We start from the raw sequence: 56,460 nt of genomic DNA on the forward strand, positions 1-56,460 counted from the left end.
TTTGGTTGAGACGATACGGGGTCGCCATGGGTGGCCCCGTATTTCGTTTGTCGCATCCGTTTGATATGTTAACGCAAATCATGGGGTATAGCATATGAAACTGATCGTAGGGCTTGGCAATCCGGGTGCGAAATACGCCCGAAACCGCCATAATATCGGCTTTATGGCGCTGGACCGCATCGCCGAAGATCACGGCTTCTCTCCGTGGAAAACCAAGCATCAAGGGCTGGTCAGCGAAGGCAGGTTCGGATCCGAGCGGGCCGTTTTGCTAAAACCCGAGACATTCATGAACCTGTCCGGCCAATCCGTTCAGGCCGCGATGCGGTTTTACAAGATCAATCCCGCAGATGTCATTGTGCTGCACGACGAGATCGACCTCGCCCCCGCCAAGGTCAAATGCAAAACCGGTGGCGGTCATGCCGGTCACAACGGTCTGCGGTCAATCCATGCGCATATCGGCCCGGACTATGACCGTGTGCGTCTTGGCGTCGGTCACCCCGGTCACAAGGACGCCGTGCCGGGCTATGTCCTGCGCGATTTCGCCAAGGCCGATGAAAACTGGCTGGATGATGTGTTGCGCGGCATCAGTGATGGTGCCCCCGAACTGGCCCGTGGGAATACATCGAAATTCATGAACGCCGTGGCGATGCGTGTATCCCCGCCAAGGTCCGGCACGGGCACCAAAAAGCCTGCTAAACCAGCCACCTCTGAAAAGCCACCAGAGCAGCCAAAACCCCAATCACCCACCCCCGCATCAGAGCCGGACACCCGTTCATCGCTGCAAAAACTAATGGAGCGCTTTAAATGACATTGAAACAAGCTTTCGAGGATCAGGCAGGCCACTGTGTCGGAATGGGTTCTCCGTTTATGGGGCAACTGATGAACGTGCTCGCGCGGGATTGGCCAACCGACAGCACGCTTGGCCAGAAATTTGCCAGCGTAACGGGCGATGTCGGGCCAATGGGGGCCTCCCTGCCGTTGCGCATTGCAGGTGGGTTACATGCGCTGGTGCTGAACCGGAAATCGCCCGAACTGGCAAAAGTGTACCCACCAAACAGCGCGTCGGATGCCGAGCTGTCTGCCGCCGTGCTCGACGCACTTACCGCGCATGAAACGTTTCTAATGGCATGGACCGACCATGCGCCCCAAACGAACGAAGTACGCAGGTCAGCGGCCCTGATCGCAGGCGCGCGCGTGGCCGTGAAGCATTTCAATCTACCGATCCACCTGTCCGAACTGGGTGCCAGCGGCGGCCTCAATCTGATGTGGGACCACTTTGCGCTTGAGATCGACGGCCACCATTTAGGCCCCAACATGTCAACAATCCTGCTGTCACCCGACTGGACCGGGCCCCTGCCCCCGTCCGTACAGCCGCAGATTGAAAAGCGGCGCGGCGTGGATTTGAACCCGTTGGACCCCACGCGCCCGGATCATCTTATGCGGCTGATGGCGTATCTTTGGGCTGACCAGCCCCATAGGTTAAGCCTGACCCGCTCTGCCGCGTCCGTACTGGATGCAAAGGTGCAGCAAGGGGACGCAATCGATTGGCTGGAAAAACAGCTGCCAAAGCAGCCCCAAGGCTGTCTGCACCTGATCCAGCACACCGTCGCATGGCAGTATTTTCCACAAGACGCACAGGCCCGTGGCAAAGCATTGATCGAGGCCGCAGGCAAACGCGCCACCCCCAATCGCCCCCTCGCGTGGCTGTCGATGGAAAACGACGGCGCGAACACCAAAGGGGCCGCGCTGACATTGCGCCTGTGGCCCGGCGATATCACGCTGAACCTTGGGCGCGCCGATTTCCATGGCCGCTGGATCGACTGGCAGTACACAGGCTGACCTCAAGTTGCACTGGCAAGCGCGTGGCCGCTGTGGTTGGATACCTAAAAGATAGGGGGATTCATCATGCGGACATTCGGAAAATGGCTTGGGCGAATTTTACTGGCACTGGTACTGGCAGCCGTCGTCGTTGGCTTTTGGAAGCGGGATGAGATCACGCGCCTGCTGGCCGTGAATTCGTTGTTCTCCGAAGACAAGATCGTCTCTAACTTTAGCCATATGGATCGGGCCTTTCTGTCCACCCCTATTTCGCGGGGCACCGGACCGACGACCGAATTGGCATATGGTGCCGAGTTCACCTTGCCGCCGCAGGTTGATGACTGGATTGCCGCACGCGATGTAACTTCGCTGGTTGTGCTGAAAGACGGCAAAGTCGTTTACGAAAACTATTTCAAAGGCACCGCGCCCGATGATCGCCGGATCAGTTGGTCTGTCGCCAAAAGCTATCTGTCCGCCCTGATCGGCATCTTGCTTGACGAAGGCCAGATTGCATCGCTGGATGATCAGGTCACCCAATATGCGCCGGTCTTGCTGGGCACTGCTTATGACGGGGCCACGATCCGCAACGTGTTGAACATGGCCAGTGGCGTCACCTTTGACGAAGATTATCTGGACAAGAATTCGGACATCAACCGCATGGGCCGCGTTATCGCCCTTGGTGGCGAACTGGACACCTTTGCAGCATCGCTCAAGGACAGCTTTGCCGCGCCGGGGGTCCAGTGGCAATATGTGTCCATCGATACGCATGTGATCAGCATGGTCATCCGCGGCGCGACAAACCGCACCATCCCCGATCTGCTAAGCGAGAAAATCATCGCCCCCATGGGGCTTGAACGGGAACCCTATTATCTGACCGACGGATCAGGCGTTGCCTTTGTGCTGGGCGGTCTGAACCTGACCACCCGCGATTATGCACGCATGGGACAGATGTTTTTGCAAAACGGAATGTATAACGGCCAGCAGATCGTGCCTGCTGAATGGGTTACCGCATCAACTGCGCCCACCGCCCCAACTGAACCGGGTGCCATCGGCTATGGCTATCAATGGTGGGTTCCCAAAGGGGCCGCAGAGGGTGAATTCATGGCGCGCGGCGTGTATGGGCAATACATCTATATCAATCAGGCGGATGGCGTTGTGATCGCCACAAACGCCGCCGACCGGAAATTCCGAAACCCCGGTGTTGCAGACCAAAATGTTGATACATTTCGATTGATCAGCGCGACATTGGGGGGGCAGTGATGAAACCTGATACCAGCGTTAACGTCTTGGGTGGTGCGCTTTCGATCTGTGGCACCGATCCCCTGACAGGCTATTTCCGCGACGGGATGTGCAACACCTGTGACGCGGATCAGGGCAGTCATACAGTGTGCGCTGTGATGACCGCCGAATTCCTCGCCTTTTCCAAATATGTCGGCAACGACCTCAGCACGTCACGGCCCGAATTCGGCTTTGTCGGTTTGAAAGCGGGCGATCCGTGGTGCCTGTGCGCGGCGCGTTTTCTGCAAGCCGCCGAAGAGGGCTGCGGGCCGCAGGTGCATCTGGAAGCGACGCATAAACGCGCGTTGGAGATTGTGCCGCTAGAGATACTCCAGCGTCACGCGATCATAACCAATTAGGCGGCTGCTAGGACGCAAATAAACCGCATCCTAGCAATCACCGTTTAGGCAAATTCGCCCATTTCAAAGTTCAGCGCCTTGGCGACGGTAAAGATGTCTTTGTCTCCGCGCCCACACATATTCATGCAGATGATGTGATCTTTCGGCAGCTCAGGCGCGATTTTCATCACATGCGCCAATGCGTGCGAGGGTTCCAACGCGGGGATGATTCCCTCAAGCTTGCAGCTCAACTGGAACGCTTCCAACGCCTCGACGTCGGTGATCGACACGTATTTCGCGCGGCCGATGTCATGCAACCATGAATGCTCTGGCCCGATGCCTGGATAATCAAGACCGGCCGAAATCGAGAACCCTTCAAGGATCTGCCCGTCGTCATCTTGCAACAGATAGGTGCGGTTGCCATGCAATACGCCCGGACGTCCGCCGGTCAGGGATGCGCAATGCTCCATCTTTTCATTCACGCCTTTACCGCCGGCTTCGACGCCGATGATGTTGACCTGCTTGTCGTCAAGGAACGGATAGAACAGACCCATGGCATTTGACCCACCACCAATCGCCGCAATCAGCGTATCGGGCAGACGGTCTTCGGCCTCCATCATCTGTTCGCGCACTTCCTTGCCGATGATGCTTTGGAAGTCGCGCACCATGGCGGGGTATGGGTGCGGGCCAGCGACCGTGCCGATGCAATAGAACGTATCGCGGACGTTGGTCACCCAGTCGCGCAAGGCATCGTTCATCGCGTCTTTCAACGTGCCGCGGCCCGAGGTCACGGGAATCACTTCGGCCCCAAGTAACCGCATGCGGAACACGTTGGGTGCTTGGCGTTCAACGTCGTGCGCCCCCATATAGACCACGCATTGCAGGCCGAACTTGGCGCAAACCGTTGCCGTCGCCACGCCGTGCTGGCCCGCGCCGGTTTCCGCGATAATGCGCTTTTTACCCATGCGACGGGCAAGGATGATCTGGCCCAAAACGTTGTTGATTTTATGCGCACCGGTATGGTTCAGCTCGTCGCGCTTCATATAGACTTTGGCACCGCCCAGGTGGTCGGTCAGCCGCTCTGCGAAATACAAGGGGCTGGGGCGACCAACATAGTGCTTCCACAGGAAATCCATTTCGGCCCAGAAACTCTCGTCGGTCTTGGCCTTTTCATATTGTTCTTCCAGCTCAAGAATAAGCGGCATCAGGGTTTCAGAAACGAAACGTCCGCCGAAATCGCCAAACCGCCCGTTTTCGTCAGGTCCGGTCATAAAAGAGTTGAAAAGTTCATTGGCCATGAGGTGCTCCTTGCGCTTGGCATAGCCATAACGCCCCAGCTAGGGCAGGTAAAGACGGGGTGATGAGGACGTCCAAGGCTGTGCGCTACAACAGCTAAAGCCGCGCGCGGAAAATTCAAATTTTCCGGTCCGGAATTTTTGGAAATTCCGGCACCTCCCGCTAATCGAATATCTTGAAAAGCTCGCGTTTTAGCTTGTCTTCGACACGGTCTTTCACTGCGTCCTCGACCGATTGCCCCTCCTCGCGGGTAACGCCCAGCTCTTCTTGCAGTTTTTCCTCCAGCTTTTGCTGTGCTTTTGCTTTCTCGGCTGCAAAGTTTAGATCAATCGCCGCTTGAAGATCGGGTTTGATTTGCGGGGATGCCCACGGCCCGAAAATGCGCACGGGAATGGCCAGCCCTCGGTCTTTGTTCACGCGCAACGCCTTTGGGGTGACGGTGTAATCGATGGTCTGCGCACCGATCCCCACCTTGCCTACCCCGGTTGCGGTAAAGTTCGGCAACAGCATCACCAGATCGTCGTTGTTCAGCACGCCCTTATCCATCATGAATGTGGCAGCCAGAGAATCAAAGACCGTTGTCCCGCCTTTGACGTCAAAATTGCCCATCAATGCGTCCAGATCGATCCCGTCGATGCTCCCGCGCCCGACGTTAACCGCGCCGTCCCCCTTGAGTGTGTGCATGATGGCATCAATCGATTGCCCCGCGCCCAAAAAAGAAAGATCTGCGTCGCCCGTCCCTTTGAACCGCGACAAGCCTGCGGTTTGCGTCAGCAATGGTTGCATTTGGATGCCGCGTGCCGCCAGTGTGGCACCGACAGACAATCCGCTACGGTTGTTCACCACAAACTCACCGCTGATGATACCGCCATAGGCATTGATCTCGCGCAGTTCAGCCACCATTCGCGCGTTGTCATTGCGCAGCAGGACCCGTGTCGGCCCCAATGTCAGACGACCCAGCTCAACGCCTTCGGCCCGCAGCGCGATTTCGCCGTTAAACCCAGCCAAGCCTGATGCGTCGATCCGCGCGGTCGACCAGCCGGCCTGCACGGGCGTCGTTGTTCCGTCAGCGCCGCTCCCGCTTCCCGCCAGTCCGGCCAAGTTCAGTATCCCTGTGGTCACTTGGGCATTTATATTCGGTGTACCGTTCAACGTGATGTCTGCGGCACCTTGCAACGTGTTGCCACCCAGATCGGCGGTCACCTCGCGCAGGGCAAGACGGCGATCCGGGGTCAACGTCAGTTGCAACCTCACGTCCGCGCTACGCCCCAACCCCTGCGGAAGTGCCACGGCACCAGCCCCGAGCGACGCCAAAAACCGCGCCGTATCCGGCGATTTCAACACCATATCGCCAGTAATCGCCCCGTTCAGCCCTGCCCGACCGGTGAGGGTAAAACCGCCCCCTTTGGTATCCAAACGCGCCGTCACCGGACGCACGTCGCCGTTCAGGAATTGATCAAAACGAGCGATATTGGCCTGCACCGCCACACGTTCGCCCGCAGGGCGCAGCACCGCATTGATCACTGCATCACCGGCATGCTCTGGCCAATCCAAAGATAGATCGACCCCTTCGTATCTGACCAGATCGGCACCTTCCGCATCATAGATCAACGTGGCGTCGGTGATATTCAGGCGCTGGATCGTCAAGGGGCGCGAGGTGCTTGCCGGGGCGGCTGGCGTTGCTTCGATCTGGGCCGCACCGCCGCCATCGGTGAATTGCCAACTGGCGCGCCCGTCTTTGCGGTGCTCAAGCCGGATGGTCGGGCTTTGCGCTTCGATGTTGGTGATCTTGATCTCGCCGCGGATCAGCGACCAGGCATCAACGCCAATCGCGGCATTGGCGGCCGACAGCATCGCACCGTCCTTGGCCCAGGATGCATTACCAACCTCAAGCCCGTCCGCGCTGACCCCAAGGACAGGCCAAAAGGTGATCCCGACATCGCCGGTGATTTTCACATCCCGCCCCGTTAGATTGCGAAGCTGATCTGCCGCGATCCGCGCGATCCTGTCGGCGGGCAGCAAAAACAGGGACCCCACCGCCACCACCACAATCAGCAAAACCACGCCGAGCAGCCTGATAATCCATTTCATAACCCGTCTCCTTGCCCAAAGCTGGGCCTTTCACAGACCCTTTGCATGCCTTATAGCGCATTTCATGAGCACAAACCCACCAAATCTTCGTCCTGATCTTGCCCCTAAGGCAAAAATTAGTACCCCGTCCCGCCCCGGCCAGCCAACCATCGGTATGGTGTCGCTTGGCTGTCCCAAAGCGCTGGTCGATTCCGAGCGTATTCTGACCCGTCTGCGGGCCGAAGGCTATGGCGTTTCGCCCGACTATTCCGGCGCAGATGCGGTGATCGTGAACACCTGCGGGTTTCTGGATTCCGCCAAAGCCGAAAGCCTTGATGCCATTGGTGAGGCGCTCAAGGAAAATGGCCGCGTAATTGTGACCGGGTGTTTGGGTGCCGAACCCGATTACATCCGCGAACACCATCCGCGCATTCTGGCCGTCACCGGACCGCACCAATACGAACAGGTGCTGGACGCCGTGCATGCCGCCGTCCCGCCCTCGCCCGATCCGTTCATTGATCTGCTGCCCGCCCAAGCCGTCAGCCTGACGCCGCGCCATTACAGCTATCTGAAAATCTCCGAAGGCTGTAACCACAAGTGCAAGTTCTGCATCATCCCCGACATGCGTGGCCGCCTGCAATCGCGCCCTGCCCATGCGATCATGCGCGAGGCGGAAAAGCTGGTGCAAAGCGGCGTGAAAGAGCTGTTGGTGATCTCGCAGGATACCTCGGCCTACGGCGTTGATATCAAACACGCCGAAGATCGCGGCCACCGCGCCCACATCACCGATCTGGCGCGTGATCTGGGGTCGCTTGGCGCGTGGGTGCGTCTGCACTACGTCTATCCCTATCCGCATGTGCGCAATCTGATCCCGCTGATGGCCGAAGGCCTGGTGCTGCCCTACATGGATATCCCGTTTCAACATGCCCACCCCGATGTGCTGAAACGTATGGCCCGCCCGGCAGCTGCCGCGAAAACGCTGGATGAAATCGCCGCCTGGCGCGACACCTGCCCCGACATCACCCTGCGGTCGACATTTATCGTGGGCTACCCGGGCGAAACCGAGTCTGAATTCCAAACCCTGCTGGATTGGCTGGACGAGGCGCAATTGGACCGTGTCGGTTGCTTTCAATACGAAAACGTCGATGGCGCGCGGTCAAACGCGCTGCCGGATCATGTGCCGGATGAGGTCAAACAAGACCGCTGGAACCGGTTCATGGAGAAAGCTCAGGCGATTTCTGAGGCCAAGCTGCAGGCCAAAGTCGGCCGCCGCATGGATGTGATCGTAGACGAGATCGACGGCGACGCCGCCACCTGCCGGACCAAGGCCGACGCACCCGAGATCGACGGGAACCTGTTCATCGACGAGGGCTTCGAGGGGTTGTCGGTCGGCGACATCGTCACCGTCGAGGTTGAGGAAGCGGGCGAGTATGATCTATGGGGTCGGGTTGTTTGAGTTGTTTTGCACAGAAACCTTGCAAGTTGTAGTTTAGTGGCTCTACCTTGAATTGATCAAGGGAGAGCGAATTGGAAGATTGGGAATACGCTAAAAACTACGTTCCAGATCGGCTTTATATAAATCCCGCCGCCGGTAAAGGTGCATATGCGTCGATTGCCCGCGAGGGAGAGCTTGTGCTGGATGAATTCGACATTGGAACACGCTTCAAGGTCGCAATTTCTGCATTCTACTCCACAACTAGGAATGACTATACTGGTTTAAAAATCCATAAGCTCCAATTTCGAAAGAGAGATGGCTGGTTTCTCGTAGAAACAATTTCGATCAATTACTTTGAACGAGCTGACATGCTGAGGTTAATGTCAGTCTTAGCGTCATTGGACATAAGTGATCCCAGCAAGGCTCGGATCGACCTCAGCCAAATATCGACGATAACGGGGCTTGAAGACCTCCTTTCAACAAAAAAAGGAACAGATCTTCTCAGAGAGCTCTCTAACTCGCCGGAGCTTCATTCCGATATTTTTGCATTAAACGAAAAGAAGGGAGCACTGGCCAAATTTCAAGAAATGCTTGCAGACCAAGTAAACGAAACTGAGTGGCAGCAATTTTTTGAATCCAATACATGGATTTTCGGATTTGGGCTCAACTATGTTTTTCTGGACGCTGCGGGTAAGAAATTTGAGCAAGTTACGTCTGGGGCTGACTTCAACAGCTTCGGAAAGCGGGCAGACGGGCTTGCTATGGTAAGGGCCTATGTCCGCCAATTTGTGTTAATCGAAATAAAGGCTTCCAAGACCGCCCTGCTGCAATCCAGCCAATATCGATCCGGTGTTTGGGGCGTTTCGTCTGAGGTTTCAAACGCAGTGTCACAAACGCAAAAAACTTCTCATGAGTTTGCAAGAAAATATCTTAGAGCCCAGCTTAAAGACAGCACTGGGAATGATCTTCCAGACATTGCTTACGCTGTTGAACCACGTTCGTACATGATAGTGGGAAATACAGAAGAGTTAACAGGTAACGACGACAAAATTGTTAGCTTCGAGCTATACCGTAAGAATATCCAGTCTCCCGAAATTCTAACCTTTGATGAACTCTATTTTCGAGCGAAAAACCTTTTAGCTGGTCTAACAAGTTAGACCATTGGTGCCATCGCCAGTCGGAACCTCTGCTTCAGATGTTCCCCCTCCCCATCGGCCAAAAATGACTCATGTAGTTGAAGCCGTCAAAAACACCCCCACATATATCCCACACAGCAAGGCAGCCATACACCCACCTTGCAAATGTTCCGTTAATGTTCTATATATGTTCCATAACAGAATGCAGGGGGCTTCCCGAATGTCCTACCAACCTCAATTTCCCGGATTTTTTACCTCTGACCAAGGGGCGGTACCGGCGCATCATCATGATGACAGCCACACTTTGGCCGCTACGCCAAAGCAGATGCAGTATGCGACTGCATTGGCTGCAAAAACCGGGACGCCGTTGCCCAAAGGGATCGGCGCAGATCGGGTGGCTTTGTCGGCTTGGATCGACGGCCATAAACCGAAACCCGTTGAGGGGCGGTTTGCCAATTACCCGTCGTCCAAACAGGTGGCCTTTGCCGAACGAATTGCACGGGTGAAACGCCGCGAAGTGCCCCGCGAATGTTTCCACGACAAAACCATGATGTCGCGCTGGATCGACGGAAACAAACCGCGCTGACGCCTTTGATGCAAAGGCAGGCATTTTCCCTGTCCTGTACACCTTCAAATTCAAATATCTTGCATTTGACCTTTACCCGCCACCCTTCACCAAGATGATACATTGTTGCGCTACGGATTGGTCATGGCGTATCCGCATAGCATAGCTGAAACCGTTGCAGATGGCACCGTTCATGCCGTCGGATTAGGCTTTGCTATCCCGGCAAGCTTTATGCTGGTGATGTCGTCGACCGGGCAAGACGTACCCCCGACACCGATCATCATTTACGCGGTCTGTTTTTTGTTTTCGCTGGCAGCGTCCGCGATCTATCACCTGATGCCGTTTGACCACAGCCGTGCCTTTCTGGGGCGCTTGGACCACGCTGCGATCTATTTCAAAATCGCGGGCACCTATACCCCCGTCGTGGCCACAATCGGCACCGGGTTTGCGTATGCGATCCTTGGCATTGTGTGGGCACTGGCCATCATCGGGGCCATCGCCAAACTGTCGTTCTGGAGCACGCAATCAAGGGCGTCGCTGGCCTTGTATTTGGGCATGGGGTGGCTGTCGGTTCTGTTGATCTGGCCCATGTGGCACGCATTGCCCAGCGCCGCATTGACCCTGATTGTGGTGGGGGGCTTTATCTATTCCGTCGGCACGCTTGTTTATGCCCATCCCGGCATGCGGTTTCAAAACGCGATCTGGCATGTCTTTGTGCTGGCCGCGTCGATGTGCCTGTTCACCGCGATTTGGATTAGCGCGTGATGCCGTCATCCAGATAGGCGCGCACACAAGATTGCACGTGGCGAAAACGATCACCGCCCAGATGTTTGCCCCCGTACCACCGCGTCACGATAATCAGGTGGTCCAACAGCCCCTCGCGTTCCAGCATCCTGACAATGACCATGCCCGCGCCGGATTCGCCGTCATCGCCCTTTAGCGGGCCACCATCAGACAACAAAACAGCCCATGTATTATGGGTGGCCTTGGCGTAGGATTTGTTCCGTTTAAGGTCTTTTAACGCGGCATCAACATCGGCGCGGTCTTTGACCGCCACCCCCGAGACCGCGTATTTCGACCCGCGGTCTGTCAGGATTTGGCCCAGTTGATGCAAAACCGCTAAAGCCCCGCAGCGGTGCGCCGAACCGTATCAAGACGCGCGGCATTGGGCGGGTGGGTGCCCAAAAATTTGTCGCCCGGATCGGGAATGCGGGTAAAGAACGCAGCGCCCCGCAGCGGATCATACCCTGCACGTGCAGTGATCAGCGTGCCAAGGGCGTCGGCCTCAAGCTCGAAATCTTTGGAATAGGTTCGTGCGCCGACCTGCGCGCCCAACTGCTGGGCGGTTTCGACGGCAGATGCATCGCCGCCGCTGAGCGTGGCCAATCCGGCAAAGATAACCGCCCCGGCCGCCGCATTTTGTTGTTGGCGCGCAATGTGGCCTGCGATGTGATGGGCGGCTTCGTGCCCCAGAACAAAGGCCAGTTCGTCTTCGTTACGGGCATCCGCAAGAAGCGCCAATGTAAATGCGATCACAGGCCGGCCTGCGCGGTCTTCGGTTTGGTACGCGTTGGCGGGCTCGTCTGGGCGGTCGTCCACGACAATATTGAAGTCACAATTGATGCCCGATGTGCGCGCGCGGCATTCGCGCTCTGCCACGGGTTCGACCGTTTGAATGACGTGCAAAAAACTACGCGCCGACTGAGACGTAGACAGGTTGGTTTGTTGTGACTGCGCGCCCGGCTGTTGCGTTACGGGACCTGCAATCATCACCGGTTCACACGCCGCGACCAAAGCCATAACGCCAAGCATGCCAAAAAACCTAATCATATACCGGCAATTCCTTGTGACCCTGCACGAAACTCTCTTGGCCGCCTGTTTAAATCGTCGCGGCCCTATTGAACATACAACGCGGGCACGCTCTTGCAATGATCCGCCGAAAGAATATTGTGCGCCCATGTTTACCATTGAACACGAATTTGATGCGAGTGTGATCACCTTGGTCGACGAGGGCAAATCCCCCTTGCGCGAAGATGTCACGGTGCAAGCCTTTGCAAGTGTTATTACATTCGAACAATGGGATGCACGCACCAACACCGTCAGCAAGATCAGCCTGTCGCCAGAACAATTGCGTGACCTGACGATTGCGTTGAATTTGCCCGAAGGCATCTATCGCACTGCCCCCAAACCCTGACCAAGGAATATCACATGGCCACCGGCACAAAGATAAAAACTTATTATGACGGTGCCTGGCACGACGGCGATGTTTCGGTAATCAAGGCCGCGGATCACGGTGCTTGGCTGGGCACAACCGTTTTCGATGGGGCGCGCATGGTCGATGGCCTAACCCCCGATCTTGAGGCCCATTGCGCCCGGATCAACCGGTCTGCCAAGGCGTTAATGATCACGCCAACGGTTGAGACCGCCGATATGGTGGAAATGGTACGTGAAGGGCTGAAAAGCTATGACAAAACCGATGCGATCTATATTCGGCCCATGTATTGGGCGCTTGCGGGGGATGAACTGGGCATTGTCCCGCTGAAAGACGCGACCGGTTTTGCGATCTCGCTCGAGCAAATTCCAATGGCCCCGCCAGAGGCCGCAACCACGTTGACGCGCACCCGTTTCCGCCGTCCCGTGCTTGAGGACAATGTGGTGAACGCCAAGGCGGGCTGCTTGTACCCCAACAACGCCCGCATGATGGTCGAGGCCCGCAGCAAGGGTTTTGGCAATGCGCTGGTGGCGGATGCATTGGGCAATGTTGCCGAATCCGCGTCGGCCAACGCGTTCATGGTTAAGGACGGAGAAGTCTTTACCCCCATTCCCAACGGTACTTTCCTAGCCGGGATCACGCGCGCGCGGCACATTGCCAACATGCGTGCGGACGGGATCAAAGTACACGAAACGATCCTGAGCTTTGATGACTTTCATGCCGCCGACGAGGTATTCCTGTCCGGCAACATGATGAAGGTCACCCCGGTGAAAGCCTTTGATGACACGCAATTTCAGATCGGCCCGATTACCCGCCATGTGCGCGATATGTACTGGGATTGGGCCGCAACAACGCGCGGCTGATCCCGCCCCGTGAAAATCGCGATTGCCAGCGGCATGTGCAAGCGGCATGATTGCCCCCGCCCCCAATGCCCGATCGGAGAAGACGATGCGTAAATTTATGGTGGTTCTGGATGACAGCCGCGAATGCCTGAATGCCATGCGGTTTGCTGCAATGCGCGCATCGAACTCTGGCGGCGGTGTTGTTGTTCTGTCGGTCATTCCGCCGGATGAATTCAACCACTGGATCGGTGTGGCCGAGGTCATGCGCGACGAAGCCCGCGAACGGATCGAAGTGCATTTCGAAGTCTTTGCCAAATGGATGCGCGATCGCTTGAATGTCGACCCCGAACTGGTGATCCGCGAAGGCGTTATCGTAGACGAGATTATCGCACAGCTTGCCGAAGACCCGGATGTGGGTGTTTTGGTTTTGGGGGCTGGCACGGACAAGAAATCAGGCCCGGGGCCGTTGGTCACGCAATTGTCGCGCAATGCGGGCAGCCTCCCCATCCCGATTACAATCGTGCCCGGCGATCTGAGCAAAGAGCGTCTGGAAGCGATTACCTAGACCGCGGCAGTTCTAATCGCCGCGCCGCCGCTTTTTAGAATCGTTCCAAACCTTGACTTGGGGCGCTTCAGCCCGCATATCAAAGACAACAAGTTGTCAGGAGCATGTCATGTTTATTCAGACCGAATCCACGCCGAACCCCGCCACGTTGAAATTCTTGCCCGGTCAGACCGTGCTGGAGATGGGCACGGCTGATTTCCCCGCGCCCGAAGCCGCCAGCGCATCGCCGCTAGCGACGCGGTTGTTCGCAGTTGAAGGCGTGACAGGCGTGTTTTTCGGCACCGATTTCGTGACGGTAACAAAGCTCGATTCAGTTGAATGGGATCACCTGAAGCCCGCGCTTTTGGGTGCCATCATGGAACATTTCCAATCGGGTCAGCCGGTGATGGAAACTGGCCACGAACATGCCTCGGGTCACGCTGAACATACCGGCGAAGACGGCGCGATTGTGGGCCAGATCAAAGAGCTGCTTGATAGCCGCGTGCGCCCTGCCGTTGCCCAAGATGGCGGCGACATCACCTTTCACGGGTTCGAGCGCGGTGTGGTTTACCTGCACATGCAAGGTGCCTGCGCGGGATGCCCGTCTTCGACTTTGACGTTGAAAATGGGGATCGAAAACCTGTTGCGTCACTATATCCCCGAAGTAACCGAGGTACGCCCGGTTGCCTAAAAAGCCGCTTATACTGGCGTTTGACACATCGGCCGCACATTGTGCGGCCGCTTTGCTGTCTGGCGATCATATCGTGGCAAGCATCCTTGAGCCGATGGCAAAGGGACAAGGGGAACGCCTGCTGGGCCTGTGCGGTGACGTGCTGGAACAGGCAGGGGTTACCTATCAGGATCTCACCGCAATTGGCGTTGGCATCGGGCCTGGCAATTTCACCGGCATCCGCATCTCAGTTTCCGCTGCGCGCGGGCTGGCCTTGGGGCTGGGCATCCCCGCAATCGGGGTGTCCCAGCTCGAGGCCCTGGCCCACGGCACCGACGGCGTGGTCATCGCCAGCGTGGATGCCCGCCAAGACAAAATGTACGTTCAGGTCACCGGCACGCTGGATGATCATCCGCCATCCCTATGCAGCCTTGACGATTTGCCGACGATCCCGTCGCGGGCCGATCCGACCTGCATCGGTTTTCAGGCTGATATGATCGCCGCCCTGTGCAACGGCACGGTTCGCGACCCTCAGATGCCGCTGGCCGACGCCATTGCGCATATTGCTGCCAGCCGCGCATCCCGTGACAATCCGCGCCCTGCCCCGCTGTATTTGCGCCCCGCCGACGCAGCGCCCGCACGCGATGCACCGCCCGCCATTTTACCGTGACCCCAGATCAGATGGCAGAAATCCACGCGGCCGCCTTTCTGTGTGATCGCAACTGGAATGCCGCCGAGATTACCGATCTTCTGACCTCGCCTTTTGTGACAGCGCTTCACGAGGCGGGCGGCTTTGCCCTGACGCGGCTGGTTGCGGGCGAAACCGAACTGCTAACAATCGCCGTCGACCCTGCACACCAAAATCAGGGCATCGGGCGGCGTTTAATGCACAAATGGCTGACCTGTGGCGCGGACACTGCTTTTCTTGAAGTTGCTGCAGATAATACACCCGCCATCGCCCTCTACGAGAGCCTCGGCTTTCACCAGACCAGCAGAAGACCGCGCTATTATGCGCGCAAAGATGGGGCATTCATTGATGCTTTGATCCTCTCAAAGGACTTAACGCATGGTAAATCAGTAGATTCCGGGCCCTAAACCAGAGAATCCGGTTGACCCCAGCCACCCGCTACGCAGTATCGTGTATCTGATCGCCGGGCGCACGCCCGCGACCGGGCGAGGCCCTGCGCCAAACCCCAACACAACAAAAACTGGGAGACCATCCATGACCCTAATGACCAAACTGCTTGGTGCCGCTGCCGTCACCGCCCTTGGCGCTGGTGCCGCACTGGCCGAGCCTGCATTGATTTTTGACCTTGGTGGCAAGTTCGACAAATCCTTTAACGAAGCGGCATTCGCTGGCGCACAACGTTGGGCCGAGGAAACAGGCGAAACATTCCGCGAAATCGAATTGCAGTCCGAAGCACAGCGCGAACAAGCGTTGCGTCGTTTCGCCGAAGCGGGCTCCAACCCGATCGTCATGACCGGCTTTGCTTTTGGTGACGCGCTTGGCCAAGTTGCTGGCGATTACCCTGAAACCGACTTTGTCATCATCGACATGGTCGTTGATGCGCCTAACGTCCGGTCGGTTGTGTTCAACGAACATGAGGGTTCGTATCTGGTTGGCATGATGGCCGCGATGGCATCTGAATCCAACACTGTCGGCTTTATCGGCGGCATGGATATCCCGTTGATCCGCAAATTCGCTTGTGGCTATGCCCAAGGCGTATTGGCAGCCAAGCCTGACGCGACGGTTATTTCCAACATGACCGGCACGACACCTGCCGCTTGGAATGACCCGGTAAAAGGCTCCGAACTGACCAAAGCACAGATCAGCCAAGGCGCTGACGTGGTTTATGCTGCTGCTGGCGGCACCGGCGTTGGCGTGCTGCAAACAGCCGCAGACGAAGGCATCTTGTCCATCGGTGTGGACAGCAACCAGAACTACATGCACCCGGGCAAAGTTCTGACTTCCATGCTGAAGCGCGTTGATAACGCTGTGTACCAAGCCATGACAGACGGCCCCGGTATGGAAAAAGGCTTTAACGTGATGGGCATCGCCAATGGCGGCGTTGGCTATGCGATGGACGAATACAACAAAGATATCGTTTCTGCCGACATGCAAGCCGTGGTCGATGAAGCATCTGCACAGATTGCAGACGGCACATTGATGGTCCACGACTATATGTCCGACGACAGCTGCCCCGTTCTGGACTTCTGAACGTGAACGACAAAACGGATATGGAGCGGCAGGCAACTGCCGCTCCAGCCATTGAACTCAAAGGTATTTCCAAAGCCTTTGGTCCAGTGCAGGCCAACAAAGACATTTCCATTCGCGTTATGCCCGGTACGATCCATGGGATCATCGGCGAAAACGGCGCGGGCAAGTCCACGTTGATGAGCATCCTTTACGGCTTTTACAAAGCCGATAAGGGCGAGATTTTCATCAGTGGACAAAAGACAGACATCCCTGACAGCCAGGCCGCGATCGCCGCAGGCATCGGGATGGTATTCCAGCATTTCAAGCTGGTCGAGAATTTCACGGTGCTTGAGAATATCATTCTGGGTGCCGAAGACGGGCGGTTGCTGAAACCGTCCTTGGCCAAGGCGCGCAAAAGCCTTTTGAAACTGGCCGATGATTACGGTCTCAAGGTCGATCCTGACGCGCTGATCCAAGACATCGGTGTTGGCATGCAGCAACGGGTCGAGATCCTGAAGGCACTGTACCGGCAGGCCGATATTTTGATCTTGGATGAACCCACTGGCGTGCTGACCCCCGCCGAGGCGGATCAGCTTTTCCGCATTCTGGGCCGACTGCGATCCGAGGGGAAAACGATCATCCTGATTACGCATAAACTGCGCGAAATCATGGAAATCACAGATACCGTATCGGTGATGCGTCGCGGCCAGATGACCGCAACGGTGAAGACCGCCGAAACATCCCCGGCCGAGCTGGCCGAACTGATGGTCGGCCGCAAAGTATTGCTCCGCGTTGATAAAGTGCCCGCACAACCCGGTGATGTCGTTCTGGATATCCACGGCCTGCGCGTTGTTGATGAAAAAGGCGTGGAACGTCTGCGCGGGATCGATCTGCAAGTGCGCGCCGGTGAAATTCTGGGCGTGGCGGGTGTGGCTGGTAACGGCCAGTCCGAACTGCTTGAGGTCTTGGGCGGTTATCAAACCGCGACCGGAACCGTGCACGTTAAAGGGCAGGCGCTGGACCTGACCGGTAAACAGTCCGACGGCCAGTCACGGCGCAATCACGGCATTGCCCACGTGCCCGAGGATCGCCAGCGCGAAGGTCTGATCATGGACTATCACGCGTGGGAAAATACCGCCTTTGGGTACCACAAGGATCCGTCCTATCGCAGCGGTATCTTGATGAATAACGCCGCGATTAAGGCCGATACCGTCGAAAAGATGGAACGCTTTGATGTGCGCCCGCCAAACCCGAAACTGGCGGCCAAGAACTTCTCGGGCGGGAACCAGCAAAAGATCGTTCTGGCCCGCGAGATCGAACGCAACCCCGATCTTTTGCTGATCGGCCAGCCGACGCGCGGTGTTGATATCGGTGCCATCGAATTCATCCACCAACAGATCGTCGCCCTACGTGATCAGGGCAAGGCGATCCTGCTGGTGTCGGTCGAGCTTGAGGAGATCCTCGCGCTCAGTGACCGTGTCGCCGTGATGTTTGACGGGCAAGTCATGGGTGTGCGCAATGCTGCGGATACCGATGAGAAAGAGCTAGGCCTGATGATGGCTGGCATTACCGACGCTGATGCAAAGATAGGGGTCTAGAATGGACGTCATGCCAAAATGGGCCGAAGTCGTTCTTGTGCCGCTTATCTCTTTGATATTGGCCGCGATCCTATCGGCGCTGGTGATTTTGGGGATCGGTGAAGACCCGGTTGCAGCGGTCAAACTGATGGTGAGCGGCGCGTTGGGCAGCACCTATGGCTGGGGCTATACGCTGTATTATGCCACGAATTTCATGTTCACGGGCCTATGCGTCGCCATCGCGTTTCATGCGCGTCTGTTCAACATCGGTGGCGAAGGTCAGGCGATGTTGGGCGGTTTGGGCGTGGCGCTGGCCTGCTTGTACATCCCTTGGCCGCACTGGTCGCTGGCCCTGATCGGGGCCACAACCATGGCCGCGCTTTTTGGTGCAGCTTGGGCCGCGATCCCAGCATTTTTGCAAGCCAAACGCGGCAGTCACATCGTTATCACCACGATCATGTTCAACTTTATCGCGGCGGCGGTGCTGAACTATATTCTGGTGAATATGCTACGCCCCAAAGGCAGCATGGACCCGGCCACCGCACGGTTCCCCGATGCAACCAAGTTGCCCACATTGCATGATTTGCTGGCCCCTATCGGGATCAACTTTTCCAAAGCAGCCCCTGCCAATATTTCCCTTCTGGTCGCAATCGCCGCTTGTTTCTTTCTTTGGGTGCTGATCTGGCGCACCCGGTTGGGCTATGAAATTCGGGCCTACGGCCATTCGGAATCGGCCGCGAAATACGCGGGGATTTCACCGGTCAAGATCACGATGATCACGATGATCATCTCGGGCGGTCTGGCCGGGATGATGGCCATTAACAACGTCATGGGCGAATCTGAAAGACTGGTTCTGAACGCGACCGAAGGTGCCGGTTTCATCGGTATTGCCGTGGCTCTCATGGGCCGCAGCCATCCGTTGGGCGTTTTTCTGGCCGCGATCCTGTTCGGCTTTCTATACCAAGGCGGCGCGGAGCTGGCGCTTTGGACATCGATCCCGCGCGAATTGATCGTGGTTATTCAAGCGTTGGTGATCCTGTTCACCGGCGCGCTTGATAACATGGTGCGGATGCCGCTGGAAAAGATATTCCTGAGCATCCGGAATGCCCGCGCGCCCAAGCCAGAACGTAAACCGGTGGAGCCAGCAGAATAATGGATTACATGACACTTATCCAACTGCTGGACAGTACTGTTCGCCTTGCGACGCCCCTGCTGTTGGCCTGCCTTGCCGGGTTGTTCTCTGAACGTGCTGGCATCTTTGATATCGGGCTGGATGGCAAAATGTTGGCGGCGGCGTTCTTTTCGGCGGCTGTTGCGGCGATGTCTGGCAATGTGTGGCTGGGGCTGCTGGCCGGGATCGCCGCCTCGCTCGCGCTTAGCTTGCTGCACGGGTTGGCGTCGATTACCTTTCGCGGAAACCAACTGATTTCGGGTGTGGCGATCAACTTTCTTGCCGCTGGTCTGACGGTGTTGATTGCCCAAGACTGGTTTCAACAGGGTGGCCGTACCCCGTCGCTGATCGGCGGCGCGCGGTTTAATCCAATCACCCTGCCCTTTGCTGACGCGCTTGAACCGATGCCAATCATCGGCCCCCTTTATGCCGAGCTGATCTCGGGGCATTCGATCCTGGTTTATGCCGCCTTTGCCGCTGTCCCCCTGACATGGTGGCTGCTGTATCGCACGCGGTTCGGCCTGCGCCTGCGCGCTGTGGGGGAAAACCCCGCAGCCGTGGATACGGCGGGCGTTTCGGTCATCGGGCTGCGCTATGCCGCTGTGTGCATTTGCGGCGTCTTGTGTGGCATCGCGGGCGCGTACCTAAGCACCGCTCTGCAGGCCGGGTTCATCAAAGACATGTCGGCAGGCCGTGGCTATATCGCCTTGGCCGCGTTGATCTTTGCCAAGTGGCGGCCTTGGTACGCGCTTTGGGCGACGTTGCTGTTCGGCCTATTCGGTGCGCTGGAAACACGCCCCGACGTGATTGAGGCCTTGATTGGTATCAAGGTGCAGGGCCAACTGCTGGGCGCATTGCCTTATGTTATGACCGTGATCATCCTTGCCGGTTTCGTCGGCAAGGCCATCCCACCCCGCGCGGGCGGAGAGCCCTACGTAAAAGAACGCTGACCTGCCCTGCGCTGCCGTAAAATTTCGGCAGCGCAGCATCCACAATTGATTTCAATCTGCAAATCAGGCTAACAGCACTTATGCAAATATACCTGCCCATTGCCGAGATTTCGGTTAACGCGTTCCTACTTTTGGGGCTAGGCGGAATCGTGGGCGTCCTTTCGGGCATGTTTGGCGTCGGCGGCGGGTTTCTGATCACGCCGCTTTTGTTCTTTATCGGCATCCCGCCCGCGGTGGCTGTGGCCACCGGTGCGAACCAGATTGTCGCGTCTTCCGTGTCAGCCCTACTGGCCCACCTCAAGCGCAAAACCGTTGATCTGAGGATGGGGACCGTTTTGCTGATCGGGGGCCTTGTCGGTGCTGCCGGGGGCGTCAGCATCTTCAACTATCTCAAATCGCTGGGACAAGTCGATTTACTGGTCAACCTTTGCTATGTGATCTTTTTGGGGATTATCGGCGGGTTGATGTTTATTGAATCGCTCAACGCGCTTTATAAAACCCGTTCCGGAAAACGTCAGCCGCGCAAGAAACACACCTGGATTCAAAAGCTGCCTTTTAAGATGCGGTTCCGTGTCACGGGGCTTTATATCTCGGTCATTCCGCCCTTGTTAGTTGGCGCGTTCGTCGGTCTGCTGGCCGCCATCATGGGCGTCGGCGGCGGCTTTATCATGGTGCCGGCAATGATCTATCTGTTGGGTATGCCAACCAAAGTTGTTGTTGGCACGTCGCTGTTCCAAATCCTGTTTGTGACTGCGTTTACCACGCTGCTGCACGCTACAACCAACTATACCGTTGATATCGTTCTGGCCGTTCTGCTGCTGATTGGTGGCGTGATCGGCGCGCAATTCGGCACAACGCTGGGCACCAAGCTTAAGGCCGAACAGTTGCGCATTCTGCTGGCGCTTTTGGTCCTTGCCGTCTGCGCGAAGCTGGCGCTGGATCTTCTGCTGCAACCGTCCGAACTCTATTCCATCGGGTTCACGTCATGATCCGGCGGTGTGTTGCGATTGCCCTGACCTGCCTTACGTTCGGGTCATTGGCACAGGCCGAAGAAGACATCGTTTTGGGGCTGAACCAGACCGAAGTATCCATCGCCACGAATTTTAACGGGTCCGAGATCATCATTTTCGGGGCTGTAAAACGCGAAACGCCCATCCCTCATACGTCAGAATTGCAGGTGGTCGTCACGGTATCGGGTCCCTCAAAACCCGTCGTGGTTCGCCGCAAGGAAAAGAAATTCGGCATTTGGGTGAACACCGCATCCGTCGAAGTGGACCGGGCGCCCAGTTTTTACGCCGTCGCCACCAGTGGCCCGCTGCGCGATGTCCTAAGCCGGGTCGAGGACCTGCGCTATAAAATATCGGTCCCGCGGGCAATCAGATCGGTTGGCGCACCAATGACCATCACAGATTCCGCCGCCTTCACCGAAGCACTGATCCGCATCCGTTCAAAGGAAAACCAGTATCAACTGGACGAGGCAGGCGTAACCGTCGACCAACAGACCCTGTTCCGCGCGACTGTGCAGCTTCCTGCTGCCTTGGTCGAAGGCGATTACGACACGCGGATTTTCCTGACACGCGACGGGAATGTCGTCGCGCAATACGAGACATTGATCGACGTGCGCAAGGTCGGGCTGGAACGGTGGCTGTACAACCTGTCGCGCGAACAGTCATTGCTGTACGGCCTATTGTCGCTGGCTATTGCTATCTCTGCTGGATGGTTGGCCTCGGCGGCGTTTGCAATGATCCGCCGTTAACCGCGCCCGATATAGGGCATTTTCGTCGCCATTACAGTCATGAACTGCACATTCGCCTCCGGGGGCATTTGCGCCATATGCAGCACGGATGACGCCGCATGTTTCACGTCCATCGTATCCATTTCAGGGTTGGCTGCCTTTAGGCCCGCGACCAGTTCACTTTCTGCGTTCCCGATGTCGATCTGCCCGCACGCGATGTTAAAGGGCCGCCCATCCAACGACAGCGTACGCGTCAGGCCGGTGACCGCATGTTTGCTCATCGTATAACAAACCGAACCGGGGCGCGGCACATAGGCCGAGAGCGACCCGTTATTGATAATACGTCCACCCTCTTTCTGTGCGCGCATCCGCTCGAACGCCAGTTGCGCTGCGATGAACATGCCGTTGATATTGACCTGCATCACCTCGGTCCAAATCTCGAGCGGGATTTCGTCGATGGGGCCGGACACACCGAACAAACCCGCGTTGTTGAACAGCACGTCGATATGGCCGAACGTGTCGAAGGCACCGCGCATGGCGGTCGCGTCTGTCACATCCGCAGGCAGCGCCACCGCGTTGGGATGCGCGTCAGCAATTTCGGCCAGCCGGTCAGCCCGGCGCGCAACTAGCCCGACCCGCCACCCTTGACCCAAGAACAGCTCTGCCGTGGCGCGCCCGATGCCCGAACTGGCACCTGTGATCAGTATCGTTTTCATGCCTCTTCCTCCGTCTGTATATCCAAGCTTAGCGGTGCCACCGGGGCAGCCCGCAAGTCATCGACGCGCAGCATGCCAGTTGGCTTGGACAACCTGTTACGAACCACCCAGATCAGCCGTTCCTGCGCCCGTGTGATCGCCACATAGGCAAGCCGTTTCCACAAGGGCTGCCCCGCCTCTGACCGTCCCATACGGGCCGCTGCGTATAGATCAGGCGCAAAGACCTGAACCGTGTCCCATTGGCTGCCTTGCGCCTTGTGAATGGTCACTGCTGCACCGTGCAAAAACGTGGCCCCCATGCGGGCGGCAAAGGGAATAAACGGTTCTTCCTCGTCCGGCTTTTCAATCTTCACAATTGATGCGGCCGATATCTGCGGGTCCTCGGCCCCCATCACATGCAAGCGGCTGAACCCCGGCTTGCGACCGTTGCCCAGATAGATCACCTGCGCGCCTTTGATCAGGCCGCGCGCCTCAAGGTCCAACCGTTTCTTGCGATGCTTAAGGGGCAGCTCAATCCCGTCACAGATCAGCGGTTCACCCTCCAGCAACGCATCCTCTGGCGCGCCATGAACGGATCGGAATGCGTTGATCAGGCGGATGCGCGTCGCATTGCGCCACACCAAAACGGGGGACCGCGCCATCAAATCAACCTCGACCCGTTGGCCCCAGACAACGCGATCATCTTTCTTCGACGCCTCCTCGACCATCCGTTCAAACTGCTCGAACGACAGATCAGGGTCGGCCAGCGCGTGGGCCAAATCCAGAATGGGGTTGTCGGCCTGCTGCCGGTGGATACGGCTCAGGTTCAAGACACGATTCTGCGGCAGTTTCTCGAACACCATGGTGCCGGATTGCCCGACAGGGGCCAACTGCGCCGGATCACCGAACAACAGCAACGTCGGAAAAATCTCTTTCAGATCCTCGAACTGCTTGTCATCCAGCATCGAACTTTCATCGACTAAACCGATGTCCAAAGGTTCTTCGCGACGCTTCCACCCTGTGATGAAATCGCTGCCCCGCAAGCCCGCTGCCGCCAACGCACCGGGGATCGATTTGTTATTCGCGTAAAATGCTTCCGCCCGATCAAGCGACACCTCGTTCATGCCCTCAATCACTGGCCGTTCGCCATTGCCGGCCAACCATTCAGCGATACGTTCATATTCAGGGTCATAGACGGGCGTGTACAATATCCGGTGGATCGTCGTGGCGGGCACCCCCCGCAAACGTAACACCGACGCCGCTTTGTTGGTCGGGGCCAAAATCGCAAGCGACCGCTTGTCCTTGCGTTTGCGGGATTCGTAATCGCCCGAAATAATTTCTACGCCGGCCGCTTCCAACGCCTTATATAGTTCGGCCAGCAGCAGCGTTTTACCTGACCCGGCCTTGCCGGTCACGGCCATAACCTGATCCTTACCCCCAGCGGGCGGCATCAAAAGGCTGTCTTCCAGATTAATCCCGGCAAGGCGCAGCATTTCGGTTACGCTGTCATAAGCGGCCGCCTGATCATCTGAATATGTCACTGTAGGTGTTGTCATGGCGCGACCCTAAATCAGGGCCGCGCCGGGGGCCAGACAGCTTAGGCGCTAATCGCGGTCTTCATCGCCAAAGGTACCCCAAACCGCTGCTGAAACCACTGTTCCGACTGGCGCGGCGAAATGCCCGACCGCGCGGCCAAACGCGCTTGCGAAGCCCCGTCAAAGCTCCAAAGTCCCACACTGATCTGTGCGGTCCCCGCGCCACTGCTGCCAAGAATTTCAGGCGATGCCCCCGTCATCCGGTATATCCGCACCATCCGCGCGTCAAAAACACCGGCAAAATGCGCCACGCCAAAGCCCCGCATGATTTCGCCGCCGCCCAACATCAACGCAGCTGCGGCCTGCGCCGACGCATCTTTGTTCAGGCAAAACCGCGTGCATTCCCAAATCAAAGGGCTGCGGATTGGTCCCTCCAAAAGATCCCCAAAATGCTCATTCACCATCGTCCGCCCGGTGGTCGGCAAAAACCGCATCGACCCGCCATGGCTACCATCCGGCAACTCCCAAATCACATATAGCGGGTTTAGCGCGTCGTATTCGTCTTTCTCAAATCCATCTGCATCAACAGTGACATCCCATTTCAAACGATCTTTGAATTGCGCCGCCCGGTCGCGAAACATGGATTGACCAAGTTTCGGATAGTCTTTCAGTTCGTCACCGTAAATATATCTTAACATGAATTGCTGCATCCCTTGGGCTTGTTCAAGGGCCTCAATACATGTCGGTTATTTAACGCCGCCCGCTATTAGCGCCCGCCAAAACAATCGAAAACGCAACTTCACGTTTCCAAATGGATCAAAATCCCGGGGGAGCCTGAAAGGCGGGGGCTGGCCCCCATCACGGACAACTATACGATAATCAGACCGCGGCTAAGCGCGCGGGCCACAGCATGGGTCGTATTCAGCGCCCCCAATTTAAACCGTGCACTTTCAATATATACGCGCAAAGTATGCTCGGAAATGGACAGCGTGTCGGCAACTTGCGCGCGATTATAGCCAATCGCGATCAAGGTCATTGCGTCAACTTCTCTGGGTGAAAGCGCTTGCGCGGCTTCCGGTGTCCGCCCGGGTTCCAATTCAAGCGCCTTTTCATTGAAATAATGGGCAATCAAAATAAGATCGCGGCGGTTGGCCTCCGCAAATGCTTCCCACTCTGGATCGCTGCATGAATTGTTTACGGTGAAAAGCGCGAATTGCCCATTCGGCCCGCGTATTGGAACTGAAAACCCCTGATTTCCAACCCCATATTCAATCGCTTCCAACAGCAATGCGCGCGCGGCCTTACTGCTCCAATCCAGCCGTTTCCAATCGACGGGGTGAAAGCGCTGATAACATCCCGATATCACTGGATCCGTGCGCAGATAGTTCTGACTTAGATAGCGTTCCTGCCATTCTACAGAATAGGTGCCGCACCCGAATTGATCCCCGGCGGAATCAACCCAGTGATACACGACATGAGCAAGATCATAATGGTCGCGCAGCGCTTCGCTGGCGACTTGAAGGCCGTCAAATGTGGCGGCCTGTTCCAGTGCCTCCAATATCAGATCCAGCTTTGCAGAGATCGCTACCATATGATTTCCGTCCACTCCTATCTTCACGGGCGGAAATCTCGGCCAGAGCGACAATCGCGGTATCATCCAACTGTTCCGCCAATACGGGAAAACCGTTGATGGTCGCGAAAGTTTTCAGATCCGTGAGAACTTCCAATATCCAGTCACTTTGCATCTTAAAATTCTCACTTTTTTGGTTAAATATTCATTAATATAACCATAACATGCGTCCAAATTAGCGCATATTCGCAGTTTCCAACTCCCCATTTCTAGTGGGATGGCCGTTGGACAAGCTATTGTTTCACAAAACGCCGTCTTCAAACGCACTGCACCCGCGAAGCGGTTGACCGATTCGCGGGTGCATCCCGTCCGACTTGAACGTGTTTTTCTTACTTCTTAGCTTCCAAAGCATCTTCCAACGTACGCAATCCGGTCGTTGGAGACTGAACCAGAACGGACATGTTCCCCGGCTTGTGTTCGTTTGCCAGCATCTTCATGTGAGCATCGGGCAGGTCATTCCATGTGAACACTTCCGACATGCACGGGTCCAAACGGCGCTCGAGCATCAGTTTGTTCGCCGATGATGCCTGCTGCAGGTGCGCAAAGTGGCTGCCCTGCAAACGCTTTTGGTGCATCCACATATACCGCACATCAAGGGTCAGGTTGAAACCGGACGTACCGGCGCAGATCACAACCATGCCGCCTTTTTTACAAACGAATGTGGACACGGGGAATGTCGCCTCGCCGGGGTGTTCAAACACCATATCGACGTTCACACCCTTGCCAGTGATTTCCCAGATCGCCGCACCGAACTTGCGCGCCTCTTTAAACCAAGCCGCGTATTCAGGTGTGTTCACCGTGGGCATCTGACCCCAGCAGTTAAAGTCTTTGCGGTTCAGAACGCCCTTGGCACCCAGATCCATAACGAAATCACGCTTAGATTCATCCGAGATAACACCAATCGCATTCGCACCCGCGGTGTTGATCAACTGGATCGCGTAAGACCCCAAACCACCGGATGCACCCCAAACCAGCACGTTTTGGCCGGGCTTCAGGTCATGTGGTTCGTGACCGAACAGCATGCGATAGGCGGTTGCCAGCGTCAGCGTATAGCAAGCGGATTCTTCCCAAGTCAGGTGCTTGGGCCGTGGCATAAGTTGCTGCGCCTGAACATTCGTGAACTGCGCAAATGAACCGTCGGGTGTCTCGTAACCCCAGATGCGCTGGCTGGGCGAATACATCGGGTCGCCACCGTTGCAGTGCTCGTCGTCGCCATCGTCCTGGTTACAGTGAATGACGACCTCGTCGCCGACTTTCCAGCGCTTTACCTTGTCACCAACTGCCCAGACGATGCCCGAAGCATCGGAACCAGCGATGTGAAAGGGCTGTTTGTGACCGTCAAACGGGCTGATAGGTTTGCCCAAAGCAGCCCAAACACCGTTATAGTTAACGCCAGCGGCCATCACCAGAACCAGCACTTCGTGGCTGTCGAGCGTTGGAACATCCACCACTTCTTCCAGCATCGCTGTGTTTGGGTTGCCGTGACGCTCGCGACGGATTGTCCAAGCATACATTTGCTTGGGTACGAACCCCATCGGAGGGATTTCACCGATTTCGTACAGGTCTTTTTCCGGCGCGTCATATTGCGCGATGTTCGTGTCCAGGGCCATGGGTGTCTCCACTGTCAGAATTCGTTTGTGCCGCAGTGCAGAATCGCGGCGTCTAAAAGTGAGATATTGCTCGAAGCGCAACAATGCAACCGTAATTGGGTCGAATTTGTAATTTTATAACTTTGCAAGTGCAGAAAAATTGACGACCCGGCCTATTTTACAAAGAAATGCGCGATTGAATTGGCATAGAAGGTCAGCGCGGGCAGTTGTCCGGCAACAATTGCGACACCATCCTTGTCGACGCGGATCATCCCGCGCTGCAGCAAATGTTCACGCGCCTTATGGACCCCATCGCCGAAATCATCATGCGGGATGTCTATGGTGGTTTTGGCCTGCGCCAACAGCCGCGCCATTTCAGCATCCAAGGCGTCATCGGTCAGCGGCCCCGTGGCCGACACCAAGGCATGCGCCATCAGCGGGACAAACAGCAATGGCATCTCGCTGGCGATGCGCCCCATCAAATCTTTGGCCACAAGATCAACATCGGGATCAGGGCCATAGTCGTGCAGGGGCACTGGTTCCCCAAACACCACTGCCGCCACTCCAAAGCGCAAGAATTTACCGCGTATCCGCAGCCATGTTTTCCGTAGGATGAATATCAAGATTACCGATATGCGCGCTTTAAAACGGCGGGTGCCTGCCTGGCCTGCGGCGATCAACACCCGGTCCTCCAGAACCCGATCATAGTTAATCGCAACCGGTACAAAGACCACACCCCGGTCCACAAGGTCGGTCTCGAGAACATAGCCGAGCAACCCCATCTTGGGCGGCATCAACTTGCCATCAAGGCTCAGCCCGCCTTCTGGGAAAATCGCTTGGGTCACGCCGCCTTGGGTTGCCTTTTGCACGTAACGCGCCAATACTTTGCGGTACAAGGCACCCCGCGATTTGCGCCGGATGAAATAGGCACCCATTGATCTGATCAGTCGGCTAAGCGGCCAAACCCGCGCCCATTCCCCCACCGCATAGCTAAGCGCGGATGCCTCGCCAGCCAGATAGGTGACCAATACATAATCCATGTTGCTGCGGTGATTCATAATGAAAATCACCGTCGCCTCGCTGGGTATTTTTTCGATAACGGCGGCGTTGTTTGTGCCTGTGCGCACCTCGTACAACGTGTTGGCCAAAAACCGCGCCAGACGAATGCCAAAGCTGAAATAGGCAAAAGCACTAAAACTCGGGACAATCTCGCGTGCATATCTGCGGGCTTGCTCGAACGCGACGTTTTCGGGAATCCCTTCGGCACGGGCATGATCGGCGATCGCCTGACTTACTTGGGGGTCATAGATCAGTCGCTGGATCATATCGTGACGGCGGGCCAGCTTGAAAGGTTCGATCGGGCGCGTCAGCCGTTTGTTCAACCTCGCAACGGCCCGTTCTAAGCGCAGGCGAAAGAACCAGCGCACGGACGGCAATAGAAAATGGCTAAGGGCGGTGACTGCCGCAAAAAGCAAGATCACCACAAATAGCCAGATAGGAAGTTCAATGCTCTGCGTCATTGGCCCACCCTTGCAGAACCAAAAGGGGCTGAGCAATATTAAACAGACGTTCCCCGTTAAACCGATATGAACATGCCGCGATGCAGCGAATTGACACCGCCCGATTATTTCAAGTATCAGTCTGTCAGGGTAATAATATTGCTCGCCCAATTCACGAGAGGCCGCACCATGACGCAACAAACCAAAGACCGCCCTTGGCTCATCCGCACCTACGCCGGACACTCTACCGCCGAGGCATCCAATGCGCTGTACCGCAGTAATCTGGCCAAAGGTCAGACCGGCCTTTCTGTTGCTTTCGACCTTCCCACACAAACCGGATATGACAGCGATCACATCCTGTCGCGGGGCGAGGTCGGCAAAGTCGGCGTTCCGGTGAGCCACCTTGGCGACATGCGCGCCTTGTTCAAAGATATCCCGCTAGAGCAAATGAACACCTCGATGACCATCAACGCGACCGCGCCGTGGTTGTTGGCGCTGTATATTGCCGTGGCCGAGGAACAGGGCGCTGATGTGTCCGCCTTGCAGGGAACAGTTCAAAACGACCTGATCAAGGAATACCTTTCGCGCGGCACCTATATCTGCCCGCCTGCCCCGTCGCTCAAGATGATCGCCGACGTTGCCGAATATTGCTATACAAACGTGCCGAAATGGAACCCGATGAACGTGTGTTCCTACCACCTGCAAGAGGCTGGCGCGACGCCTGAACAGGAATTGGCCTTTGCCTTGGCCACAGCCACAGCCGTCTTGGACGCCCTGCGCCCCCGCGTGCCTGAAAAGGATTTCCCAACCGTGGTTGGGCGAATCTCGTTCTTTGTGAACGCTGGCATTCGTTTCGTCACCGAGATGTGCAAAATGCGGGCCTTTGGCGATCTGTGGGATGAAATCTGCTTGGAACGCTATGGCGTCGAAGACCCCAAATACCGCCGTTTCCGCTATGGCGTTCAGGTGAACTCTCTTGGTTTGACGGAACAGCAGCCGGAAAATAACGTCTACCGCATCTTGATCGAAATGCTGGCCGTTACGCTGTCTAAAAACGCCCGCGCCCGTGCCGTTCAATTGCCCGCATGGAACGAGGCGCTTGGCCTGCCGCGCCCGTGGGATCAGCAATGGTCGATGCGGATGCAGCAAATCATGGCATATGAAACGGATTTGCTTGAATTTGATGACCTGTTTGATGGCAACCCAGCGGTCGACAGAAAAGTCGAAGCGCTGAAGGAAGGCGCGCGCGCTGAATTGGCCAACCTTGATGGCATGGGCGGTGCAATTTCCGCAATCGACTACATGAAATCACGTCTGGTCGAAAGCAACGCCGACCGTCTGGGCCGGATCGAACAGGGCGAAACAATTGTTGTCGGGGTCAACAAATGGCAGCAGGGCGAACCATCCCCCCTGATGACCGGCGACGGTGGGATCATGGTCGTTGACCCCGCCGTTGAGGCGGACCAGATCAACCGTCTGAATGCGTGGCGTGATGGCCGTGATCAGGCCGCCGTCGACAAAGCGCTTGCAGATCTACGCGCCGCCGCCGCCGAAGGGCGCAATGTGATGGGACCGTCAATTGCCGCCGCCAAGGCAGGGGTGACTACTGGTGAATGGGCCGCGCAAATGCGTGCCGTGCATGGTGAATATCGCGGGCCGACGGGTGTCGCCGCAGGTCGGTCAAACAAAACCGAAGGCCTGGATGATCTGCGCGAGGCCGTAGATGCCGTCAGCACCCGTCTGGGCCGCCGTCTAAGCTTTCTTGTTGGGAAACCCGGGCTTGATGGCCATTCGAACGGCGCAGAACAAATTGCCGTACGCGCCCGCGATTGCGGCATGGACATCGCGTATGAGGGAATTCGTCTAACCCCTTCCGAAATCGTACAAGCCGCGAAAGACGGCAGCCACCATGTTGTTGGACTTTCTATTCTTTCTGGCTCTCATATTCCGCTGGTCGAAGATCTTATGAACCAAATGCGCGAAGCTGGTCTTGGGAATATCCCCGTAGTTGTGGGCGGTATCATTCCAGAAGACGATAAAACAAGACTTCTCGGAATGGGTGTGGCCCGGGTTTATACGCCAAAAGACTTTGAGTTGAATACAATCATGCAAGATATCGTAATACTGGCAGACCCGGAAACTATTGCAGCACAGTGATTTGATTCAGAGTTTATTTTCTTTTTATGTTTATTCTTTTCGCGTAAGGCAGAAAACACACTTTCTGAATAGGGACGAGTAAAATGAGCATTAAACTAGACTCCATGTCTCATAAAGAGCTTGAGACTTTGTTGAACGACGTGAAAACGGCAATTAAATCCGCGTATGAACGTGATCGTGTCGAAGCACGTAAAGCTGCTGAAAAAGCGGCCGCTGAATTTGGTTTCTCTTTGGATGAGGTGTCTTCGGGTGCCAAAAAATCTAAAGGTGCCAAAGCTGCAGCAAAATACGCTAATCCGGCTGATAAAACCCAAACATGGACTGGCAAAGGCCGCCAGCCCAACTGGTACCGCGAACTGGCAGCCAAAGGCGTTTCGCCTGAAGAACTGGCTATCTAAGGCTATATCTGTAACGTAAAATCGAGCGCCTCATGTTCTGGGGCGCTCTTTCACATTGAACGGTAGTTTTCAAAATGACGACACATATTGGTGCCCAAAAGGGTGAAATCGCTGAAACGGTTTTGATGCCTGGTGACCCCTATCGCGCAAAATGGGCGGCAGAGACTTTTCTGAAAGACGCCAAACTTGTTAACGAAGTGCGTGGCATGCTTGGCTTTACCGGCACATGGAACGGCCACCGCGTTACCATTCAGGGATCCGGAATGGGCATGCCGTCGCTTTCTATCTATGCCAACGAACTGATTTCGACCTATGGGGCCAAGACATTGATCCGCATCGGGTCATGTGGTGGCATGCAACCACATGTCGGAATTCGCGATGTCATCATCGCAATGACCGCGACCACGATCACCTCCCCTTCGTCTGGTATTTTCCGCGAAATGAACTTCGCGCCCTGTGCCGATTGGTCGTTGTTGCAAGCGGCGGTTACAGCGGCGCAAGAAATGGGCACGAATACCCATGTCGGCGGCATCTATTCGTCCGATGTGTTTTACGCCGAACGCCCGGATCTGGACGAGCAAATGGTGCGCCACGGTGTCTTGGGCGTCGAGATGGAAGCCGCCGAGCTTTATATCTTGGCAGCGCGCCATAAATGCCGGGCTTTGGCGGTACTCACCGTCAGCGACCACCTGCAAACCGGCGAAGCACTGCCCGCATCCGAGCGCGAACAATCCTTTGGCGACATGGTAGAAATCGCGCTGAAGGCTGCCTTTCCCGACGCATAATAATCGTCGGCACGCTTAAACCCCGCCAAAGGGGTTTAACCATGAGATCGGTCATAGCCGCTGACATGAGGTGCTGTCATCGCATCCATGTGTCCTGCTTCTGGCGCATAAATCTCGACCAGCAGCGGATAGCAGGCTGCAGCATCCGAAGAATGCTCGGCCGAACAGTCTCCCCCCGGACACGCGCTTAACGCGCCCAACAAATCAATCTCGGCGTAGAATTCAAGATAATCTCCCGGCCGAACCGGGCTTGCCTTCATAAAGTACTGACCTGTGTCACGGGTAAATCCGGTGCACATAAAGACATTCAACACATCATGCACATGAGGTTCGGCCTCGGCCACGGGAACGCCCAGATGGTTCGCCAACGCGCGGGTCAGGTTGGAATGACAGCAATGATGGTACTGCCCGCCCGCCAACAAGTGGTGGGTATAGGGGTCGCAGCGCGTCCCGATAACATCATGCACCGATCCGCCGAATTCGTCCTTACCGTACCAGCCCAGCGTATCATGGGTGATCGTTGCCATGGGCCGCAGATACGGAAAGCTGGTCCACATCCGCTGGCCGGTCGTGATGTGTGTGCCATGCAGCGCACGGGTTTTGCCGGAATAGAACCGTTCAGCCAAATTATCGCGCGCCCACAGGTTCAAATCGCCGACCTGCGCCCCCTCGACGCTCACGATCCGAAAGAAATGTCCGGCAGGCACGGTAAAGCATCCCGCATCGCGCGGCGGCACCAGAACTTCGTCTACCTTGGTCATCTTGGCACGCGCATTTTGGTAGGCGGCCATGTCAGGCACCGGAAGGGTATCAACCGGATAGCAGATAACCGGTTTAATCGCGCGCCGTGCAGCCGCGTCTTTTGGTGTGTTCATGCGTTTTTTCCTGCAGTTCGACCCGAGAACAGACACCCGCCAAGGAATGTCCCCTCAAGCGCGTTGTACCCATGATAGCCACCACCGCCAAAACCACAAACCTCGCCTGCGGCAAAAAGGCCCTGCAAAACGTCGCCCTGTGGGGTCAGCACCCTGCCTTGTAGATCGGTATGCAGACCGCCCAAGCTTTTACGGGTCAATACGTTCAGCCGCACCGCGATCAACGGGCCGTTTTCGGCATCCAGAATAGCGTGCGGTTTGGCCGTGCGGATCAGTTTATCACCGCGATAGTTGCGCGCCCCGTGAATAGCAGTGATCTGCGCGTCCTTGGAAAATGGGTTGTCCAACTGCCCGTCCCGCGCGGAGATCTGGCTGCGCACATGGTCCAGATCAACCGGCTGATGCGGGGTCAATTTATTCATGCCCGCAACCAGTTCTTCCAACCTATCCGCGACGATGAAATCAGCGCCGTTTTCCTTGAACGCTTCGACAGCGGGCGTTGCCCCTTTGCCAAGCCGGGCCTTCAACACATCGCGCCAGCCGCCATCTGTCAGGTCAGGATTTTGTTCGGACCCTGACAGCGCGAATTCCTTTTCGATGATCTTTTGGGTCAGGATAAACCAACTGTGCTCGCCAGCCTGCAATATCCGCTTGAGCGTCGACAACGTGTCGAAACCCGGCATGCAGGGGGCCTCCATCCGGTCCCCATTGGCATCCAGCCAGATCGACGAAGGACCGGGCAAAATGCGAATGCCGTGGTTGGGCCAGATCGGATGCCAGTTTTCGACACCCTCGCAATAGTGCCACATGCGGTCTTCGTTGATCAGCCCTGCGCCAGCATGCGCGGCGATGGCATGCATCTTGCCGTCCACGTAATCGGGCACGCCCGACACCATACGGCGTGGCGGCTGGCCCAGACGATCAGCGGGCCAATGTTTGCGGACCAGATCATGATTGGCACCAATGCCCCCCGTGGTCAAAATCACGGACTCGGCTTGATAGCTGAACGCGCTAATGATTGAACGCCCCGTGCTTTCCCCGCGCAGCTTGGTTGTCGCCTCGAGCACATTCCCCGACACGCCGAAAACGGCACCATTTGTAACCTCAAGCGCGGTTACTTGATGGCGAAACGCCATGTGTAGTTGCCCTGCGGCGGCATATTCCTGCATCAGCTTTGCAAAAGGCGCGACCACGCCGGTGCCTGTCCCCCAGGTGATGTGGAACCGGGGCACCGAATTTCCGTGCCCGCCGGCCATGGAACCACCCCGTTCAGCCCAGCCAACGACAGGAAACCAACGCATGCCCAATCCGTGCAGCCAGCCGCGCATATCTCCTGCGGCCCATTCAACAAACCGCGTGGCATAGGCCAGCGGGTTCGCATCCTCGGGGCGGTCAAACTGGGCAGAACCCATCCAATCGCGTAAGGCCAGTTCAGCACTGTCGCGGATACCCAACCTGCGTTGTTCGGGCGTATCGACCATGAACAAACCACCAAGCGACCAAAACGCTTGCCCGCCAAGGCTTTGCGCCCCTTCTTGATCTATCATTAACACGCGGCGTCCGCGCAAAATCGCCTCGTGGGCTGCAACCATGCCAGCAAGGCCAGCACCCACTACAATCACATCCGCTTTAAAGTTTTTATCTGTCATGAATCCCCCCGACCTCAGAACAAAGGCTAGTCGACGATCAATGCTGGTGTCGAGGACCGTGTTCAAAGCGGCCGTGAGGTTACTTTGGATTTGCAGTCTTGCGGGGTGCCATTTGTCGCGGTGTAAGCTTCGGCACCACAGGCCGCACAGCGATAATAGTGCAGGCTGCCTTTATCGCGGGTCGTGTTTTTACGCCAACGGCAAGCGCGGGTATCTTTGCCGCGCCGGGTGAAATAGGCGACGGCCAGAAATACGACAATAAATGCGATTAGAATAAGAGGCATAGAAAGGCCGCCGGCCCACCCCGACAAACGCGGGATGGACCAAGCTGATTAGATGGTGCGTTCGACCATCATCTTTTTGATATTCGCAATTGCTGCTGCCGGGTTCAGCCCTTTGGGGCAGGTTTTGGCGCAGTTCATAATGGTGTGGCAGCGGTACAGCTTGAAGGGGTCCTCAAGCTCGTCCAGACGCTCGCCAGTTGCTTCGTCGCGGCTGTCGATCAACCAACGATAGGCGTGCAGCAAGGCGGCTGGCCCAAGGTAGCGATCGCCATTCCACCAATAGCTGGGGCAAGATGTCGAACAGCACGCACACATGATGCATTCATACAGACCATCCAGCTTGGCCCGGTCGTCAATCGACTGCTTCCATTCCTTTGCAGGGGCTGCTGTTTTGGTTTCAAGCCAGGGCTGGATCGACGCGTGCTGCGCATAGAAATGGGTAAGGTCGGGGATCAAATCCTTGACCACAGGCATGTGGGGCAATGGGTAAATCTTGACGGTACCCGAAACCTCGTCAACGCCGTACGTACAGGCAAGCGTGTTGATCCCGTCGATGTTCATCGCGCAGGAGCCGCAAATACCTTCGCGGCACGAACGACGGAATGTCAGGGTGGGGTCGATCTCGTTCTTGATCTTGATCAGCGCGTCCAAAATCATTGGGCCGCAGCTGTCCATATCGACAAAATAGGTGTCGATGGCAGGGTTCTTACCATCATCAGGGTTCCAGCGGTAAATCTGGAACTGCTTGAGGTTTTTGGCACCCTCGGGTTTTGGCCATGTCTTACCGGATGTCATCCGGGAATTCTTTGGGAGCGTGAGTTGAACCATATCGCTTCTCCTGGTCTGCCGGGCGTTACCCCGTTTTCAATAAATTCGGGCGCTTACTTTTTCTTAAGGTAAAGCGCGTTTCCTTCGGCCCGCATGGTTTCTTTGAAACCGCTGGCCAGTATTTGTTCGCAAAGGTCGGTCTGCCATTCATCAGCATGCCGCACTTCAATCAAGATCGCGTCGGGCAGCCATCCGCCAGACTGCGCGCCTTCCAGTATCGGGCCAAGAACGGTTTCTTCAGCCCCCTCAACGTCGATTTTAATCAGTGTAAAATCGTGGTCTTTCGACGCAGCCGTAAAATGACCCAGCGGACGGGTGGGCACGACGATGGCACCATTGCGCATCCCGGCTTTCACGTCGTTCAATGACGCCTGCCCATAGTTATGCCCGCAAAAGTTCAGCCGTGCCTCGCCCTCACGATCCGACAATGCGCACCCTTCGATCCGGATGACATCGGTCAGGCCGTTTAATTGGATGTTCACGCCCAAGCGGCCAATCATGATCGGGTTCGGTTCAAACGCAATAACGCGCGATCCCGTGCCGCAAGCAAGCGCCAGCGGAATGGTGAAGGCACCGCAATTCGCGCCGATGTCCATCACCAGCACATTGCGATCTTCCACCAACTCGACCACGGCCACCAACGATTTCAGCTCGGGTGGGCACCCATCAAGCCACATGCGGGTTTCCGTATAGTTATCACGTGGATCAACAACCATCTTGATATCGGCGAATTCAACCTCGACCGGGCCCAGCAATGCCTTGATCTTTGACCGCTCTTGCGGCGATCCATTGCGGTAGCGGTCGCGCAGGGCGTCCATCTCAGCCGCTTCGATCTGCTCCGCCATCGCGTTGCTGTCCCCCTCAACCCCCATCAGCCAAGAATTCCTGTCACGCCAAGGCTGTTTTGCGACAAGCAGTTCACGGTTTCAGGGCGCGACAAAATCGAGCGCACGGTTGCAACTGTCGTATCATCCACACCGACCACGGCCGATCTGGCAAAAACGCGTACTTCGTCGGCGCTGGCATTGTCGATCACGCAGTTGGTGAAAGGTGTGATCATCTGTTTTGGCACTTGGGGGAAACGCGTGGCGATGGTCTCGGTTACGACACCTTTGGTGCTTTCGCGCGCGATTGAATCAACCCGTTCCGATGCTTGTGTACAGGCCGACAGCCCTGCGGCCACCAACACCATGCAAAACGCTGCCGAACGGGACCGGCGGTTACGCAGGCCACCCAAGGGGTTTTGAAATGTATACTGGGCAACTGACACAATGTTTCCTTTGGTTTTGGGCATGCCCCGCCCCGGCGTTTGCCGGGCCGGAGCCGTAATTTTAGTATACGCGCGCTTTTGGCGCGATTTTCTTGAGGTCGATGCCGCCTTCTTTCTCGGTGGTCAGAGGATCAAGGTGAACGCCGCGATAACCAAGGGATGCTTCGTTCCCTTTGAACCAAACAAGGCTGTGCTTGCGCCAGTTCTTGTCATCACGATCAGGGTAATCCTCGTGGGCGTGCGCCCCGCGGCTTTCCTTGCGCGCTGCCGCTGCCGTGATCGTTGCAACAGCGTTTGGCATCAGGTTGGTCAACTCAAGCGTTTCCATCAAGTCAGAGTTCCAGACCAACGACTTGTCCGTCACCTTAAGGTCCGCAGTTTTGGCTGCAACCTCGTCCATTTTCACTTTGCCTTCGTTCAGCGTCTTATCGGTGCGGAACACAGCAGCATCGGCCTGCATGGTTTTCTGCATCTCAAGACGCAGCTCGGCGGTTGCGATGTCGCCCTTGGCGTAACGCAGACCGTCAAAGCGGTTGAACGCTGCATCGATCGAACGCTGGTTTGGTGTCGGTACTGGCGTCGTCGGGTCAACGATATCCTTGGCACGAATTGCTGCGGCCCGGCCGAATACCACCAAATCGATCAGCGAGTTCGACCCAAGACGGTTTGCACCGTGAACAGACGCACAACCCGCCTCGCCCACAGCCATCAGACCGGGTGCGACGTTGTCGGGTTTGTCAGCGGTCGGTGCCAGCACTTCGCCCCAATAGTTCGTTGGAATGCCGCCCATGTTATAGTGCACAGTCGGCAGAACAGGGATCGGCTCCTTGGTCAGGTCAACACCCGCAAAAATACGCGCGGATTCCGAAATGCCCGGCAGGCGCAGGTCCAGCGTTTCTTTGGGCAGGTGGTTCAGGTGCAGGTGAATGTGGTCTTTGTTTTCGCCCACACCGCGCCCTTCGCGGATTTCCATCGTCATGCAGCGTGAAACAACGTCACGACTGGCAAGGTCTTTATAGGTCGGCGCATAACGCTCCATAAAACGTTCGCCTTCGGAGTTGGTCAGATACCCCCCCTCGCCACGTGCGCCTTCGGTGATCAGGCAGCCCGCACCATAAATGCCGGTTGGGTGAAACTGAACGAATTCCATATCTTGCAGGGGCAGACCCGCACGTGCGGTCATGCCGCCGCCATCACCTGTGCATGTGTGGGCCGATGTCGCGCTGAAATAGGCACGGCCATAGCCGCCCGTTGCCAGTACAACCATCTTGGCGCTGAACAGATGCATGGTGCCGTCGTCCAGCTTCCAGCACAGAACGCCCTGACACACGCCGTCTTCGGACATGATCAAATCGATGGCGAAATATTCAATATAGAATTCCGCGTTGTGCTTAAGCGACTGCCCATAAAGCGTGTGCAAAATCGCGTGGCCGGTACGGTCGGCCGCGGCACAGGTGCGCTGTACGGGGGGGCCTTCGCCGAATTCGGTGGTGTGGCCGCCGAACGGGCGCTGGTAAATCTTGCCTGCTTCGGTCCGCGAGAATGGAACGCCGTAATGCTCTAGCTCGTAAACCGCTTTGGGGGCTTCACGGGCGAGGTATTCCATCGCGTCGGTATCGCCCAGCCAGTCAGACCCTTTTACGGTGTCATACATGTGCCACTGCCAGTTATCGGGGCCCATGTTCGACAGCGACGCGGCGATGCCGCCCTGTGCGGCAACAGTGTGCGAACGTGTCGGGAAAACTTTGGTAACGCAGGCTGTTTTCAGGCCCTGCTCGGCCATGCCGAGGGTCGCGCGCAGACCGGCACCACCGGCCCCCACAACAACCACATCATATTCATGCGTTTCATATTCATATGCAGCCATGTCTCGGTCTCCGGTAGTGCTAAATCTGTGTTAAAGCGCGATGCGTGCGATGGCAAAAAGCCCAACCGCCGCCGCGCCGTAGCTGAGGCAAGTCATCAGAATGATGGACAGTTTTTGCGCCAAGCCGTGAACGTAGTCCTCGATCATCACCTGCGCACCATCGTTGAAATGTTTGAATCCAACGGTCAGTGTCAGTGCTGCAATAATTGCGGGGAAAGGCTTGGCATAATAGGCCAACACCTCTTCGTAGGTGCCCCCCAGTGCGGCACCAAAAGTAAAGACGAAAAGCGGGATCAGGATCAGCAATGCTACAGCGCTGACCTTCATCGACCAGAAATGTGCGGTGCCGGATTTCGCCGACCCCATGCCAAGCGCGCGTTTGCGGTCTGTCAAATAAGCCATGTCTATTCTCCTTAAATGATCAGCGCGGTGATGATCGTCAGCACGACCGAACCGACCAATGCTGCCCAGCCCATTTTTTCAGCTGTCGGGATATCCAGCGCATAGCCGTTGTCCCAGATCAGGTGCCGGATGCCAGCAAGGGTGTGATACCATAAGCCCAGCAACGAAAAGAACATAACAAGGTCGCCGAACCAGCTGGTGATAAATCCGTTGGCTGTCGCGAATGCTTCGGGTGACGTGGCCGCCGCCAGAAACCACCATACGATCAACAACGCTGCGACCAGCATTGCGTTGCCTGTGATCCGGGTCAGGATCGACGTCATCGAAGTTAATTGCGGGCGATAGATCGTCAGGTGTGGTGACAGCGGGCGGTTGCCCCGGTTCACATCAGCCATGATGGATTCCTTTTCTCGTCAAGTTCTGCCTATAGATAGCGGTATTTTCGATGCTGTCACGCACAGAGGTCTGGTTTCACCTATGTTTGCGCACCAAATTCGTTAAAAAATGTGAAACATTCATAACAATTATCAATTTGTGATCACGAATTTTTTTCATGTGATCACAAACCATAAATCCGATAAAATCAGTAAGAAATTATAATGATATCACGGGTTTGAAAAATCAGGCACTTCCCAGGCACGAAAGCTGGGGAGTAATTTCGCGGTCTCAAGTTGCACCCAGCAACACGCGAAAGGCAGGGCAGCACATGGTGCAGCCCTGCCAATGCTTTAGCTCAAAGAGCCGTCGATGCCCTTGCACGCATCAACCAAGCCTTTTACGGCGTTGACGGAATTGTCGAACATCGCTTGTTCGTCTTTATCCATCGAAATTTCGACAACACGTTCAATGCCGCCTGCGCCGATTACGGTTGGCACGCCAACATAAAAGCCGTTCAAGCCATAGGAACCGTCAACATATGCCGCACAAGGCAGAACACGCTTTTGGTCTTTCAGATAGGCTTCGGCCATCTCGATCGCCGAGGTTGCGGGGGCGTAGAAGGCAGAACCGGTTTTCAGCAAACCAACGATTTCTGCGCCGCCATCACGGGTACGCTGAACGATTGCGTCCAGTTTATCCTGTGTGGTCCAACCCATTTTCACCAGATCAGGCAATGGAATACCGGCAACGGTGGAATAGCGCGTCAATGGCACCATTGTATCGCCGTGACCGCCCAGAACGAATGCGGTGACGTCTTTCATGGAAACGTTGAATTCAGTCGCAAGGAAATGACGGAAGCGTGCCGAATCAAGAACGCCAGCCATGCCGCAGACCATGTGGTGGGGCAGACCGGAGAATTCGCGCAGTGCCCAAACCATCGCATCAAGCGGGTTTGTGATACAGATAACAAAGGCGTTTGGCGCGTGGGCTGCAATGCCTTCGCCAACGGATTTCATGACCTTCAGGTTGATGCCCAACAGGTCGTCACGGCTCATCCCCGGCTTGCGGGCAACACCGGCTGTAACGATACAAACATCAGCGTCTGCGATGTCAGCATAATCATTGGCACCCGACATGGTCGCGTCGAATTTTGCTGAGGGGCCGGATTCAGCGATATCAAGCGCCTTCCCCTGTGGAACGCCCTCGGCGATATCGAACAAGACGACGTCACCTAGTTCTTTGATTGCTGCGAGATGGGCAAGCGTGCCCCCGATCTGCCCAGCGCCGATAAGCGCGATTTTGGGTCTGGCCATGTGGTTTACTCCGACAAGGTTAAGATTGGCCACGGGATAGCGAAATGCATCGCACCGTGCAAGTTGCGCGTCGACCATGACCCGAGGAAGGTGAACAAACGCATAAAAAAAGGGCCACTTCCGGCAGGAAATGGCCCTTAAATCACCTTAGCTGACTATAATAGCCCAACCTCGGCGCGTGTTTTCGAATTAGTCCCGGTATTCAGGTTGCGCTTCAAGAGCTTCTTCGCTGCTGTCGATGTAAATGCGGAAGTCGTCGCCTTCAGCATTTTTCAGGACCTGCAATTCGTCCCATGTTACGGCAACAGGTTTTTCACCCAAACCAAGGAAACCGCCAACATTGATCACGACTTCTTTTACCTGACCGTCGTCACCCAGAATCAGGCTGTCGACTTCACCTACGGTTTCGTTGTTCGCGCCGTAGACATAGGCACCTTCCAGATCGTCTGCCGTCAGCGCCTGCATTTCTTCAACTTCAGCATTCGCATAGCCTTCATAGGCAACGGTTGGGCGCGTCAGCATTGTGCGCTCTTCTGCAGCGGCTTCGTTATTCATTTCAGATGTCGCTGAATGGTCCGATGTTGCGGCATGGTCCATGTCATCATCCATGGCCCGTTCGAATTCAGGCGCTTGCTCAAGCATCTCTTTCGATGTTGTCACAACAAGGAAACGATCATCTGCGTCGTCTTCGCTGCGCAGCACTTTGATGCTGTCCATGCTGACGGTCACGTCACGTTCGCCCATCCCAAGGAAACCGCCGATGCCCAGAATGACAGCTTTTACATCGCCGTTTTCGTCCAGCAGGATGTCGTTGATTTCACCAATGTCATCCCATTCGGTTTCTGCGCCATTAGCGACTGCCATGTTGGTGTCGACGTCGGATTCGGAGTTGTAGATGCGCATGCCGATCAGGTCGGATGCAAAGAAATCAGACGGCTGAGCAACTGTGCTGCCGATGCCGTTTGCGGCATGTGAGGCTGCGAATGCTGGGCCAGTCAAAGAAAGAATGATTGCGGTTGTTCCAAGAAAACGTTTCATTACTGTTTACTCCTGTTTAGGTACTACACTTAGTGCCAAGCGAACATCGCTCGGTTGCAGGATTAACCAAGATCTCGCCAATGAGTTCCAAGTCAGTTTCGAAATCTTAAAATAATTTCATCGATGATGCCGCCCGCCGAAAGTTCCGCCTGATGACGTTTGATCTTTGGTTTTTTTGCATCGCCGGGCCGGCCGTTCTGTTTGCCGGCGTGTCAAAGGGCGGGTTTGGATCGGGCGCTGCGTTTGCCAGTTCCTCAATCCTTGCCTTGGTGATTGAACCGGGGCTGGCATTGGGAATTATGCTGCCACTACTTATGCTTATCGATGCGACGACTTTGAGACCTTATTGGGGCAAGTGGAGCTTGCATGAGGTTAAGTTACTGATCCTTGGCGGCATTCCCGGCGTGCTTCTGGGCGCTACACTCTATAAAATCGCGTCACCTGATTTCTTTCGTCTGCTGATTGGCAGCATTTCAGTGGGCTTTGTAATTTGGCAGTGGGGCCGCAGTGCGGGCTGGATACGCGCGGCCCAGCAGGCAATGCCAAACTGGATGGGCATTTTCTGGGGCAGCATTGCCGGCTTTACCAGTTTTGTCAGCCACGCAGGCGGTCCTCCGGCAGCGATTTACCTCTTGTCACGGGGCCTCACGAAAACGCAGTTTCAAGCGTCCACCGTATTGTTGTTCTGGACCATCAATATCGCCAAATTCATCCCATATGCGTTTCTGGGGATATTCACGTTGGACACAATGGCAGCAGATCTTGTGCTTGCCCCCTTTGCCATTCTTGGCGCGTGGATCGGCGTAAAGGCCCATCATTTCATTTCTGAAAGATACTTCTTTGCAGTCACCTATGTCTTGTTGCTGGCCACTGGTACCAAACTGATTTGGGACGGGCTGACCTAACGCCTGATGCCAATTGCGCGTGTTCACGTTCATATTGGGCCAGACGGATGACCGTAAATTGCTGCATCGCGGCACAATTGCGCTTGAAGTTTTCGTTAAAAAATGCAGACCTGCGCGCAACAATATTTCTCGGAGGATCATATCATGTCGAAAATCACCCGCCCCTTACGCTCTGTCCTGTATATCCCCGGCTCAAAAGATCGCGCCTTGGACAAAGCCCGAGGCCTGCCCGCTGACGCGATTATTTTCGACCTAGAGGATGCCGTTATCCCCGAAGAGAAAACTGCGGCCCGCGATACACTGGCACAGGCGCTAAAGCACGGCGGCTATGGCAGCCGTTTCAAAGTGATCCGCATCAACGGGCTGGACACGGAATGGGGTGCAGATGATGCCCGCGCTGCGGTTTCCATGGACTGCGACGCGATTCTGTTGCCCAAGGTCGGCAGCCCAGATGACCTTGACGCGCTTGCCGCCATCACTGGTGACATTCCACTGTGGGCGATGATGGAAACCCCGGGCGCGATGCTGAACGCTGCCGCGATTGGGGCGCACCCAAAGCTGCAATGCATGGTCATGGGCACCAACGATCTGAACAAAGACCTGCAAACCCGCGTCCGTCCTGATCGCTTGCCGCTGTTGACCGGCCTCGGCCTGTGCGTGTTGGCTGCCAAGGCAAACGGCATCGCGATCATCGACGGCGTTTACAACGCGTTCAAGGATGACGAAGGCCACCGCGTCGAGTGTGACCAAGGCCGCGATATGGGCTTTGACGGCAAGACGCTGATCCATCCTGCGCAGCTGGACGTGGCAAACGAGGCATTTTCCCCGTCAGAAGCCGAAGCAGACCTAGCCCGTCGCCAGATCGCAGCGTTTGACGAAATGCAGGCAACAGGTCAGGGTGTGGCAGTCGTGGACGGCCGCATCGTAGAGAACCTGCATGTTGCCACAGCCCGCGAAACATTGGCAAAACTGGACGCAATCGCGGCCCTACAAGCGGAGTAGCCCCATGATGGCACTTTTGATCCTCGGCATGATCCTTTGGGTCGGTGCGCATTATTTCAAGCGGCTAATGCCGGACCAACGCGCCGCCCTAGGCAACAAGGGCAATGGCGTGATTGCGGTGGCGATTGTCGCTGCGCTTGTGCTGATCATCATTGGCTATCGTGGTGCCGCGTTTATCAACGTCTGGTATCCGCCCAGCTTTTTCACCCACATCAACAACCTGCTGATGGTGCTGGCCTTTTGGGTCTATGGATCAAGTGCTGCCAAAGGGGCCAAAGCATGGCCTGCCTATAAAACCCGGCACCCGCAATTGATGGCTGTAAAAATCTGGGCTGTAGCACATCTGCTGGTCAACGGCGATCTGGCCTCGATCATCCTGTTCGGCGGCATGCTTGCTTGGGCTGTGGGGGCCGTCATTCTGATCAACAAAGCCGAACCCGATTGGACACCGCCCGCCGCCGCCGGCAAAGCGACATATATCCGTTTGGCCGTGATCACGGTGGTTATGGTGATCATTACTATTGCGATACACATGTTTCTTGGTGTCTCGCCCGTCTCTTAATCTGAAAGTACACTGATGAAGCTTTATCGTTTCCTGTCCGAAGAAGACACGTCCGCCTTTTGCCACAAGGTCACCGAAGCCCTGAATAAAGGGTGGGAGCTGTACGGCACCCCCACCCAAACATGGGATGACGCCGCAGGTGTGATGCGCTGCGGTCAGGCCGTCACAAAAGAAGTCGAAGGCACCTATACCCCAGAAACCAAACTGGGGGCGCACTGATGACTGCCACTAAAACCAATGCAGGCCGGTTTTTCGAAGATTACAAGGTCGGGCAAAAGCTCAACCATGCGGTACCCCGCACGGTAAAAGGCGGCGAACGGGCGCTTTATCATGCGCTTTATCCTGCACGCCACGCGCTGTATTCATCCGATCAATTCGCGCAAAGCTGCGGTCTGCCGTTCAGCCCGATGGACGATATGATCACCTTTCACATCGTATTCGGCAAAACCGTGCCAGATGTATCGCTGAATGCTGTTGCCAATCTGGGCTATGCCCAAGGCCGCTGGCTGGCCCCCGTTTGGCCCGGTGATACGCTGCGGTCAGTGTCCGAGGTCATCGGGCTAAAGCAAAATTCGAACGGCAAAACCGGCGTCGTCTATGTGCGCACCTCAGGCTATAATCAGGACGACACCAAGGTGTTGGAATATGTCCGCTGGGTGATGGTCCGCAAACGCGACATCAATGCCCCCGCCCCGGCCGAAGTCGTGCCAAACCTGCCAAAGGCGCTTAGCGTCGGCCAGTTGCATATTCCCGATGATCTGGATTTCACCAACTACGATTTCGCTTTGGCCGGCGAACCGCACCGTTGGGGCGATTACGAGATCGGCGAAAAGATTGACCATGTTGACGGCGTAACAATCGAAGAAGCCGAACACATGATGGCCACCCGTCTATGGCAGAACACCGCCAAGGTGCATTTCGACACCTCAGCGCGCCCCGACGGGTCGCGGCTGATTTATGGCGGGCATGTGATTTCGATGGCGCGGGCTTTGTCGTTTAACGGCTTGGCCAATGCGCAGATGGTCGTCGGGTTGAACGGCGGCGCGCATGCGAACCCGTGCCTGTCCGGCGACACCATTCGCGCTTGGTCCCAGGTCTTGGACAAAGCCGACACATCCGCACCCGGCGTCGGCGCGATCAGATTGCGTTTGGTGGCAACCAAGGGCGGCGATCCGTTCAAGCTGAAAGGTGAAGACGGCAAATACCTCCCCGATGTCCTGCTTGATCTGGACTACTGGGCTTTGATTCCGAAATAGATCTGTGTTGTGGCGCGCGCCGCTGCTGCGCCACAACACGCCGCACAGGTTTAGCCGGAGCTGAATGAGAATTTGCACGCTAATCGCGGCTGGCGGCACGTTGGTCAAATTGCGTTTCAGTACAAAACCCCGTCACCAGTACAAAATCAAAGCCCTTGATTTACTGGGCATTGAATCAAGTTTTCCGTAAAATCGTTTCAACCAGTAGCGATCGGCACCCTGTTTCAAAGGGCGTTCCTGACTGGCCGAGCATATTTGTGATCACACAGAATTATCGTGTGATCACAAATGTCGCTTTTGTTTGAAAAAAACTGTATTTCCGCGAAAAACTGTTTACCCAGTATCAAGACTCAATCGTATACCGCGATTTGACTGGAACAAATACGGGACCGTTTTTCATGAACATCCACGAATATCAGGCGAAAGCCCTTTTGCGCACATATGGCGCGCCAGTATCCGACGGCCGCGTCGTACTGAAAGCAGAAGACGCAAAGACAGCCGCTGGCGCATTGGACGGCCCACTTTGGGTGGTCAAGGCGCAGATCCACGCAGGTGGTCGCGGCAAAGGGTCCTTTAAGGAAGCCGACGCTGGCGAAAAAGGTGGCGTACGCCTGACCAAATCGGTTGAAGAAGCTGCCGAAGAAGCCAAGAAGATGCTGGGCCGTACTTTGGTCACGCACCAAACCGGTCCTGCTGGCAAGCAAGTCAACCGTATCTACATCGAAGACGGTTCCGGCATTGAGACAGAATTGTACCTTGCGCTGCTCGTTGATCGCCAAACATCCCGCGTTGGCTTCGTATGTTCGACCGAAGGCGGCATGGACATCGAAGAGGTCGCCGCATCGACCCCTGAGAAAATCATCAGCTTTTCGGTAGACCCCGCAACGGGCTATCAGCCATTCCACGGCCGCCGTATTGCGTTCACACTGGGCCTTGAGGGCAAGCAAGTGAAACAATGCGTGACCCTGATGGGCCAGCTGTACAAAGCGTTTGTCGAAAAAGACATGGAAATGCTGGAAATCAACCCGCTGATCGTCACAGACAGTGGCGACCTCAAGGTGCTTGACGCCAAGGTCAGCTTTGATGGCAACGCGATGTACCGTCACGGGGACATCGCCGAACTGCGCGACACCACCGAAGAAGATGCGAAAGAGCTTGAGGCGTCCAAGTACGACCTGAACTACATCGCGCTTGACGGTGAAATCGGTTGTATGGTGAACGGCGCGGGTCTGGCGATGGCCACAATGGACATCATCAAGCTGTATGGTGCCGAGCCTGCGAACTTCCTTGATGTTGGCGGCGGTGCCACCAAAGAGAAAGTAACCGAAGCGTTCAAGATCATCACCTCTGACCCGCAGGTCAAAGGCATCCTGGTCAACATCTTCGGTGGCATTATGCGCTGCGATGTTATCGCCGAGGGTGTTGTGGCTGCCGTCAAAGAGGTCGGTCTTAAAGTGCCGCTGGTTGTCCGTCTGGAAGGCACAAACGTTGCCGAAGGCAAAGCGATCATCAACAATTCGGGTCTGGATGTGATTGCCGCTGACAATCTTAAAGACGGCGCACAAAAGATCGTGAAAGCCGTTAAGGGTTAATCCAAGTGACGCAGCGCCCTTTGAGCATGTGTTTGAATATTTACAGCCGGTATCGCGTTGGCGATGCCGGTTGTAGCGCATGCTACAGTGGCCGCGACATCAACAACGCCCCCGACGCGACATATTTTCAAACTGGATTGGCCTAAGTCAGCCCCGACAAACCGACGGGCCTACGCCCTCTCAGACAACAATGCTGATCATTCGGCATTACGAACCACAGATAGGAAATTACAATGGCCGTACTCGTAGACGAAAACACCAAAGTGATCTGTCAGGGCCTTACCGGGTCTCAGGGCACGTTCCACACGGAGCAAGCCATCGCCTATGGCACAAAAATGGTTGGCGGCGTGACACCCGGCAAAGGGGGGCAATCGCACCTTGATCTGCCCGTCTTCAACTCTGTCCACGAAGCACGTCATGTCACTGAAGCAAACGCTACAGTGATCTATGTTCCACCGCCCTTCGCAGCAGATTCCATCCTCGAGGCGATTGACGCCGAAATGGAACTGATCATCTGCATCACCGAAGGTATCCCGGTTCTGGACATGATGCGCGTCAAGCGCGCGCTGGACGGGTCCAAATCGCGCCTGATCGGGCCAAACTGCCCCGGTGTTATCACACCTGACGCCTGCAAGATCGGCATCATGCCGGGTCACATCCACAAGCGCGGCACCTGCGGTGTTGTATCGCGTTCGGGCACGCTGACCTATGAAGCGGTAAAACAGACATCCGATCTGGGTCTGGGCCAATCCACGGCTGTCGGCATCGGCGGCGACCCCATCAAAGGGTCCGAACATATCGATATCCTCGAGATGTTCTTGGCCGATCCGGAAACCCAGTCGATCATCATGATCGGTGAAATCGGTGGCTCCGCCGAAGAAGAAGCCGCGCAGTTCCTGGCCGATGAAAAGAAGAAAGGCCGTTGGAAACCAACAGCCGGTTTCATCGCAGGCCGTACAGCCCCTCCCGGCCGTCGCATGGGCCACGCTGGTGCCATCGTTGCTGGTGGTAAAGGCGACGCAGAAAGCAAGATCGAAGCGATGAAAGCCGCCGGTATCGTTGTTGCAGACAGCCCCGCAACACTGGGCGAAGCTGTACAAGAAGCCATCAACAAGGGCTAAACCCCTTTGGTCAGGCGGGGAATTCTCCGCCTGACCTCTTCCATACAAACGTCGCGCTCTCATCAGAGGTATCGCCATGACCGACCAACCGCAAAACGAACAGTTCCACGATTCTTCCTTTTTGGAAGGGCAGAACAGCACCTACCTAGAAGCGATGTATGCGCGGTATGCAGATGATCCCAACGCTGTGGATCAGGCGTGGCAGGCGTTTTTCCGTGCAATGGATGATGATGACGCAGACGTAAAAGCCGAAGCCGCAGGTGCCTCGTGGGCGCGCAACGATTGGCCACCCGTGCCGCAGGACGATTTGACCGCCGCGCTGACAGGTGAATGGCCCGCCCCCGTTGAGTCGAAGGCCGCCGGTCAGAAGATCACCGAAAAAGCCGCCGCCAAAAGCATCGAGCTGTCAGACGCCCAAGTGCAGCGCGCCGTTCTGGACAGCATCCGCGCTTTGATGTTGATCCGCGCCTACCGTATTCGCGGCCACCTTGCCGCCGACCTTGATCCGCTGGGCATGCGCGAACACACAAGCCATCCCGAGCTTGACCCTGCCGCCTACGGATTCGGCCCGCAAGACATGGACCGTCCGATTTTCATCGACAATGTTCTGGGTCTGCAAATCGCCACGATGAAGCAGATCGTAGATATCGTGAAAAGCACCTATTGCGGCACATTTGCCCTGCAATACATGCATATTTCGAACCCCGACGAAGCCGCCTGGCTGAAAGAACGGATCGAAGGCTACGGCAAGGAAATCCAGTTCACCAAGAATGGTCGCAAGGCGATTTTGAACAAGCTGGTCGAAGCTGAAGGCTTTGAAAAATTCCTGCACGTCAAATACATGGGCACGAAACGGTTCGGCCTGGACGGTGGTGAATCCCTGATCCCAGCCATGGAACAGGTGATCAAACGCGGTGGCCAGTTGGGTGTCAAAGACATTGTCATTGGTATGCCACACCGTGGCCGTTTGTCGGTTCTCGCCAACGTTATGCAGAAACCTTACCGCGCGATTTTCAACGAATTTCAGGGCGGTAGCTTTAAGCCGGAAGATGTTGATGGATCGGGCGATGTGAAATATCATCTTGGCGCGTCATCGGACCGCGAATTTGACGGCAACACCGTTCACTTGTCGCTAACCGCCAACCCGTCCCACCTCGAGGCGGTGAACCCCGTCGTTCTGGGTAAAGTCCGCGCCAAGCAAGACCAGTTGAAAGACAAGGAACGCGGCTCGGTTATGCCGATCCTTCTGCACGGCGATGCGGCCTTTGCGGGTCAGGGCGTCGTCGCTGAATGTTTTGCGTTGTCAGGACTGCGGGGCCACCGTACCGGCGGCACCATGCATATCGTGGTGAACAACCAGATCGGTTTCACCACCGCACCGCATTTCAGCCGCTCCAGCCCGTACCCCACCGACAACGCGCTGGTGGTCGAAGCGCCGATCTTCCACGTCAATGGTGATGATCCCGAAGCTGTGGTTCACGCTGCACGGGTTGCCACAGAATTCCGCCAAAAATTCCACAAAGATGTTGTTCTGGATATCATCTGCTACCGCCGCTTTGGTCACAACGAAGGCGACGAGCCGATGTTCACCAACCCGGTGATGTACAAAAAGATCAAAAAGCAAAAAACAACGCTGACGCTTTATACAGATCGCCTTGTTAAAGACGGGCTGATCCCCGAAGGCGAGATCGAGGATATGAAAGCCGCGTTCCAAGAGAAGCTGAACACGGAATTCGAGGCCGGCAAAGAATACCGCCCGAACAAAGCCGACTGGCTGGATGGTAAATGGTCCCACCTCGATAAGGCCAAGGAAAAGAAATACCAGCGCGGCAAAACCGCCATCGCCAAAGAAACCATGGCTGATATTGGCAAGGCGCTAACAACTGCGCCGACCGATTTCCCGATGCATAAAACCGTTCACCGGTTGCTGGATGCCAAGGCCGAGATGTTTAAATCCGGCTCAGGTTTCGACTGGGCCACAGCCGAGGCCTTGGCCTTTGGTTCGCTGTTGACCGAAGGGTACAAGGTTCGCCTGTCTGGCCAAGACTCCGCTCGCGGTACTTTCTCTCAGCGGCATTCGGCCCTGATCAACCAGGAAAACGAAGACCGCTATTACCCGCTGAACCACATCCGCGAGGGCCAAGCTGAATACGAGGTCATCGATTCGATGCTCTCCGAATATGCGGTTCTGGGTTTCGAATATGGCTATTCGCTGGCTGAACCGAACGCGCTAACCTTGTGGGAAGCGCAATTCGGTGATTTCGCCAATGGCGCGCAGATCATGTTTGATCAGTTCATCAGCTCGGGCGAAAGCAAATGGCTGCGCATGTCCGGCCTCGTTTGCCTCATGCCGCACGGCTATGAGGGGCAAGGGCCTGAACACTCCTCCGCGCGTCTCGAACGTTTCCTGACCATGTGTGGCGGCGACAACTGGATCGTGGCAAACTGCACCACGCCTGCGAACTATTTCCACCTGCTGCGCCGGCAGCTGCACCGCAGCTATCGCAAGCCGCTTATGCTGATGACCCCGAAATCGCTGCTGCGTCACAAAATGGCCGTCAGCAAGGCCGAGGAATTCACCACCGGTTCCAGTTTCCACCGCGTGTTGTGGGATGATGCGCAGCAGGGCAATTCGGACACCAAGCTGGTTGCCGATGACAAGATCAAGCGCGTCGTAATGTGTTCGGGCAAGGTCTATTATGATCTGCTGGAAGAACGTGACGCCCGCGGCATCAAAGACATTTATCTGCTTCGTTTCGAACAGTTCTACCCCTTCCCTGCGCAATCCGCAGTCAAGGAGCTGGAGCGGTTCAAGAATGCAGAAATGGTCTGGTGTCAGGAAGAGCCCAAAAACCAAGGGGCCTGGACCTTTATCGAACCCAATATCGAATGGGTTCTGGGCCGGATCGATGCCACGCACACCCGTCCCGTTTACGCAGGTCGCGCCACATCGGCGTCGCCCGCAACGGGTCTGGCCTCACAACACAAAGCACAACAAGCAGCCCTCGTTGACGAAGCGCTGACCATCGAAGGAAAATAACCATGACAAGCGAAGTACGCGTCCCGACACTGGGTGAATCCGTTACCGAAGCGACCGTGGCAACATGGTTCAAAAAACCCGGCGATCAGGTCGAGGTTGACGAAATGCTGTGCGAGTTGGAAACCGACAAGGTCACCGTCGAAGTGCCCAGCCCGATTGCAGGCACTCTGGCCGATATCGTCGCCGCCGAAGGCGAGACCGTTGGCGTCGACGCCCTGCTTGCCAATATCTCTGAAGGCGGCGAAAAGCCTGCCACCAAGCAAGAGAAACCAGCGGCTGCGGCGAAAGTCGAAGCACCAACCGCAGGCGGTGACGCCATTGATGTCATGGTCCCCACCCTTGGTGAATCCGTGACCGAAGCAACAATCAGCACATGGTTCAAGAAGGTCGGTGATACAGTCGAGGCCGACGAAATGCTGTGCGAGCTGGAAACCGACAAGGTCAGCGTCGAGGTTCCGGCCCCTGCTGCCGGTACCCTGACCGAAATCCTGTTCCAAGAGGGTGCCACGGTCGAGGCCAACGGCAAGCTTGCCGTCATCGCCCAAGGGGCCGGCGGCGTGGCCGCCCCCGCACCAAAGGCTGATGCTCCAGCAGCAGCATCCGCAGCCCCTGCTTCCGGTGATATCGAAGACGCCCCATCCGCTAAAAAGGCTATGGCCGAAGCCGGTATCACGCGCGATCAGGTCACCGGCACAGGCCGCGATGGCCGCGTCATGAAAGACGACGTTGCCAAGGCTGTTGCAGCCGGTACTGCCGCAGCAAAGTCAGCCCCCGCCGCTGCCCCACGCGCGCCTTCTGCGCCGCAAGACGCTTCGCGCGAAGAGCGGGTGAAAATGACCCGTCTGCGTCAAACCATCGCCAAGCGTCTGAAAGACAGCCAGAACACCGCGGCCATGCTGACCACCTATAACGAGGTCGACATGACCGAGATTATGGCCCTGCGGAACGAGTACAAAGACCTGTTCCTGAAAAAGCATGGCGTGAAACTCGGCTTCATGTCCTTTTTCACCAAGGCATGTATCCACGCCCTGCATGAAGTCCCCGAAGTGAACGCCGAAATCGACGGCACCGATGTGGTCTACAAGAACTACGTCAACATGGGCATCGCGGCTGGTACGCCGACAGGCTTGGTTGTGCCGGTGATTAAAGACGCACAAGACATGTCCTTTGCCACCATCGAAAAATCGATCGGCGAAATGGGGGCAAAAGCCCGCGATGGCAAGCTGTCGATGGCCGAAATGCAAGGCGGCACCTTCACCATCTCCAACGGTGGTGTTTACGGCTCGCTGATGTCCTCGCCGATCCTGAACCCACCACAGTCGGGTATCCTTGGGATGCACAAGATCCAGGACCGCCCGATGGCGATCAACGGTCAGGTCGTGATCCGTCCTATGATGTATCTAGCGCTCAGCTACGATCACCGTATTGTCGATGGCAAAGGCGCTGTGACCTTCCTTGTCCGCGTCAAAGAAGCACTGGAAGATCCTCGTCGTTTGTTGATGGATCTCTAAATAAAACCTGCGCGCGGGCAGAACGCCCGCGCCTAAATCGCAAAGGGGTCGACCATGACAGAAACGACAATACTCGCCGCCTACGGTCTGCTGGTTTTGCTGACCATCCTGCTACAGGTGCTGGGCGGAATGCAGCAACTTAGCCTTGGGTATCTTATCTCGTCACGCGATGAAACGCGGACAGTCAGCGGCATGACGGCGCGGATCGAACGTGCGCTGGCCAACTCCATTACGGCCATGGCTCTCTTTGCGCCCGCGATCCTTATTCTGGTGGTGCTTGACCGCACCAGCTCGGCCAGCCTTCTGGCAGCGCAGGTGTTTTTGATCGCCCGTATCGTCTATCTGCCGGTTTATGCCTTTGGCATCCCTGCGGTGCGCACCCTCGTGTGGCTCGCCGGTTTTGCTGCCACGGCTATCTTGTACTTCCTCGCACTTTAGAAACTGGACGCTGCGATGGGCCCCGAACTTACCGTCCTCATTCTCGCCGCGCTGGTGCAGGTGGTAACCTTCGTCATCTATGCCATCCCCGCCAACCTTGAATTGGGGGCGGGATACACCCTGTCCGCCCGTGACCGCGCCCCTACGCGCCAAATGTCCGACAGGACGGCACGGCTAGGTCGCGCAATGAACAACATGTTCGAGGCGTTGATCCTGTTCGGCATCGCATCGCTCGCCATCCAGACCACGGATCAAAGCACCACCTACACCGCACTTCTCGCCTGGGTGTTTATGGCCGCCCGCATCGCCTATGTCCCCGCCTACGCCTATGGCTTGCGCCCGGGCCGCTCGATCATCTGGGCGGTTGGCTTTGGCGCAACTGTTCTTATGTTGATTGCAGCGCTCTTCTGAGCTTCCAAATGGCCATAAATCCCGGGGGCGTGCGCTTGCGCACGGGGGCAGCGCCCCATAGCTTACTTTCCAACCGGCACGTTGCCTGAAACAATTAATCGCCCGACCTACCAAGGAGACCTTCCATGTCCAGCTACGATGTCATCATCATCGGCTCCGGCCCCGGCGGCTACGTATCCGCCATTCGTTGCGCCCAATTGGGCCTCAAGACGGCTTGTGTCGAAGGCCGCGAAACCCTTGGCGGGACCTGCCTGAACGTGGGCTGCATCCCGTCCAAGGCCATGCTGCACGCAACCCATATGCTGCACGAGGCGGAACATAACTTCGCCGATATGGGTCTCAAAGGCAAAAGCCCCTCGGTCGATTGGAACCAGATGCTGGCGTATAAGCAAAATACCGTCGACACCAACACCAAGGGCATCGAGTTTCTGTTCAAAAAGAACAAAATCGACTGGATCAAAGGCTGGGCCACTGTGCCAGAACCCGGCAAGGTCAAAGTCGGTGACGACATTCACGAAGCCAAGAATATCATCATCGCAACAGGATCAGAGCCAGCCTCCCTGCCCGGCGTTGAGGTCGACGAGAAAGTCGTCGTGACATCAACCGGCGCGCTGACCCTGAACAAGGTGCCCAAGAAACTGGTCGTGATCGGGGCCGGCGTGATCGGTCTGGAGCTTGGCTCCGTCTATGCGCGGCTTGGGGCCGAAGTCACCGTTGTCGAATATCTGGATGCGATCACGCCCGGTATGGATGGCGAAGTTCAAAAGAACTTGATGAAACTGCTGAAAAAGCAGGGCATCAATTTCGTTATGGGTGCCGCTGTGCAACGCACCGACGCCACAAAAACCAAGGCCAAGGTGACATATAAACTGCGCAAGGACGACAGCGAACACACGCTGGACGCTGATGTCGTTCTGGTCGCTACAGGCCGCAAGCCGTTTTACGACGGACTGGGCCTTGATGGTTTGGGCGTCGAACTGACAAAACGCGGCCAGATTGCCGTGAACGATCATTGGCAGACTTCGATCAACGGTATCTACGCGATCGGTGACGTGATCGAGGGCCCGATGCTGGCCCACAAGGCCGAAGACGAAGGCATGGCCGTCGCCGAGGTTGTGGCGGGCAAACACGGGCACGTGAACTACGGCGTGATCCCCGGTGTGATCTATACCCACCCCGAGGTCGCCAGCGTCGGTGCCACCGAAGAACAGCTCAAGGAAGCGGGCCGCGCCTACAAGGTTGGCAAGTTCAGCTTTATGGGCAATGCGCGCGCCAAGGCAGTCTTTGCCGGTGACGGCTTTGTCAAAGTTATTGCCGACAAAGAAACAGACCGCATTCTGGGTGCGCATATCATCGGGCCAGCGGCTGGTGATCTGATCCACGAGGTCTGCGTTGCCATGGAATTCGGCGCATCTGCCGAAGACTTGGCTATGACATGCCACGCGCACCCAACCTATTCCGAGGCTGTCCGCGAGGCGGCATTGGCCTGCGGTGATGGCGCGATTCATATGTGATCGCTTGGGTGGGGTTCGCGCCCCACCCATCCGAACTCTCGGAAATCTCGAAATCCCGGGTGTTAAAAACTGCCGCTCGGTGTCCGCGCAAATTTATAGGGTTAGCGCCCTGCGCCACCGGACTTTGCTTCGTCCAACAACGCGTCGGACCGCGCTTCGACGGTCCGTTCAAGGCGCGTCATGAATTCATCCCGTGGTAGACCCGCGGGGATGGGATCCAGAAACTCAACCACTGCCACGCCCGGCCGACGGTATAGCCCACGACGTGGCCAAAAATACCCGACATTTGTGGCGACAGGCACGCAGGTTTGCCCCATTTGCTCGTACAAGGCCGCAGTCCCCTTTTTATAGGGGGCAGACACACCCGGTGCCACTCGGGTACCTTGGGAATAGATAATCAACTGACCTGCCTCAACGTGCCCTGCTTTGACGTCTTCAAGCATTTTCGCCACCGCCGCCCCGCGTTTGCCACGGTCAACGGCGTACATCTTCATCCGTTTTGCGTATTGCCCGATCACCGGCGTCCACAGGATTTCCTTTTTCATGATGAATTTCCCCAGCGGCACCGCCTGAAAGATCATCATGATATCTAGGAACGACTGATGTTTCGCCGCGATCAGAACCTCGCCCACCGGGGGTGTGCCGCGGACTTCGCAGCGCATGCCGACCAGATGTTCCGCCAGCCACATGATGAAACGGGAATAGCTTTTGCAGCAGACATAGGCACCGCGCAGCGAAAACATCGCCCACGGCGCAAAGGCGAGCCCGAAAATCGGCATGGCGATTGTGGACAGCGCAACAAACGCAAGCGATCGTATCCATTGGAGCATCAGGCAAGTCCCTTTAGTGTACGTTTGGCAGCGGCACCCGTGGCGGCAAAGGCAACAGCCCCAGCCAAAATAGGGATCAACAAGGGGGCCAGCCAATGCCGCCCCTGAAAGCCAAGCCCGGTCAAAAATCCGCCCACGTCATCCGTGCTTGGCAGCAGTAACATGGCAAGCATCCCCAACGCCGTCCCCGCAGCGGCCCCTGTGAGGGCCCGAAATGTGAAACGTCGAATAAAGGCTTGGGCGATATAGCTG

The 56,460-nt window shown here is 56.4% G+C and carries 58 protein-coding genes (1 of these 58 running past the window's edge); 35 read left to right on the forward strand and 23 right to left on the reverse strand.

Going from position 1 to position 56,460, the window contains the following annotated elements; translation table 11 throughout:
* The first annotated feature begins 94 nt into the window (after positions 1 to 94).
* From pth to KZZ06_RS04485, 4 genes are all read left to right on the forward strand, one after another.
* Positions 95 to 808 carry an aminoacyl-tRNA hydrolase gene (gene pth, locus KZZ06_RS04470; protein ID WP_219578848.1) on the forward strand — a complete coding sequence of 238 codons (714 nt, stop codon included), beginning with the start codon at positions 95 to 97 and terminating at the stop codon, positions 806 to 808.
* Positions 805 to 1,839: a DUF2332 domain-containing protein gene (locus KZZ06_RS04475; protein WP_219578849.1), complete on the forward strand. Its 1,035-nt coding sequence runs from the start codon at positions 805 to 807 to the stop codon at positions 1,837 to 1,839. The genes pth and KZZ06_RS04475 overlap by 4 nt, the downstream gene beginning before the upstream one ends.
* 66 nt (positions 1,840 to 1,905) lie before the next feature.
* Positions 1,906 to 3,078: a serine hydrolase gene (locus tag KZZ06_RS04480; RefSeq protein ID WP_219578850.1), complete on the forward strand. Its 1,173-nt coding sequence runs from the start codon at positions 1,906 to 1,908 to the stop codon at positions 3,076 to 3,078.
* A complete protein-coding gene (locus KZZ06_RS04485; RefSeq protein ID WP_219578851.1) occupies positions 3,078 to 3,455 on the forward strand; it encodes a DUF2237 family protein in 378 nt (125 codons plus the stop codon). Before KZZ06_RS04480 ends, KZZ06_RS04485 begins: the two co-directional genes overlap by 1 nt.
* Positions 3,456 to 3,499: 44 nt before the next feature.
* Here the strand turns inward: KZZ06_RS04485 and trpB are convergent, their stop codons facing one another.
* Both trpB and KZZ06_RS04495 read right to left on the reverse strand, forming a co-directional pair.
* The gene (trpB, locus tag KZZ06_RS04490; RefSeq protein ID WP_219578852.1) at positions 3,500 to 4,732 is read right to left on the reverse strand and encodes a tryptophan synthase subunit beta; all 1,233 of its coding nucleotides are present in this window, start codon (positions 4,730 to 4,732) and stop codon (positions 3,500 to 3,502) included.
* A gap of 160 nt (positions 4,733 to 4,892) precedes the next feature.
* Complete coding sequence (locus tag KZZ06_RS04495; protein ID WP_219578853.1) at positions 4,893 to 6,821, reverse strand: AsmA family protein; 1,929 nt, start codon at positions 6,819 to 6,821, stop codon at positions 4,893 to 4,895.
* 64 nt (positions 6,822 to 6,885) lie between these two features.
* Between KZZ06_RS04495 and rimO the strand changes: the two genes are divergently transcribed.
* The 4 genes from rimO (at position 6,886) to KZZ06_RS04515 (ending at position 10,701) form a co-directional block, all read left to right on the forward strand.
* The gene (rimO, locus tag KZZ06_RS04500; protein ID WP_219578854.1) at positions 6,886 to 8,256 is read left to right on the forward strand and encodes a 30S ribosomal protein S12 methylthiotransferase RimO; all 1,371 of its coding nucleotides are present in this window, start codon (positions 6,886 to 6,888) and stop codon (positions 8,254 to 8,256) included.
* 71 nt (positions 8,257 to 8,327) lie between these two features.
* Positions 8,328 to 9,392 (forward strand): Shedu immune nuclease family protein, encoded by a 1,065-nt coding sequence (locus KZZ06_RS04505; protein ID WP_219578855.1) that lies wholly within the window; start codon positions 8,328 to 8,330, stop codon positions 9,390 to 9,392.
* A 199-nt stretch (positions 9,393 to 9,591) separates the two neighbouring features.
* Positions 9,592 to 9,957: a hypothetical protein gene (locus KZZ06_RS04510; protein ID WP_219578856.1), complete on the forward strand. Its 366-nt coding sequence runs from the start codon at positions 9,592 to 9,594 to the stop codon at positions 9,955 to 9,957.
* Between the two features lie 123 nt (positions 9,958 to 10,080).
* A complete protein-coding gene (locus KZZ06_RS04515) occupies positions 10,081 to 10,701 on the forward strand; it encodes a hemolysin III family protein (RefSeq protein ID WP_219578857.1) in 621 nt (206 codons plus the stop codon).
* On the opposite strand, the gene KZZ06_RS04520 is transcribed toward KZZ06_RS04515, so the two are convergent.
* Complete coding sequence (locus KZZ06_RS04520) at positions 10,691 to 11,050, reverse strand: YigZ family protein (RefSeq protein ID WP_219578858.1); 360 nt, start codon at positions 11,048 to 11,050, stop codon at positions 10,691 to 10,693. The genes KZZ06_RS04515 and KZZ06_RS04520 overlap by 11 nt on opposite strands.
* A 5-nt stretch (positions 11,051 to 11,055) precedes the next feature.
* A complete protein-coding gene (locus tag KZZ06_RS04525; protein ID WP_219578859.1) occupies positions 11,056 to 11,766 on the reverse strand; it encodes a M48 family metallopeptidase in 711 nt (236 codons plus the stop codon).
* A gap of 127 nt (positions 11,767 to 11,893) precedes the next feature.
* Here KZZ06_RS04525 and KZZ06_RS04530 point away from each other — a divergent pair, with 127 nt between their 5' ends.
* From KZZ06_RS04530 to KZZ06_RS04585, 12 genes are all read left to right on the forward strand, one after another.
* Positions 11,894 to 12,130 carry a hypothetical protein gene (locus tag KZZ06_RS04530; protein WP_219578860.1) on the forward strand — a complete coding sequence of 79 codons (237 nt, stop codon included), beginning with the start codon at positions 11,894 to 11,896 and terminating at the stop codon, positions 12,128 to 12,130.
* A 14-nt stretch (positions 12,131 to 12,144) separates the two neighbouring features.
* Positions 12,145 to 13,011 (forward strand): branched-chain amino acid aminotransferase, encoded by an 867-nt coding sequence (locus tag KZZ06_RS04535; RefSeq protein WP_219578861.1) that lies wholly within the window; start codon positions 12,145 to 12,147, stop codon positions 13,009 to 13,011.
* 85 nt (positions 13,012 to 13,096) lie between these two features.
* The gene (locus KZZ06_RS04540; RefSeq protein ID WP_219578862.1) at positions 13,097 to 13,555 is read left to right on the forward strand and encodes a universal stress protein; all 459 of its coding nucleotides are present in this window, start codon (positions 13,097 to 13,099) and stop codon (positions 13,553 to 13,555) included.
* A 109-nt stretch (positions 13,556 to 13,664) separates the two neighbouring features.
* Entirely contained in the window at positions 13,665 to 14,225 is a 561-nt protein-coding gene (locus KZZ06_RS04545; protein WP_219578863.1) for a NifU family protein, read from the forward strand.
* Positions 14,218 to 14,874, forward strand: a complete 657-nt coding sequence (tsaB, locus tag KZZ06_RS04550) for a tRNA (adenosine(37)-N6)-threonylcarbamoyltransferase complex dimerization subunit type 1 TsaB (protein WP_219578864.1) — start codon at positions 14,218 to 14,220, stop codon at positions 14,872 to 14,874. Before KZZ06_RS04545 ends, tsaB begins: the two co-directional genes overlap by 8 nt.
* Positions 14,871 to 15,299 (forward strand): N-acetyltransferase, encoded by a 429-nt coding sequence (locus KZZ06_RS04555; RefSeq protein WP_308339999.1) that lies wholly within the window; start codon positions 14,871 to 14,873, stop codon positions 15,297 to 15,299. Before tsaB ends, KZZ06_RS04555 begins: the two co-directional genes overlap by 4 nt.
* A 127-nt stretch (positions 15,300 to 15,426) precedes the next feature.
* Positions 15,427 to 16,422, forward strand: coding sequence for a BMP family protein (locus KZZ06_RS04560; protein ID WP_219578865.1), 996 nt, complete (start codon positions 15,427 to 15,429; stop codon positions 16,420 to 16,422).
* A 20-nt stretch (positions 16,423 to 16,442) separates the two neighbouring features.
* On the forward strand, positions 16,443 to 17,999 hold the full coding sequence (locus tag KZZ06_RS04565) for an ABC transporter ATP-binding protein (protein WP_219579277.1): 1,557 nt from the start codon (positions 16,443 to 16,445) through the stop codon (positions 17,997 to 17,999).
* 1 nt (position 18,000) lies between these two features.
* A complete protein-coding gene (locus KZZ06_RS04570; protein WP_219578866.1) occupies positions 18,001 to 19,131 on the forward strand; it encodes an ABC transporter permease in 1,131 nt (376 codons plus the stop codon).
* On the forward strand, positions 19,131 to 20,099 hold the full coding sequence (locus KZZ06_RS04575) for an ABC transporter permease (RefSeq protein WP_219578867.1): 969 nt from the start codon (positions 19,131 to 19,133) through the stop codon (positions 20,097 to 20,099). Before KZZ06_RS04570 ends, KZZ06_RS04575 begins: the two co-directional genes overlap by 1 nt.
* 80 nt (positions 20,100 to 20,179) lie before the next feature.
* Positions 20,180 to 21,088, forward strand: coding sequence for a sulfite exporter TauE/SafE family protein (locus KZZ06_RS04580; RefSeq protein ID WP_219578868.1), 909 nt, complete (start codon positions 20,180 to 20,182; stop codon positions 21,086 to 21,088).
* Positions 21,085 to 21,855, forward strand: coding sequence for a TIGR02186 family protein (locus tag KZZ06_RS04585; protein WP_219578869.1), 771 nt, complete (start codon positions 21,085 to 21,087; stop codon positions 21,853 to 21,855). Before KZZ06_RS04580 ends, KZZ06_RS04585 begins: the two co-directional genes overlap by 4 nt.
* On the opposite strand, the gene KZZ06_RS04590 is transcribed toward KZZ06_RS04585, so the two are convergent.
* From KZZ06_RS04590 to KZZ06_RS04615, 6 genes are all read right to left on the reverse strand, one after another.
* Positions 21,852 to 22,550: an SDR family oxidoreductase gene (locus KZZ06_RS04590; protein ID WP_219578870.1), complete on the reverse strand. Its 699-nt coding sequence runs from the start codon at positions 22,548 to 22,550 to the stop codon at positions 21,852 to 21,854. The genes KZZ06_RS04585 and KZZ06_RS04590 overlap by 4 nt on opposite strands.
* A complete protein-coding gene (locus KZZ06_RS04595; RefSeq protein ID WP_219578871.1) occupies positions 22,547 to 24,085 on the reverse strand; it encodes an ATP-dependent RecD-like DNA helicase in 1,539 nt (512 codons plus the stop codon). Before KZZ06_RS04595 ends, KZZ06_RS04590 begins: the two co-directional genes overlap by 4 nt.
* Before the next feature lie 41 nt (positions 24,086 to 24,126).
* Complete coding sequence (locus tag KZZ06_RS04600) at positions 24,127 to 24,762, reverse strand: acyl-homoserine-lactone synthase (RefSeq protein WP_219578872.1); 636 nt, start codon at positions 24,760 to 24,762, stop codon at positions 24,127 to 24,129.
* 170 nt (positions 24,763 to 24,932) lie between these two features.
* Positions 24,933 to 25,655, reverse strand: coding sequence for an autoinducer binding domain-containing protein (locus KZZ06_RS04605; protein WP_219578873.1), 723 nt, complete (start codon positions 25,653 to 25,655; stop codon positions 24,933 to 24,935).
* A gap of 368 nt (positions 25,656 to 26,023) precedes the next feature.
* Positions 26,024 to 27,304, reverse strand: a complete 1,281-nt coding sequence (ccrA, locus tag KZZ06_RS04610) for a crotonyl-CoA carboxylase/reductase (protein WP_219578874.1) — start codon at positions 27,302 to 27,304, stop codon at positions 26,024 to 26,026.
* Positions 27,305 to 27,456: 152 nt separating this feature from the next.
* On the reverse strand, positions 27,457 to 28,803 hold the full coding sequence (locus KZZ06_RS04615; RefSeq protein ID WP_219578875.1) for a 1-acyl-sn-glycerol-3-phosphate acyltransferase: 1,347 nt from the start codon (positions 28,801 to 28,803) through the stop codon (positions 27,457 to 27,459).
* 72 nt (positions 28,804 to 28,875) lie between these two features.
* On the opposite strand from KZZ06_RS04615, the gene KZZ06_RS04620 reads away from it, so the two are divergent.
* The 3 genes from KZZ06_RS04620 to deoD all read left to right on the forward strand — a co-directional run bounded on the left by KZZ06_RS04620 (position 28,876) and on the right by deoD (position 32,122).
* Positions 28,876 to 30,939 (forward strand): protein meaA, encoded by a 2,064-nt coding sequence (locus KZZ06_RS04620; protein WP_257884206.1) that lies wholly within the window; start codon positions 28,876 to 28,878, stop codon positions 30,937 to 30,939.
* Positions 30,940 to 31,022: 83 nt separating this feature from the next.
* Positions 31,023 to 31,337, forward strand: coding sequence for an H-NS family nucleoid-associated regulatory protein (locus KZZ06_RS04625; protein WP_219578877.1), 315 nt, complete (start codon positions 31,023 to 31,025; stop codon positions 31,335 to 31,337).
* Between the two features lie 74 nt (positions 31,338 to 31,411).
* Positions 31,412 to 32,122 carry a purine-nucleoside phosphorylase gene (deoD, locus tag KZZ06_RS04630; protein ID WP_219578878.1) on the forward strand — a complete coding sequence of 237 codons (711 nt, stop codon included), beginning with the start codon at positions 31,412 to 31,414 and terminating at the stop codon, positions 32,120 to 32,122.
* A 35-nt stretch (positions 32,123 to 32,157) separates the two neighbouring features.
* Here the strand turns inward: deoD and KZZ06_RS04635 are convergent, their stop codons facing one another.
* The 11 genes from KZZ06_RS04635 to KZZ06_RS04685 form a co-directional block, all read right to left on the reverse strand.
* Positions 32,158 to 32,997, reverse strand: a complete 840-nt coding sequence (locus KZZ06_RS04635) for a DUF1989 domain-containing protein (protein ID WP_219578879.1) — start codon at positions 32,995 to 32,997, stop codon at positions 32,158 to 32,160.
* Positions 32,994 to 34,646: an FAD-binding dehydrogenase gene (locus KZZ06_RS04640; RefSeq protein WP_219578880.1), complete on the reverse strand. Its 1,653-nt coding sequence runs from the start codon at positions 34,644 to 34,646 to the stop codon at positions 32,994 to 32,996. The genes KZZ06_RS04635 and KZZ06_RS04640 overlap by 4 nt, the downstream gene beginning before the upstream one ends.
* 62 nt (positions 34,647 to 34,708) lie before the next feature.
* Complete coding sequence (locus KZZ06_RS04645; protein ID WP_219578881.1) at positions 34,709 to 34,930, reverse strand: hypothetical protein; 222 nt, start codon at positions 34,928 to 34,930, stop codon at positions 34,709 to 34,711.
* Positions 34,931 to 34,978: 48 nt separating this feature from the next.
* Positions 34,979 to 35,758 carry a succinate dehydrogenase iron-sulfur subunit gene (locus KZZ06_RS04650; RefSeq protein WP_219578882.1) on the reverse strand — a complete coding sequence of 260 codons (780 nt, stop codon included), beginning with the start codon at positions 35,756 to 35,758 and terminating at the stop codon, positions 34,979 to 34,981.
* A 53-nt stretch (positions 35,759 to 35,811) separates the two neighbouring features.
* Complete coding sequence (locus KZZ06_RS04655) at positions 35,812 to 36,630, reverse strand: FkbM family methyltransferase (protein WP_257884207.1); 819 nt, start codon at positions 36,628 to 36,630, stop codon at positions 35,812 to 35,814.
* Positions 36,630 to 37,028 (reverse strand): hypothetical protein, encoded by a 399-nt coding sequence (locus KZZ06_RS04660; RefSeq protein WP_308340000.1) that lies wholly within the window; start codon positions 37,026 to 37,028, stop codon positions 36,630 to 36,632. Before KZZ06_RS04660 ends, KZZ06_RS04655 begins: the two co-directional genes overlap by 1 nt.
* A 61-nt stretch (positions 37,029 to 37,089) precedes the next feature.
* Complete coding sequence (gene sdhA / locus KZZ06_RS04665) at positions 37,090 to 38,895, reverse strand: succinate dehydrogenase flavoprotein subunit (RefSeq protein ID WP_219578883.1); 1,806 nt, start codon at positions 38,893 to 38,895, stop codon at positions 37,090 to 37,092.
* A gap of 30 nt (positions 38,896 to 38,925) precedes the next feature.
* Entirely contained in the window at positions 38,926 to 39,297 is a 372-nt protein-coding gene (gene sdhD, locus KZZ06_RS04670; protein ID WP_219578884.1) for a succinate dehydrogenase, hydrophobic membrane anchor protein, read from the reverse strand.
* Positions 39,298 to 39,308: 11 nt separating this feature from the next.
* Complete coding sequence (gene sdhC / locus KZZ06_RS04675; protein ID WP_219578885.1) at positions 39,309 to 39,692, reverse strand: succinate dehydrogenase, cytochrome b556 subunit; 384 nt, start codon at positions 39,690 to 39,692, stop codon at positions 39,309 to 39,311.
* Between the two features lie 333 nt (positions 39,693 to 40,025).
* Complete coding sequence (mdh, locus tag KZZ06_RS04680; protein WP_219578886.1) at positions 40,026 to 40,988, reverse strand: malate dehydrogenase; 963 nt, start codon at positions 40,986 to 40,988, stop codon at positions 40,026 to 40,028.
* A 189-nt stretch (positions 40,989 to 41,177) separates the two neighbouring features.
* Positions 41,178 to 42,026 carry a PRC-barrel domain-containing protein gene (locus KZZ06_RS04685; protein ID WP_219578887.1) on the reverse strand — a complete coding sequence of 283 codons (849 nt, stop codon included), beginning with the start codon at positions 42,024 to 42,026 and terminating at the stop codon, positions 41,178 to 41,180.
* A 152-nt stretch (positions 42,027 to 42,178) separates the two neighbouring features.
* Here KZZ06_RS04685 and KZZ06_RS04690 point away from each other — a divergent pair, with 152 nt between their 5' ends.
* From KZZ06_RS04690 to lpdA, 12 genes are all read left to right on the forward strand, one after another.
* On the forward strand, positions 42,179 to 42,931 hold the full coding sequence (locus KZZ06_RS04690) for a sulfite exporter TauE/SafE family protein (RefSeq protein WP_219578888.1): 753 nt from the start codon (positions 42,179 to 42,181) through the stop codon (positions 42,929 to 42,931).
* A 144-nt stretch (positions 42,932 to 43,075) separates the two neighbouring features.
* On the forward strand, positions 43,076 to 43,933 hold the full coding sequence (locus KZZ06_RS04695; RefSeq protein WP_219578889.1) for a CoA ester lyase: 858 nt from the start codon (positions 43,076 to 43,078) through the stop codon (positions 43,931 to 43,933).
* 4 nt (positions 43,934 to 43,937) lie between these two features.
* Entirely contained in the window at positions 43,938 to 44,495 is a 558-nt protein-coding gene (locus KZZ06_RS04700) for an NnrU family protein (RefSeq protein WP_219578890.1), read from the forward strand.
* Positions 44,496 to 44,510: 15 nt separating this feature from the next.
* Positions 44,511 to 44,714, forward strand: coding sequence for a DUF1737 domain-containing protein (locus KZZ06_RS04705; protein ID WP_219578891.1), 204 nt, complete (start codon positions 44,511 to 44,513; stop codon positions 44,712 to 44,714).
* Positions 44,714 to 45,751, forward strand: coding sequence for a MaoC family dehydratase (locus tag KZZ06_RS04710; protein WP_219578892.1), 1,038 nt, complete (start codon positions 44,714 to 44,716; stop codon positions 45,749 to 45,751). The genes KZZ06_RS04705 and KZZ06_RS04710 overlap by 1 nt, the downstream gene beginning before the upstream one ends.
* 398 nt (positions 45,752 to 46,149) lie before the next feature.
* On the forward strand, positions 46,150 to 47,343 hold the full coding sequence (gene sucC, locus KZZ06_RS04715) for an ADP-forming succinate--CoA ligase subunit beta (protein WP_219578893.1): 1,194 nt from the start codon (positions 46,150 to 46,152) through the stop codon (positions 47,341 to 47,343).
* A 233-nt stretch (positions 47,344 to 47,576) separates the two neighbouring features.
* Positions 47,577 to 48,464, forward strand: coding sequence for a succinate--CoA ligase subunit alpha (sucD, locus tag KZZ06_RS04720; RefSeq protein WP_219578894.1), 888 nt, complete (start codon positions 47,577 to 47,579; stop codon positions 48,462 to 48,464).
* A gap of 76 nt (positions 48,465 to 48,540) precedes the next feature.
* Positions 48,541 to 51,504, forward strand: a complete 2,964-nt coding sequence (locus KZZ06_RS04725; protein WP_219578895.1) for a 2-oxoglutarate dehydrogenase E1 component — start codon at positions 48,541 to 48,543, stop codon at positions 51,502 to 51,504.
* A 2-nt stretch (positions 51,505 to 51,506) separates the two neighbouring features.
* On the forward strand, positions 51,507 to 53,015 hold the full coding sequence (odhB, locus tag KZZ06_RS04730) for a 2-oxoglutarate dehydrogenase complex dihydrolipoyllysine-residue succinyltransferase (protein WP_219578896.1): 1,509 nt from the start codon (positions 51,507 to 51,509) through the stop codon (positions 53,013 to 53,015).
* A 54-nt stretch (positions 53,016 to 53,069) separates the two neighbouring features.
* Positions 53,070 to 53,453 (forward strand): MAPEG family protein, encoded by a 384-nt coding sequence (locus KZZ06_RS04735; RefSeq protein WP_219578897.1) that lies wholly within the window; start codon positions 53,070 to 53,072, stop codon positions 53,451 to 53,453.
* Between the two features lie 15 nt (positions 53,454 to 53,468).
* Positions 53,469 to 53,864, forward strand: coding sequence for an MAPEG family protein (locus tag KZZ06_RS04740; protein WP_219578898.1), 396 nt, complete (start codon positions 53,469 to 53,471; stop codon positions 53,862 to 53,864).
* A 125-nt stretch (positions 53,865 to 53,989) separates the two neighbouring features.
* Complete coding sequence (lpdA, locus tag KZZ06_RS04745; protein WP_219578899.1) at positions 53,990 to 55,378, forward strand: dihydrolipoyl dehydrogenase; 1,389 nt, start codon at positions 53,990 to 53,992, stop codon at positions 55,376 to 55,378.
* A gap of 101 nt (positions 55,379 to 55,479) precedes the next feature.
* Here lpdA and KZZ06_RS04750 read toward each other — a convergent pair whose 3' ends face one another.
* Together KZZ06_RS04750 and KZZ06_RS04755 are read right to left on the reverse strand one after the other, a co-directional pair.
* The gene (locus tag KZZ06_RS04750; protein ID WP_219578900.1) at positions 55,480 to 56,208 is read right to left on the reverse strand and encodes a 1-acyl-sn-glycerol-3-phosphate acyltransferase; all 729 of its coding nucleotides are present in this window, start codon (positions 56,206 to 56,208) and stop codon (positions 55,480 to 55,482) included.
* On the reverse strand, positions 56,208 to 56,460 hold the 3' end of the coding sequence (locus tag KZZ06_RS04755) for an ABC transporter permease (protein ID WP_219579280.1). 647 nt of this gene lie beyond the right edge of the window; 253 of the gene's 900 nt are visible here — the last part of the coding sequence; the start codon falls outside the window, past its right edge; the stop codon is at positions 56,208 to 56,210. The genes KZZ06_RS04750 and KZZ06_RS04755 overlap by 1 nt, the downstream gene beginning before the upstream one ends.

This window comes from Sulfitobacter sp. CW3 (genome assembly GCF_019392245.1).
GTDB lineage: Bacteria > Pseudomonadota > Alphaproteobacteria > Rhodobacterales > Rhodobacteraceae > Sulfitobacter.

Excerpts from the sequence above, each read along its gene's own strand:
- pth (WP_219578848.1), top strand. The coding sequence starts at position 95 with ATGAAACTGATCGTAGGGCTTGGCAATCCGGGTGCGAAATACGCCCGA.
- KZZ06_RS04475 (WP_219578849.1), top strand. The coding sequence starts at position 805 with ATGACATTGAAACAAGCTTTCGAGGATCAGGCAGGCCACTGTGTCGGA.
- KZZ06_RS04480 (WP_219578850.1), top strand. The coding sequence starts at position 1,906 with ATGCGGACATTCGGAAAATGGCTTGGGCGAATTTTACTGGCACTGGTA.
- KZZ06_RS04485 (WP_219578851.1), top strand. The coding sequence starts at position 3,078 with ATGAAACCTGATACCAGCGTTAACGTCTTGGGTGGTGCGCTTTCGATC.
- trpB (WP_219578852.1), bottom strand. The coding sequence starts at position 4,732 with ATGGCCAATGAACTTTTCAACTCTTTTATGACCGGACCTGACGAAAAC.
- KZZ06_RS04495 (WP_219578853.1), bottom strand. The coding sequence starts at position 6,821 with ATGAAATGGATTATCAGGCTGCTCGGCGTGGTTTTGCTGATTGTGGTG.
- rimO (WP_219578854.1), top strand. The coding sequence starts at position 6,886 with ATGAGCACAAACCCACCAAATCTTCGTCCTGATCTTGCCCCTAAGGCA.
- KZZ06_RS04510 (WP_219578856.1), top strand. The coding sequence starts at position 9,592 with ATGTCCTACCAACCTCAATTTCCCGGATTTTTTACCTCTGACCAAGGG.
- KZZ06_RS04515 (WP_219578857.1), top strand. The coding sequence starts at position 10,081 with ATGGCGTATCCGCATAGCATAGCTGAAACCGTTGCAGATGGCACCGTT.
- KZZ06_RS04525 (WP_219578859.1), bottom strand. The coding sequence starts at position 11,766 with ATGATTAGGTTTTTTGGCATGCTTGGCGTTATGGCTTTGGTCGCGGCG.
- KZZ06_RS04530 (WP_219578860.1), top strand. The coding sequence starts at position 11,894 with ATGTTTACCATTGAACACGAATTTGATGCGAGTGTGATCACCTTGGTC.
- KZZ06_RS04535 (WP_219578861.1), top strand. The coding sequence starts at position 12,145 with ATGGCCACCGGCACAAAGATAAAAACTTATTATGACGGTGCCTGGCAC.
- KZZ06_RS04540 (WP_219578862.1), top strand. The coding sequence starts at position 13,097 with ATGCGTAAATTTATGGTGGTTCTGGATGACAGCCGCGAATGCCTGAAT.
- KZZ06_RS04545 (WP_219578863.1), top strand. The coding sequence starts at position 13,665 with ATGTTTATTCAGACCGAATCCACGCCGAACCCCGCCACGTTGAAATTC.
- KZZ06_RS04560 (WP_219578865.1), top strand. The coding sequence starts at position 15,427 with ATGACCCTAATGACCAAACTGCTTGGTGCCGCTGCCGTCACCGCCCTT.
- KZZ06_RS04565 (WP_219579277.1), top strand. The coding sequence starts at position 16,443 with ATGGAGCGGCAGGCAACTGCCGCTCCAGCCATTGAACTCAAAGGTATT.
- KZZ06_RS04570 (WP_219578866.1), top strand. The coding sequence starts at position 18,001 with ATGGACGTCATGCCAAAATGGGCCGAAGTCGTTCTTGTGCCGCTTATC.
- KZZ06_RS04575 (WP_219578867.1), top strand. The coding sequence starts at position 19,131 with ATGGATTACATGACACTTATCCAACTGCTGGACAGTACTGTTCGCCTT.
- KZZ06_RS04580 (WP_219578868.1), top strand. The coding sequence starts at position 20,180 with ATGCAAATATACCTGCCCATTGCCGAGATTTCGGTTAACGCGTTCCTA.
- KZZ06_RS04585 (WP_219578869.1), top strand. The coding sequence starts at position 21,085 with ATGATCCGGCGGTGTGTTGCGATTGCCCTGACCTGCCTTACGTTCGGG.
- KZZ06_RS04590 (WP_219578870.1), bottom strand. The coding sequence starts at position 22,550 with ATGAAAACGATACTGATCACAGGTGCCAGTTCGGGCATCGGGCGCGCC.
- KZZ06_RS04595 (WP_219578871.1), bottom strand. The coding sequence starts at position 24,085 with ATGACAACACCTACAGTGACATATTCAGATGATCAGGCGGCCGCTTAT.
- KZZ06_RS04600 (WP_219578872.1), bottom strand. The coding sequence starts at position 24,762 with ATGTTAAGATATATTTACGGTGACGAACTGAAAGACTATCCGAAACTT.
- KZZ06_RS04605 (WP_219578873.1), bottom strand. The coding sequence starts at position 25,655 with ATGGTAGCGATCTCTGCAAAGCTGGATCTGATATTGGAGGCACTGGAA.
- ccrA (WP_219578874.1), bottom strand. The coding sequence starts at position 27,304 with ATGGCCCTGGACACGAACATCGCGCAATATGACGCGCCGGAAAAAGAC.
- KZZ06_RS04615 (WP_219578875.1), bottom strand. The coding sequence starts at position 28,803 with ATGACGCAGAGCATTGAACTTCCTATCTGGCTATTTGTGGTGATCTTG.
- KZZ06_RS04620 (WP_257884206.1), top strand. The coding sequence starts at position 28,876 with ATGCCGCGATGCAGCGAATTGACACCGCCCGATTATTTCAAGTATCAG.
- KZZ06_RS04625 (WP_219578877.1), top strand. The coding sequence starts at position 31,023 with ATGAGCATTAAACTAGACTCCATGTCTCATAAAGAGCTTGAGACTTTG.
- deoD (WP_219578878.1), top strand. The coding sequence starts at position 31,412 with ATGACGACACATATTGGTGCCCAAAAGGGTGAAATCGCTGAAACGGTT.
- KZZ06_RS04635 (WP_219578879.1), bottom strand. The coding sequence starts at position 32,997 with ATGAACACACCAAAAGACGCGGCTGCACGGCGCGCGATTAAACCGGTT.
- KZZ06_RS04640 (WP_219578880.1), bottom strand. The coding sequence starts at position 34,646 with ATGACAGATAAAAACTTTAAAGCGGATGTGATTGTAGTGGGTGCTGGC.
- KZZ06_RS04645 (WP_219578881.1), bottom strand. The coding sequence starts at position 34,930 with ATGCCTCTTATTCTAATCGCATTTATTGTCGTATTTCTGGCCGTCGCC.
- KZZ06_RS04650 (WP_219578882.1), bottom strand. The coding sequence starts at position 35,758 with ATGGTTCAACTCACGCTCCCAAAGAATTCCCGGATGACATCCGGTAAG.
- KZZ06_RS04655 (WP_257884207.1), bottom strand. The coding sequence starts at position 36,630 with ATGGGGGTTGAGGGGGACAGCAACGCGATGGCGGAGCAGATCGAAGCG.
- sdhA (WP_219578883.1), bottom strand. The coding sequence starts at position 38,895 with ATGGCTGCATATGAATATGAAACGCATGAATATGATGTGGTTGTTGTG.
- sdhD (WP_219578884.1), bottom strand. The coding sequence starts at position 39,297 with ATGGCTTATTTGACAGACCGCAAACGCGCGCTTGGCATGGGGTCGGCG.
- sdhC (WP_219578885.1), bottom strand. The coding sequence starts at position 39,692 with ATGGCTGATGTGAACCGGGGCAACCGCCCGCTGTCACCACACCTGACG.
- mdh (WP_219578886.1), bottom strand. The coding sequence starts at position 40,988 with ATGGCCAGACCCAAAATCGCGCTTATCGGCGCTGGGCAGATCGGGGGC.
- KZZ06_RS04685 (WP_219578887.1), bottom strand. The coding sequence starts at position 42,026 with ATGAAACGTTTTCTTGGAACAACCGCAATCATTCTTTCTTTGACTGGC.
- KZZ06_RS04690 (WP_219578888.1), top strand. The coding sequence starts at position 42,179 with ATGACGTTTGATCTTTGGTTTTTTTGCATCGCCGGGCCGGCCGTTCTG.
- KZZ06_RS04695 (WP_219578889.1), top strand. The coding sequence starts at position 43,076 with ATGTCGAAAATCACCCGCCCCTTACGCTCTGTCCTGTATATCCCCGGC.
- KZZ06_RS04700 (WP_219578890.1), top strand. The coding sequence starts at position 43,938 with ATGATGGCACTTTTGATCCTCGGCATGATCCTTTGGGTCGGTGCGCAT.
- KZZ06_RS04705 (WP_219578891.1), top strand. The coding sequence starts at position 44,511 with ATGAAGCTTTATCGTTTCCTGTCCGAAGAAGACACGTCCGCCTTTTGC.
- KZZ06_RS04710 (WP_219578892.1), top strand. The coding sequence starts at position 44,714 with ATGACTGCCACTAAAACCAATGCAGGCCGGTTTTTCGAAGATTACAAG.
- sucC (WP_219578893.1), top strand. The coding sequence starts at position 46,150 with ATGAACATCCACGAATATCAGGCGAAAGCCCTTTTGCGCACATATGGC.
- sucD (WP_219578894.1), top strand. The coding sequence starts at position 47,577 with ATGGCCGTACTCGTAGACGAAAACACCAAAGTGATCTGTCAGGGCCTT.
- KZZ06_RS04725 (WP_219578895.1), top strand. The coding sequence starts at position 48,541 with ATGACCGACCAACCGCAAAACGAACAGTTCCACGATTCTTCCTTTTTG.
- odhB (WP_219578896.1), top strand. The coding sequence starts at position 51,507 with ATGACAAGCGAAGTACGCGTCCCGACACTGGGTGAATCCGTTACCGAA.
- KZZ06_RS04735 (WP_219578897.1), top strand. The coding sequence starts at position 53,070 with ATGACAGAAACGACAATACTCGCCGCCTACGGTCTGCTGGTTTTGCTG.
- KZZ06_RS04740 (WP_219578898.1), top strand. The coding sequence starts at position 53,469 with ATGGGCCCCGAACTTACCGTCCTCATTCTCGCCGCGCTGGTGCAGGTG.
- lpdA (WP_219578899.1), top strand. The coding sequence starts at position 53,990 with ATGTCCAGCTACGATGTCATCATCATCGGCTCCGGCCCCGGCGGCTAC.
- KZZ06_RS04750 (WP_219578900.1), bottom strand. The coding sequence starts at position 56,208 with ATGCTCCAATGGATACGATCGCTTGCGTTTGTTGCGCTGTCCACAATC.